We start from the raw sequence: 53026 nt of genomic DNA on the forward strand, positions 1-53026 counted from the left end.
TCGAGTAAATTCTCAACTTCCAATGATTTACCTTGCAGCTCTGAGCGCCTAAACAGTGCAGCTAAGCGAGCAATTAAGTGAGGGAAACTGACATCTTTACTGAGGTAATCATCGGCGCCAAGGCGTAAGCCGCACACGGTATCAAAGTCACTGTCTCTGGCTGTTAAGAAGATGATAGGTAAATTACTGGACATTGCCCTGAGGGATTGGCAAAGCGCAAATCCTCCATCTATTTCATCTTCTAATCCAATATCAATGATGGCCAAATCCGGTAATCGGGTTGTGAATGCTTGCATGGCACTAGGACGATTGGCGTACGCCTGAACGGTATAGCCTTGCTGCTGCAATACCTCTTTATAGTTCTCTCGTATTGCCGCTTCATCTTCCACAATTGCGATACGTTTCATCAATTTTTACCTTATAGGGCTGTAATACCGTCAGCGCATCATTTTCAAGTAAGTAGGAGTGCTGAGCTGATGACAATTAACTTCTGCTGGAGACTATACAGGAAATTTTATGGGATAAAAGGCACTGAAGTGGATTGCCATTTTGTTGCCACAATTCATAAGCGTAATGTCATTTTTCCTCCCTGTGGCAGCCATTTATCTCCTGTTTAATGAATCTATCGAAAGGCAGTCACTATTTACTCTGCCTGTTAATAATCGTCATAGATAGGAAAACCAAAATGAACAAGAAAATAATCGCCCTTTTAGTTATGAGCAGCCTAACCGTTTCAAATGCAAGTTTCGCAACAGAGCAAACTGACGAGAGAGAGCATAACGAGGAACTTGTTGGACTCACCTCTGGGATTGTTCTTGGGGCGGTCGTCGGAGGACCCGTTGGTGCCATCATCGGGGCATTTACTGGGGCACTATTAGGAAAGTCTGTCGGTGATGACTCTGAAATCGACTCTCAACAGGCCAAATTGGTCGAAAAGGATTCACAACTCATTGCGTTAAACGATGACAATCAATCTCTACAAGTGATTGCCAGTCAATATGATGAGGCGCAGCAGCAGTTAGCTCAACTAAAGTTGGCTCAAGAGCAGAAACTGACTGAGTTAGCCATGGGGTTGAACATTCAGTTTAAAACGGGCTCATCTGAGCTAGCGCCTCACATACAACGCCAACTTGATGATTTGGCTTATGCCATGTCGATTTCGCCTGAATTGAATCTGGATATGACCGGATATGCTGATAGAAGAGGGGACTCGACGTATAACCAAGCCTTGTCTGAGCAACGTGTTGCCGAAGTTAAAAGCTATTTAGTGGCTCAAGGTGTTGATGAAAACCGTTTGGCATTTAAGGCATACGGTGCAAGTGCTCCATTGGCTAAAGATCAGAGTTTTGAAAATGATTTTTTTGACAGAAGGGTCAATATCAAGCTTATTCCACGTGAGTCTGCGCTCGCTGCAAATCAATAATCTCATTTTTAATGAAATAAAGGATTATGTTGATGAAAATGGATAAGCAATGTCTCTTTAACGCCGACGGTAAGAATACTCCCATGCAGTCAACGGTTGCCCCCTTATGGGGGGCGGCACTTTGTCAGAGAATCGTTATCGGCTTCTTATGTTGTCTGAGCTTTACAACTTATGCTGAAGAGATTGAACGTACTCAAGCGAGTTTAGTGTACCAGTCAATGGATGGTGAGGAGCAGGTGAGCCTACCACTCAATACACAAGTGCAGATGAAAGTGTCAGGTTGGATTAATCGAGTGAAAGTCAGGCAGGAGTTTCGTAATGACACTGAGCATTGGCTCAATGGTCGCTATCAATTTCCTTTGCCTAATGAAGCGGCAGTGGATCATATGCGGCTTCAGATCGGTACTCAGATTATTGAAGGCCAAATCCAAGAGAAACAGGAGGCTAAAAGGCAGTTTGAGGTGGCAAAAAAAGCGGGGCAGCGTGCGAGTTTAGTGGCGCTATCCACACCGAATATTTTTAGAACCTCAGTGGCCAACTTAGGGCCGAGTGAGACATTAGTGGTTGAGATAAGCTATCAGGAGCTGGTGAGGTATAAACAAGGCGAGTTTAGCCTAAGGTTCCCTATGGTTGTGAATCCTCGTTATCTATCACCAATGTCACAGCCTAGCTTTGAAGAGGTTAATGCTCTGACTATGCGAGATAAAATAGGCTCATACTTTGACAGCAATTTAAGACTCGGTACTCACAATACAAGTCTAGCGCCTAAAGTGAGCATTAATATTGAATTAAATGCGGGTGTCTCACTAGATAAAGTTTCAAGTCCATATCATAAGGTGAGTCAAACTCAGCTCAGTGATTCCCGCTATAACCTTGAACTTGTTGATACTAATGCTAACGGTGATTTTGTGTTGAACTGGAGACCACAACTCGGAACCACGCCCACCGCCACTGTATTTTCACAAACTGGCCAGACATATTCAGCCTCAAATGTGTCCAATAAAGTAAAAAGTAACAGCGCTGAAAACCGTGAAGTATTAGAGAATGACTATGCTCTATTGATGTTGTTACCTCCAGCTGTTCAACAGCAAGATACGAGTATTCCCAGAGAGCTTATTCTCGTGATTGATACGTCAGGTTCTATGTCGGGTGGTTCAATCGAGCAGGCTAAGAAAGCGTTGAGTTTTGCCCTGACAGGGTTAAGAGAACATGACACTTTCAATGTGATTGAGTTTAATTCAGATGTCCAAGCACTATCCCCGCAACCGTTACCAGCAACAGCGAGTAATATTGGTCGTGCTAAGCAGTATGTACGAAGTCTTGTGGCCAATGGTGGAACTGAGATGGGCTTGGCACTTAATGCGGCTCTGGATGTCCAACAAAGCCGTGAAGAGGATAATACAAGTCGTTTACGTCAGGTACTGTTTATGACCGATGGGGCTGTCGGGGATGAATCTGCACTCTTCTATCTTATAAAACAGAAGATAGGAGAGAGTCGCTTATTTACCTTGGGAATTGGTTCAGCGCCAAATTCACACTTTATGCAAAGGGCCGCCGAGTTTGGGCGGGGCACGTTTACCTATATTGGAAAATTAGATGAAGTGCAGAGTAAGATTGAAGCGCTACTTCATCAAATTGAGCGCCCGCAGTTAACTGACATTAGGTTGAGGTATGCTGATAATCGAGTACCTGATTATTGGCCAGCAATTATCCCAGATCTCTACGCTGAAGAGCCTTTGCTGGTGGCCATAAAGATGAATTCATTACTCCATACAGCATCGCCCACAGAGCTTATTGTTTCCGGAACAATAGCAGGACAATATTGGCAAGAGCGTGTATCACTTAAACAAAGAGAACCTGCTTTAGGCCTTGATCTTATCTGGGCGAGAAAACAGATCTCGGCGCTTGAATTGAGTAAAGATGGAGTGAACGAGCAAAGAGTGAAACAGCAGATCACTGCTCTGGCCCTTAATTATCATTTAGTGAGTGCCCATACTAGCCTAGTGGCGATAGAGTTGGCTCCAGCGAGACCGAGTTCCATTACCCCTAAAAATGTCACAGTACTAATGGCGAACCCGTTTGGATGGACACCGCCTGGCAGTTTGCCACAAACCGGCACTTCAAGTCGTTTGTTTATCTTGATTGGATCCGTGTTATTAAGCTTGCTTGGGATCTACCTACTCAGTTATCAAAGAGCCTTTGGCGTTGCCATTTATGGCAGAAAAGGAAAGTTAGATGCCTAAGGGGCTCTATGTTCATCGCATTGGTGTCATTCTGTTTTTTGTTTTAGCAGTTCTTTTTCTAGGTCAGGGAGTGTATATGCAAGCTAAAGCGCATTTTGCGCAGTATCTTATTGAACAGGCTTGGCAGCGTACGATTAAGGATCAACAGCCCCATAAACCTTGGAGTTGGGCGGATACTTATCCTGTTGCAAAATTGTCTTTTGTTGAAGCAGGTAAGGGTAATGAGTCACCAGATGAACATTTTGATGGAGACTCAATGTATGTATTAGAAGGGGCCTCAGGCAGAAATTTGGCTTTTGGTCCCGTTCAAATTCAAGATGGCAGCATAGGGAAGGGGAATCGTAATCGGATCATTGCTGGCCATAATGATACCCACTTTTCAATTTTAGAGGGCGTTAAGCGGGGTAAACTGATTAAACTACTTGATAGGAATGGAATCGAGGTTATATATAAGGTGATGGAGACGCAAATTGTCCATGAGTCCGATACCCGTGTGTTGGCGCCGAGCAGCGATAAACAACTGACGCTGATCACTTGTTATCCATTTCACGCTTTGCGTGCTGGTGGGCCTTTACGTTTTGTTGTGCATGCAGAAGCTGTAGGTTAGTTATCCTAATGGAAAGTTAACGAGCCAGAAAATCGGGTATTATTTAACTGGCGATTGGCATCACTCGGTTTCTACCCAGTCGCTTGGCTTCATAGAGGAGTTTATCTGATTGATCAATGAGTTGAGCAGCGCTGAGAGAGGGAGTCCATTGGGCGACACCAAAAGAGGCGGTGATATTGTTTATCATGGTGTCCTTACGTCTATCTTTTAGTGACACTTTCTCTAATGCTCTGCGCATTGCTTCCGCTAAATGCCTTGCATTTCTAAACTGACTATTGGGGGTTATCACGGCAAATTCTTCGCCACCATAGCGGTAGATTTTGGTTCCATCTCGGCATGACTCGCTAAGACGTTTGGCGACAGCCTTGAGTACGGTATCACCTAATTGGTGACCATAATTGTCGTTAAAGGCTTTGAAATGATCGATGTCGATAAGAATTAAACACAATCCTTCAGGGGATTGGCTCAATAGTCCTGCTAAATCAGAATCAAATGCTCTACGATTCAATATGCCAGTTAACGCATCGAATAATACATCTTTCTCTGATTCCTTCAATTGAGCTTTTAGCGTGTCAATCTCTTGCTGAGCACGCTTTAGGTGGCCGGTAAAATATTCGGTGCTTGAGCGGATATCATCGGATTCTTTGGCTAGATTACGGACTATGCCCAGCACTTTTTCAAGGCTGACTCCCTCCTCTTCTATACGGCTGAGTTGGTCAAAGTTACTGTCGATGCGTTTTTGAAAATGGGTCGCGTCAGTGTTGGTGTCTTTTAAAGATTGAGATAGCTCAGTGGCCATCGCTTCTAGACTTTGACGCATTTCAATGACGTCAACTTCGACAGGATCTGAAACAAACTCACGATAGAGCAGGGTTGAATTTGAGGGAGAGCAAGTGCTGTATTCTTGTATTATTGTATCGAGTTGTTTATTTAAATTAGGCTGTTTTTCATCAACGTAAGCATACCAAAGTGCATAATTGGTCGGTGTAGTGGGGATCTGATGCTTTAGCATCAAGGGAACCGCTTTTTTTAAATTTATCGCGGCCAGTTGCATCAGTTCTTTGGACATAAAAGTACCTAAGTGATAAGAGGTATGAAGCTTTGCTGTAAGTGAAATCATAGTTAAACAGATCAAATCAAGCTAGCAGATATGAAGAATAAAACCAGAATTATCATTCTGGTTTTATTCAACTACCTCTTTTACTGACGGTTATGGCGCCACTTGAATTGGAGCCCAATTTAGCCATTCAGAAGCAAACTGTTTCTGTAGTATAAATTGAGTATCACTTGATAACTGGTTTGAGGTAGTTGTAGGACTTTGGGTGACAACACCGATCCCACCTGCCAATATCGTTTCTAATGTGCCGGTTTCAATTGTCGCGCCCGAAAATAAGCCGATATCAACTTTGACACCGGATAGATCCCAAAACTGACTGGTATTATTGATTAAGTGGCTATATTGGCTGTCTATATGCGAATGTATTAGCACTGAGTTGCCGGTGTCCGATAAGGCATAACTGTCTACTTGCCCAACCTTGAGACCTCTGAAAAATATCGGGGTTCCAGCTTTGATTGAACCAAGTGAACTGTCCGTTAAGGTAAAGAGCAGTTCTCCGGCTTTAATCAGTTTCGATGGTGTGATGTCACCGATAAAATGCGTGCTGTTTTCTGCATCAAAACCGGGAATGACACTGACGTAAGGGCCCATGATTAAGGTTTCAGGTGCGGTGATTCCAGATAAGGATATCTGTGCATCGACAATAAAGTAGCGGGCATCACGTTGTGTAAAGTGCGCTGCATAATTACCATAAATATAGGCTTTTACTGTGACACTGTTGAGGTCGTCATCTAGCTTTACAGACTCAATTTCACCGACTTGATGGCCTTGATAACGAATAGGGGCTTTTGCCGCCAGTTTTACGTCAGCTGGAAAGCTCAGTGTTATCGGTTTGGCTTGAGCTAAGGCTAAAGCTTTCGATGCATAAAGGTATGATTGATTCCCGGCCTCTTCTTCATCGAGTAGTCCTAAAGTAATGCTGCCTTTTAACGCTCCTTGTAGTGGAGCCACCTCTACCTCAATGCCTGTAAGCGCTGCGTTGATAGACATCGCGCCATTTCGCCAAAACACAGAGTTTGATTTAATTAAACTGGAAAATTGCTTTTGGATACTTAGCTTAATGACAAAAGATTCCTCTTTTGTCTGCCATGTGACTTTGTCGACTTGGCCAATTTGCATTTTCTGATAATAGACGGGAGAACCAGATGAAAGATCGGCACCATCAGGACTGTTTAAGACCAGATGAGTCATATTGATATTATTGAAGTGTTTGTCTGCCGCTTGCTCAGATGCAAAAAGTGCCAATTTGGCCCCTTTACTGACGATTGATGTAGATTGTCCTTGGACAAGACTAATCGCACCTTTAGTTAGCGTTGTAAGATCGCGAGTTTTGACAGAGACTCCCTCAAGAGACGCGTCGATAGAGAGGGCACTTTCTGGAATAAAATAGCTGCCTTGGGTAATGAGCTGCGCGAATTCAGGCAAAATTTCAGCCTGATATATTATCCCTGATAAAGTCGCATTGAGTTTGACTGAGTTAACGTGGCCGATTGCAATCTGCTTATATCGGATCTCTGCTCCTTCGTTGATCCCTTGATTGCTGTCGGAAGTTAGCGTTAACCTTAATTTTGTTTTAGCAAATTGGTCTGGTTGTTCAGATAATAATGGATAGTGTGATAGTGGTTTACCTGAACCAGGGGAGAAGTTAATCACACTGCCTGTAAGTAACCGTTCTGCATGCTTAACACCAGAGAGCGATAAGTCAGCTCCTTCTAGCCAAAATTGAGAACTGGCTGAGAGCAGTTTGGCGTGCTCAGTAATGAGCTTTGCAGTAAACTCAACACCAGAGTCAGTGAGTTTAGATTGTGTAATGCGGCCGATATTGATGCCTCTAAATACAATGGCCGTTCCCACAGATGCAGAGTTTGCTTTATCGGCTGTTAGCGTAAACTCAATGCCGCCGAGAGCCAGCTCTTCGTTATCATAGATTTCATAACGTTGACCTTTCTCTGCCGAAGTTGATTCTTCTGAAGAGTTAAAGCTTAAACCGCCGGCTAATATTGACGACAAACTTTCGGTTTTGATTTTGATACCAGACAGAGATGCATCAATTTTTAGCCCGGAGACATTCCAAAACAACGAATCCTTTTTCACCAAATGTGCGTACTGTTTCTGAACAAATGCAGTTAACGCAATTTGTTTGGAACCTTCAAGTTTATAACTGATTATCTGTCCCACTGGAATTTGGCGATAAAACAGTTGTGAACCGACACTCAAAGAACCTAAAGTTTTACTGGTTAATTCGATAAGCAGACCATCTTCATTTGGAATTATTGTGGGCGCATTCTGCTCCGCTGTAAAAAATGATTGCGATTTCCCTTTACCAGGTTGAATAGCGATATAGTTCCCGGAAAATAGCGTATCGAGCCCTTCGACACCTGTAATAGAGGCTTTTGGCGTAACGAGCCAAAATTTAGTGCCCTTATTGAGGTAAGCTGCCGCGCGATGATCCATTTTAAGATCAACATTAACTCCCTTAAGGTCATCATCAATGCTGATATCAACGACTTTTCCAACCGTCAGTCCCTGATAGCGAACTAAGGTTTTACCCACATCAATACCGGTTGCACTGGGGAAATGAATGCGAACTTCAACGCCAGCTTCCTTAATACTCTTGATACCAAGCCAAGAGCCTAAGGCCAAAGCCACTAAGGGCAAAAGCCAGATTGGTGAGAATAGTTTCTTTTTTACGACTTTTGGTGCTTCAATTTGTGTCATCTTTCGATTCCAGTCGATCCCAGAGTAAACGAGTGTCCAGTACTTTTGCAGCCATTTGGGTCAGCAAAATCACTAATGCAAATGCAGTGGCTGCTGGGGCGGCCTTAGCATCTAAAAGTTGCCCCATATTCACCAATGCGACGGTAATGGAGATGACAAATAGGTCTAACATCGACCAACGGCCTATCCATTCAATAATATGGAAACCTACCATAAGCATTTTTTTTGAAATGGGTAAGCGAAAACTAATGGCGCTTAAATAGATGGTTAATCCGACAATCTTAAGTAGAGGAACTAAAATACTGGCGGTAAACAATATAATCGCGATGGGAAACATGTCGGATTGAACTAAGTGAGTTATCCCAGTATATATGGTGTCGTAGCGAATACGGCCGCGATCGGTCAACATCGTTATCGGATAGATATTCGCTGGTATTAATAAGATTGCTGCAGTGATCAGAAGTGCCCAGCTTTTTTGTAGACTACTGGTATCTCTAACTAACAAAAGCGTGTCACAACGCGAGCAGCGAAGGTACTTAATCTCATTTAACTTATTGCATGAAGGGCAAGCAGTGAGTCCCATTGCTTTGCCTTGGGCTTTTTCATTGAGATTATTCATCGAGCATATTCCACATATGTTCTAGATTATATTCACGCTGTAGAAACAGGGTGACAATAAATAGCATTGAGAAACAGAAAGTACCCATGCCTAAGAAAATATCCGCAAAATCAGAAAGGTTGAAGACTGAAACTAGAATGCTGATTAAATATATTTCCAGCATACTGAGCTGGGAGATAATACTTTGATAGGCAAGTAGACGCTTCAGCACATTTCTAAAAAATGCATTATGAAGCTGATATTTTATGATCAGTATTTGGCTCAAAATAGATAAAATAAGCAGTGCCGGTGCGATAACAGCAGTGAGCATCACTGATAGACCTACTATCCAATAACCTTGTTGAGATACGGCCATCGCGCCTTCTGCAATGGTCGTGGTTCTGACACTGCCAAAAAAGTGCAATTCTAAAATAGGAAGAAAATTAGCGGGTGCAAGAAAGATAAGTGCAGTGATGCATAAAGCCAACATCCCATTAATTGAACAGTATGGCGTATCGTATAGGACGGTGTCACACCGGGGGCATAATGCCCGTGCTCCAGAGGGAAGTGCGCGCTTTCTTACCACTAAATCACAAGAGCGGCATAAAATCACACAATCATCGATACAATCTCGTTCCATTTCTGGTTTTAAATTCCTTATTTTGCATCCAGTTACTAATGAATCTATGAGCAGTTAACTGAGGGCATCAGACTAATAGGGGTTATTAGTATAGTGACGAACCTTAAACCATTCTTAAGTATACAGCATAGGTGGTTGCTGATAATCATCTGGATAATATCAGATTTTACAGAATACTTGCATAAGAAGTTATATTTATGAGACTCTGTGACTGTATATAAAAACAGTATAAGGACAGGTATGGCGGTAATTACTAAATTTGTCGTAGTCAGAGAAGGGGTTGAGAAGATGACATTCACATCTAAGAAGGAAGCTGATGCTTACGACAAGATGCTTGATATCGCTGATCAACTGACCCCATTTTTGACACGCTCTGAGCTTGAACTTGATGATAATACTTGTGAAAAGTTAAGCTTCTACTTGGCACAGAATAAAGAACATCTTTTGAGTTTATTAAAAGGTGTGGTGCCTTCGGAACAAAAAGCGGTGAAGAAAACAGCTAAAAAAGCTGAACCTAAAAAATAAAGTGTTAGGAAATTTGTATGGATGTTCAGAGTTATGAATCGTTAAATCGCCAAGCTCAGGCTTTACTTGTTGGCGAAGATGATCTTGTTGCTGCAATGGCGAATTTTTCAGCCTTAATTAATGATTCTCTTGATAAGCTCAATTGGGTTGGCTTTTATCTATTAAAAGATGAGCAACTTATTTTGGGGCCTTTTCAAGGCAAAGTGGCCTGCAGTCGTATTCCTATGGGCAAAGGTGTATGTGGAACCTCGGCTTCTAGAAAGCAGACTTTACGGGTTGGCGATGTACATCAATTTGATGGTCATATTGCATGTGATTCTGCCAGTAATTCAGAGATAGTGATCCCTGTTTTTAACCAGAAGAGTCTCATCGCTGTATTAGATATAGACAGCCCAATTTTGAATCGATTTACTGAAATAGATCAAATTGGCTTGGAAAACTTGGTGAAGAGCTTCGAAAGTGCGTTATTTGGTTAAACTACAACCAATTTTGCATAATTGAGGGTCGCAATCGTGCCAGTCAGGCTTATAATAGGCGATTCGAATGATTGAGGACGTTAGGCGTTTCTGATTCTTAGAATGAATGCTTGGCGTTTGTTAATTGTAATTGCTAAGGTATGTCTGCTGCGTTTGTAGTGTTGTTCGATGTTTAGCCATTGACTGGACTCGGATATTGCAACGCCTGACGAATATAAACGACCCTAAATAGCATATCTTTTGGTATGTTTGGATAGAGTCCCTTTTTTAAACTGTGGAAGTAATGATGGAATCAACAGAGAAGTTGACCGACACCAACGCAATTCTTGCGTATTTATATGAAACATTTCCTTTGTGCTTTATCGCCGAAGGTGAAACTAAGCCATTAAAGATTGGATTGTTTCAGGATTTGGCTGAAAGGTTGGCTGATGATTCTAAAGTCAGTAAAACTCAATTGAGAATTGCCTTAAGACGCTATACTAGTAGCTGGCGTTACCTCAAGGGCGTAAAAGCGGGTGCACAACGCATCGACTTAGACGGCCAAGATTGCGGTGAGTTAGAGCAAGAGCATATCGATCATGCACAATTGACACTTAAAGAGAGTCAAGAAAAAGCGAAAGCTAAGCGTATCGAAAAAGCGACAGCAGCCAAAGCAAGCGAAAAAGCGAGCAAGAAGCCTGTTAAAAAAGTAGCGCCTAAGCGTGCAAAACCAACACCTAAGCCAGTGAAAGAAGCGGCACCAGTTGTTGAGTTAACACCGGCGGTATTAAATGAGTTGAAACAAAACCAGCGTGTTAATGTCAAACTAGGTAAGACGCCTGTTGCAGGTGTTATTGTTGATATTAAGAAATCAGATGTGCAAGTACAGTTAGACTCAGGTTTAACAGTGAAAGTACGCATCGAGCACATAATGCTGTAATAATCTTAAAGTAAAAGGAGTAACTTGTTGATGCGAAAAATACCCCTGGTCGTTTCAATTGCCAGTATTTTTGTAGGATTCTCGGCGTGGGCGTTAACCCCATCAATTCCATTCAGCGAGTTACCCGCTTTAACACAGGAGCCGCAGCATAAAGTTGCCAGCAAACGTGTTACTGGTCTCTTCACTCGTTCTCATTATCATAGATTCGACCTTGATGATACTTTCTCCGAGCAAGTCTTTAACCGTTATCTCAAGCAACTAGATTATCGACGTAATGTGATGTTGCAAAGCGATCTTGACAGCTTTGGCATCTACTCTAAACAGTTTGATGACATGCTTAAAAGTGGTGACTTGACGCCTGCATATAAGATGTTTGATTTAGTGCAAAAACGCCGATATGAACGTTTTGCTTATGCACTGTCGTTACTGGATAAAGAGATTGATTTCACGGTGGCTAACGATAAGTATCAATACGATCGTGAAGATGCTGCATGGGCGAAAGATGAAGCCGAGATTAATGAATTATGGCGTCAGCGTGTTAAATATGATGCGCTGAACCTCAAGCTAACGGGTAAAACTTGGGAAGAGATAGTTCCTGTGCTTGAAAAGCGTTATAACAATGCAATTAAGCGCTTGAGTCAAACAAAAAGTGAAGATGTATTCCAAGGAGTCATGAATGCATTTTCTCGTACAGTAGAGCCTCATACAAGTTACCTTTCACCTCGTAATGCTGAGCGTTTCCAGATGGAAATGAACCTAAGCCTTGAAGGCATAGGTGCAGTGTTACAGATGGACGATGACTATACAGTGATCAAAAGCCTCGTAGCAGGTGGTCCCGCGGCAACCAGTGAGAAATTATCGCCAGAAGATAAAATCGTTGGTGTTGGACAGGACGGTAAAGAGATCGTTGATGTCATCGGTTGGCGTTTAGATGATGTTGTAGAACTCATTAAAGGGCCTAAAGGCAGTAAAGTTGTCCTACAAATTTTACCTAAGAAAGGCGGCTCCTCAGCTAAACCTTTCGAAGTCGTGATTATTCGAGATAAAATTAGATTAGAAGATCGCGCCGCGACATCTGAAGTCATTGAGCCTGAAGACGGGTTGTACGCAAACCGTAAAGTTGGCGTCATTCAGATCCCTGGTTTCTACATGGATCTCTCTAAAGATGTTTCTAAAGAACTCGTCAAACTCAAAGAAGCACAAGTTGAAGGCATTATCATTGACCTTAGAGGCAATGGTGGCGGCGCATTAACCGAAGCCACGCTATTAACGGGTTTGTTTATTGAGCAAGGTCCAGTGGTTCAGATAAGAGATGCAAACGGTAAAGTGTCTCAAAATCGTGATAATGATGGCAAAGTGTCTTATTCAGGGCCATTGACTGTCATGGTAGATCGATACAGTGCATCGGCATCAGAGATTTTTGCTGCAGCGCTTCAGGACTATGATCGCGCGTTAATTGTTGGTGAATCAACTTTTGGTAAAGGTACTGTGCAACAGCATAAGAGCCTTGGTCGAATTTATGACATGTATGATAAACCAATTGGTCATGTTCAATATACGATAGCGAAATTCTACCGTATTAACGGTGGAAGTACTCAGCTTAAAGGCGTTACGCCTGATATCTCATTCCCTAGTGCATTAGAGCCTGGTGAATATGGTGAGGCTGAGGAAGAAAATGCGCTACCTTGGGACAAAGTCCTTGTGGCTCAATACGGCACGCTAGGTGATGTGAATCCAAACTTAATTACGAATTTGGATACTAAGCATAAAGCTCGTATCATTAAGGATGTTGAATTTGGCTATATCTATCAAGATATTGCAGAGTTTAAAGAACATCATGGTGAAAAAACGGTATCACTTGTTGAAAGCGAGCGCATTAGTGAGCGTGAAACTAATGATAAAAAGCAGTTAGATCGTCTTAACGAGCGCCGCGTAAGCCAAGGGTTAGAAGTCGTTAAGAGTTTAGAAAGTGATGACGAGACTGATACAGAGGTCGTTGATGAGGAGGAGGTTGAAACACCTGATGCTTTCCTCGACGAAACTGTTTATATCACCTTAGACTTAGTCGATATCGAAAAAGTGGCAAAGAACGACATTAAATAGAGTTAACTTCTCAGATAAAAACGCGCTTTAAGCGCGTTTTTTTTATACTTAAAACCTGTTTTTACAGGGATAAAAGGTAGACACATGACACAAATTAAAGCGAAATACCTCAAAGATTACTTATCGCCAGCATTCACTATTACCCATCTTGATTTGAGCTTTGACTTAGCAGGCCCAAATACTCAAGTGACTGCCAAAAGTCAGGTAGTTCGTCATGATGACGAACAAACGACGCTAGTGCTTGATGGCGATTCGATGAAGTTGATTTCAGTTAAGATCAATGGGGCTGAAGTTAATTATACCCAAGGGGAAACTACGCTGACGATTGAAGCTGATCTGAATGCGTTTGAATTAGAGATTGTTAATCAACTCGATCCAGAAGCTAACTCAAGCCTTGAAGGTCTTTATATGTCTGATGGTGCTTATTGTACTCAGTGTGAAGCTGAAGGCTTTAGACGTATCACTTACTTCCTTGATAGACCAGATGTTCTTGCTATTTATAGTGTTAGAATTGAAGCCGACAAAGTGGCTTTTCCCTATCTATTAAGTAATGGCAATTTCATGGATCAAGGTGATCTCGAAGGAGGTCGTCATTTTGTGCAGTGGCAAGATCCTTTCCCAAAACCTGCTTACCTGTTTGCCTTGGTGGCCGGTGATTTCGATCTCTTAGAAGATGAGTTTATTACCCGTAGCAAGCGTCCTGTAAAGCTTCAGGTTTTTGTCGATAAAGGTAATCTACACAAATCTCATCATGCGATGGCATCATTGAAAAAGTCCATGGCGTGGGATGAGTCTCGTTTTGATCTCGAATATGATCTCGATATCTACATGATCGTTGCCGTTGATTTCTTTAATATGGGCGCGATGGAAAACAAAGGCTTGAATGTCTTTAACACTAAATATGTATTGGCAGATATCGATTCGGCAACGGATGATGATTATCACGGTATTGAGGCTGTGGTTGGTCATGAGTATTTCCATAACTGGACGGGGAATCGAGTGACGTGTCGCGATTGGTTCCAGTTAAGTCTTAAAGAGGGATTGACCGTCTTTAGGGATCAAGAGTTCAGCTCTGATCTCGGCTCTCGTGCTGTAAATCGTATTCATGCGATTAAAGTGATCAAAAACCAGCAGTTTGCTGAAGATTCTGGGCCAATGGCTCACCCAATTCGACCTGAATCTGTGATTGAAATGAATAATTTCTACACGGTTACAGTCTATAACAAGGGTGCTGAAGTGATCCGCATGATGCACACCTTACTCGGAGAGTCTGGTTTTCAAGCGGGTATGAAGCTCTACTTTGAGCGTCATGATGGCCAAGCGGTGACCTGTGATGACTTTACTGCTGCGATGCAGGACGCCAGTAGTGTCGATCTTAGTCAGTTTATCTTATGGTACAGCCAATCAGGTACGCCGATTGTGAGCGTTAAAGAGCGCTATGATGAGCAGAAGGCACAATATTCTTTGTTAATTGAGCAGTTCACACCTGCAACTGCTGATCAAACAGAGAAAGCGGCACTGCATATTCCGTTTGATTTAGAGCTGATATCACCAAACGGTGATTCTATGTTGACTGAAGTGCTCAATGTTAAGTCTGCTAGTGAAGAGTTTGTCTTTGACAATATCGCTCATAAACCGACGCCTTCTTTGTTACAGAACTTCTCTGCTCCCGTGAAACTTGATTTTGATTATTCCGTTGAGCAGTTGGTTCACTTGATGCGTTTTGCATCAAGTGAAGTGGCTCGCTGGGAAGCCTCAGTTGCGCTATTTAGCCAATCAATCTGGGCGAATGTTGAAAACTTAAATGCAAAACAGGCAATGCATGTTGATCTTAGACTGACCGATGCTTATCGAGGCATATTACTGTCTGAGTCGTTAGATCCTGCGCTTGTGGCAGAGATTTTAACGTTCCCAAGTGTTTCAGCGTTAATTGAACAAGTCAGTTCAGTTGAGCTTGATATTCTGGCCACTGCACGTGACTTCGTTATTGAAGAGCTTGCATCGGCATGTGAAGATGAACTACTGACTCGCTACCGAGAGCTGGTTAACATTGATAGTTCAGCAGCTCGCTCGCTTAAAAATGCGTGCCTGCTCTTATTACAAAGAGTATCAGACCAACATCAAGATCACGCAAAGTTACAGTATGAGCTTGCAGTCAACATGACTGATAGCTTAGGCGCTTTACAGGCGTTAAATGGAGCTGAATCGGCCTTAAGAAGCGAGCTTATGGCGGATTATGAGACTAAATGGCTTGAGACACCGTTGGTGATGGATAAATGGTTAACTCTACAAGCGACATTAGGCGCCGATACGTGTCTAGAGAGGCTAGAGGCGCTAACTGAACATGCATCTTTTAGTTTCTCAAATCCTAATAGGGTTCGTTCGTTAGTCGGTGCGTTTGCTGCCGCTAACTTAGTCCAGTTCCATCGCCATGACGGTAAAGGCTATGATTTCTTAACTGACACTATTATTAAGTTGAATAAATTAAACCCTCAAGTGGCGGCGAGACTTATCACTCCCTTGATTCAATTTAAAAAATTCGACATTCATAGGCAAAATTTGATGAAAGCGTCTTTGGCTCGAATTTTGGCACTACCAGAACTCTCAAGCGATCTTTATGAGAAAGTGTCAAAAGCGCTTGATTGCTAGTCAGAGCTTAGAGTCAGTTCGAACTGTTTGTGCATAAATGAGCTCAGCATGCAGGATTCAGCGTGCTGATAAGTGGAAAAGTTAAGCTTAGTTACTGTCACTACATTCCCTTGATGCCACTACTAATGGCGGTGTTTAGGGAATCATAGTACTCATTAATTTTTTTAACTTTGACGTGTTTAAGCGAGCATGTTGAAGTGTTCTGAACATATATAACGCCTATAACAGCTCTGTTATAGGCATTGTTCTCTCTTATAAGATTTAAAAAGATGATTTTTTACTTTTCTCTTAATGTTAATTTCCAAGAATTTGAACGGTATTACCAAGGCCATGTTACTAAGGTCGAAGTGCATGATCAAAATGGTAAAACACTTTGGATTAATGGCAGACATTTCCGACCTTTTTTAACAAGGTCTGGGATCAAGGGGCAATTCAAAATTGAATTGACCAGTACTGGCGAACTATTGTCGTTGACACAAATTTCGCCAATATAAATTAGAGTATTTACTTCAAACGACCGATTATATTTCTATAGCAAGATTGCTCGATCTTCTTACTCCTATCTCATTGTTATTAAGATTATTTATTGTCGCATTCAAGGCTAATCCTACCTCTTTTAGTTCAATTTTAAATCAAGCGTTTAAATTATTGTTTTATTATTGACGAAACTGCTTAAAACTTCAGAAGATTTTCTTATCTTCTGCCTTGCTCATGAGATGTAAATGCTGTAACAATGGTGTTACCTGTCGGCTAACAAGATGTTGGTTGTCATTCCTATAACAAAGAATCCAGCAGGTTACGGAGAAGAGCTAAAATGAAAAAGGTTACTAACGGCTTTAATAAGTCGACGCTTGCATTAGGGATCGTCGCGGCACTGACAATGGGAGTTACATCCAGTGTTAGTGCAATATCATTCAATTGGGGAGAGGTTGAAGGCACATTCGATACAACCTTATCAGCGGGTGCGAGTTGGCGCGTTGAAGGTCGTGACTGGGACAACCACATCGGCAAGGTCAATCATCCTAACTTCGATTGGTCTAATTATTCAGCATTCAACAATCCAAAATATACCTCAGCTCAGATATGGGCGCAGCCAGGGTCATACTCCAGTAATGGTGATTTGAGTAATCAACTTTATTCGAAAGGTGACACTACCGCTGTTGTATTTAAGGGATTACATGAACTGTCTCTTAAATATAAAAACTTTGGGGTGTTTGCGCGAGGAATGTATTTCTTCGATCAAAAAGCCAATAATGGCAGTTATGGCTACACCGATCCGATAACGGGTAAGGATTATGATCCGTGTAGTGATTCGAAAGCATCGGATGTGCAATGTAAAGATATTCGACTTTTAGATGCATTTGTTTATGGCGACTTCGATTTTAATGATGGTGCCAATCCACTTACCGTTCGTATCGGTAACCAAGTGGTATCTTGGGGAGAGAGCACACTCATACCACACGGAATTGGTGTCATTAACCCTGTTGATCTTAATATCCTTAATGCACCAGGTTCTGAATTAAAAGAGGCCTTTAGACCTCAAGGCATGATCTGGGCATCTTTGGGTCTTACAGATGAAATGTCGGTTGAAGCTTTTTACCAGTACGATTGGGAGCCGGTCTGGGTACCAACTCCTGGTTCATACTTCTCTACCAATGATTTTGCAGGATACGGTGGTTATGGTCAGAATGCTCAGCTAGGTTTCAACGCTAACCCTGATATTAACCTTGAGTTTTTAGAGCAAGAGTATAATAACTTAGTCGCGATGATGGCATCAGGCCAGGTTTCGCCTGAACAGTTAGGTGCACTGGCTTTGGCTTATCCAACCAAAGTGACCTTAGTTGAAGATCAGGCAAGTGCAAGTGATTCGGGTCAATTCGGTCTTAAGATTGGCTATTACGCCCCTGAACTCGGTGAAACTGAGTTTGGCCTGTATTACATGAATTACCACAGTCGTAGACCATTAATTAGCGGTACAGTTGCCAATTTCACACAAGAAGCGATTGCTGGCGATCTTAAGACCCTTGGTGGCATTGCAGCTAGTGGTGGCACGGTTGATCGTGAAACCCTACTAGGCTTAGAAACATTCTCTAAGGCACAAATCGTTTATCCAGAGGATATTCAACTTTACGGTTTAAGTTTCAATACGCTAGTTGCTGATACTTCAGTCGCGGGTGAAATTGCCCACCGTATGGATGAGCCACTGCAGATTGATGATGTTGAATTGTTGTTTGCAGCTATGCCACAGCAGCTAGCAAATGCAGGTCTGCGTCCTGATCTGGATGGTATTTCACAAATGGGTGTGATTGCACCTGGTGAAACCGCACAAGGTTATATTTTACGCGATACGACTCAGGCACAATTTACGTTAACACACCTATTTGGACCTACATGGGGCATGAGTAATTTAGTCATGCTAGCTGAAGTTGGTGGTGTGTGGATCCATGATATGCCTGATCAAGATGTACTGCGCTTAAACGGTCCTGGAACGGCTCGTTCTGGTGGTAACCCTGATATGCCAGGTATTATCCAAGCATTACAAGATGGCGTTGAAACGAATCCATTCCCAACTGATTTCTCTTGGGGATACCGTTTAGTGGCTAAAGCTGACTACAATAACTTGTTTGCTGGCGTCAACATGTCACCTCGCATTATCTTCTCTCATGATGTTGAAGGCATCACTCCGGATCCTATGTTCCTATTTACTGAAGGTAAGAAGTCTGTCTCTGTTGGCGTTAACTTTGATTATCAGAGTCGCTGGGGTGCTGATTTCTCTTACAACAGTTTCTTTGGTGGCGTAGGTACGACAAACCAGATGTCTGACCGTGATTACGTGTCATTTAACATCAAGTATTCAATCTAAATCACAAGGACAATAATAATGAATAATCTTGGGATATTGTCGGCTGCTGTGATGGTTGCACTAAGTGCTCCAAGCGCACTGGCTAAAGTCAGCGAGGCAGAAGCTGCAAAGTTAGGTACTGAGCTAACCCCTATGGGTGCAGTCAGAGCGGCGAATGCCGATGGCTCCATTCCAGCTTGGGATGGTGGTATTAAATCTGCTGTTGCGGGATACGAGAAGGGGATGCATCACCCTGATCCTTTTTCGCAAGATAAGATTGAGTTTACGATCACTAATGCTAACAAAGATAAGTATAAAGCGAATCTTAGTGAAGGTCAGATGAAGCTGTTTGAGCTTTACCCTGACACTTATAAGATGAACGTTTATCAGACTCGTCGTACGGCATCTGTTCCTCAGTTTGTCTATGACGCTACTAAAGCCAATGCGACCCGAGCTGAACTTGTTTCAGAAGGTAACGGCGTTAAAGGTGCATCGATAGGTGTTCCTTTCCCGATGCCGCAAAATGGTTTAGAGGTTATTTGGAACCATGTACTGCGCTTTCGTGGTGTTGATGTCGAAACAGCCCGTAGTCAAGCTGCACCAACCGCTGGCGGCAGTTATACATTGGTTGAAACATCAGAGGAGATTCGATTCCAGTATGCTCGCCCTGAAATGACTCTCGATAAGTTGAATGCAACCAACACCTTGTTTTATTTTAAGCAAGTGGTGACTCAACCTGCGCGTTTGGCAGGCACAGCTCTACTGGTTAAGGAAACAATGGATCAGGAAGCGTTACCCCGTCAAGCTTGGACCTATAACACGGGTCAGAGACGTGTACGTAAAGCGCCTAATGTCGCATTTGACACTCCAGGTTCAGTATCTGATGGCCTGAGAACAACCGATGATTTCGATATGTTTAACGGCTCTCCAGTGCGCTATAACTGGGAGTTGATCGGTAAACAAGAGGTATATATTCCGTATAACGATTACAAACTTCATTCAGATAAGCTGGAGTATGATCAAATTGTTCATCCCGGTCATATCAACCCTGAGTTTGTTCGTTGGGAAAAGCACCGTGTTTGGGTTGTTAAGGCTCAACTGAAAGAGGGAATGCGTCATATCTATAAGACTCGTACTTTCTATATTGATGAGGACTCTTGGCAGGTTTCTCTAGCCGACATGTACGATAATCGTGATGAGTTATATCGTGTTGCTGTTGCACACGGTCTTAACTATTACGAAGTTCCTACGCATTGGAGTACGTTGGAGGTTTTTCATGATCTTCAATCACGTCGATATCTCGCTATGGGCCTAGATAACGAAGGCCGTATGTATAACTTTGATGCTAAGTTGAGTGAAGCTAATTTCACTCCAGCAGCATTAAGACGTGCAGGTATTCGTTAACTCTCCCCGATACATCAGGGGCACAGAGATGTGCCCCTTTATCTCTTAAGGAAGTTTGTATGTTGTCTAGCATGCTTCGATTGATCTTAGTTTTTTTATTGGCTGCGACTTTATTTCCGCTTTCAGCTATGGCTAATGGCTCTTTTAGTTTAAAGAATCAAATTCAACCTTTGGCTATTAAGTCAAACATTCTCGATATCGCCGTTAACGAGCAGACGATGGTCGCTGTTGGTGAGCGAGGACATATTTTTATTTTTGACGATGAGAATACTCCTAAGTGGCGTCAGGTTTTATCACCCACATCGGCACACCTTACGAAAGTATTTTTTATCAGTCCTAAACTCGGTTGGGCAGTGGGTCATGATGCGACCATTGTTCATACTCAAGATGCTGGTTTAACTTGGCAGGTTCAGATGAGCTCGCCTGAGATTGAAAAACCGCTATTTGATGTGCTCTTTTTTGATGAGAACCATGGTGTTGCGATTGGTGCATATGGCCTATTTTATCGTACTAGCAACGGTGGAATTGACTGGACCGCAGAATACCACGAAGAATTACTGCTTGAAGACGATGTGGCTTACCTAGCAGAGTTAAAAGCGGAAGATGAAGCGATATACCTTAGTGAGCGTAGCACACTGCTACCACATTTTAACCGTATTATAGCCACAAAAGACGGTCGTTTTATGATGGTTGGAGAGCTTGGCCTTGTGTCGATATCCGATGATCGTGGACTTCATTGGCAAAAACTTGATTTTATCTATGATGGATCGCTCTTTAATATTATTGAGTCAAAAGAGAGTTTTTATGTCATGGGCTTGCGAGGGCATCTGTTTCAAACGGCAATGGATTTGGCTCAATGGGGTGAAATTACGTTACCGACAGATTCCACGATTAATGGCGCCATGCTGATTGATGGTGGAATACGTGTCGTTGGCAATGCTGGTGTCGTGGTAGACATTACTGACAGTGGAGAAAGTGAGCTGATTGCTCAGCGTCAAGGTGAGAATCTCGTTTCTATCGATCAAGATCCTCAGGGGCATGTGTGGGTTGCAGGTACTAAAGGCCTCTTCGAACTAAAATAATAGGATCCTTAAGATGTTAGATAAAATGGTCAATGGATTTGAATCCTTCCTATTTAGGCACAGGGTTTTTGTCATAATCTTGTTTATGCTGACAACTCTTTTTTTAGGGTTTCAAGCCAGTAATTTAAAGATGGATGCGGCGTTTATTAAAAATATTCCGCTAAATCATAGCTATATGCAAACTTATTTAAAGCATCAAAAACAATTTGGTGGTGCGAATAGTATTATGGTTGCGGTAGAAGATACCAGTGGCGATATCTTTAATGAAACCTTTTTTGATGCGTTGAAAAACGTACATGATCAACTTTTCTTTATTCCTGGTGTGGATAGATCACAGGTTAAATCACTGTTCTCTCCCTCAACACGTTTCACTGAAGTGGTCGAAGATGGCTTTGCCGGTGGTCCTGTTATACCAGCAGATTTTTCAACCACTGAAGCTGGATTAGCCATCGTTAGAGGAAATATTGAGAAAGCGGGCATTGTAGGACGCTTGATCGCAGAAGATTACTCTGCTGCTATGGTCTCTGCTCAGTTGATGGACTTTGATCCTCAAACTGGTGAACCTCTCGATACCTTGGCGTTTGCTGAACAGTTAGAGCAAGAGTTACGGACGCAGTTTGAAAATGAAGACATCAAAATCCACATCATAGGGTTTGCTAAGATGGCGGGGGATGTGGCTGAAGGCGCAAAAGGGGTGATGCTATTTTTCCTTATAGCTATCTTAGTCACTGCGATCATGGTTTACCTGTTTTCTAAATCATTAGTACTGACGTTTTTACCTTTAGCTTGTAGTTTGATAGCTGTTATTTGGCAGTTGGGTCTATTAACTGTGGTGGGATTTGGTTTAGATCCTATGTCCATTTTGATCCCATTTCTGGTGTTCGCGATTGGTGTGAGCCACAGCGTACAGATGATCAACGCTGTTAGGCGGAGAGTGGCTGATGGCGAAACCACTAAAGCTGCTGCGGCTTTGGCTTTTCGAAGTTTATTGATCCCTGGCGGTATTGCCTTACTATCAGATACTGTTGGCTTTTTGACCTTGCTGGCAATCGATATAGGCATTATCCGTGAACTGGCTATCTCTGCATCACTCGGTGTGGGTGTGATCATTCTGACTAACCTTATCTTACTTCCTTTAGTGATTTCATATACTCATGTGTCAGTTCCTAAAAAATTGGCGAATGAATCTCAAAGTAAAATCAATCAACTCTGGAGAAAACTGTCGCTGTTTGCCACGCCAAAATATGCGATTTGGGTTTTGGTTATCACAGCAGTTCTTTATGGGTTTGGAGCGCAGCAGGCGAGTTTGATGAAAGTCGGTGATCTACAAGGTGGGGCACCAGCACTGCATTTAGATTCAAGATATAATCAAGATACCTTCTATATTACGGATAAATTTTCCATCACGACTGATGTGATGACCGTGATTGTTGAGGCGTTTCCTGAAGCATGTACCTATCATTCAGTATTAACTCAAATTGATGAGTTTGAATGGATTATTGGTAATACACCAGGGGTTGAAGCAACGGCAAGCTTAGCTTCGGTAGCAAAACGTGTCAACGCTGGCTTTAACGAAGGCAATCCCAAGTGGCAAGTGTTACCTAGAACAACTGCGAGCCTTGTTCAGGCTGTGGGAAGGGTGCCAACTACTTCAGGTTTATTGAACAGTAATTGCTCAGTTATGCCTGTTTACCTGTTTTTGAAAGATCATAAAGCGGAAACGATTGAACTGGTCATTGAAAAGGTTAAAGCCCTTTCGGCTGAGATGGATAATGACAAGATACAGTTCAAGCTAGCATCTGGCCCTGTTGGTGTTATGGCAGCGACGAATGAAGCTGTAGCGGAAGCACAGTTACCCATGATGCTTTATGTATATGGTGCGGTTTTTGTACTCTGTCTGATTAGTTTTAGATCGTTAAGGGCTACTATCGCGGTCATTTTACCCCTTTATGTTGTTTCGACACTGGCTCAAGCGTTAATGACACAACTCGATATCGGCTTGGCGGTGAGTACATTACCCGTTATCGCATTAGGCGTAGGTATTGGTGTGGACTACGGCATTTATATTTTATCGACGATGGCAGTTAGACTGAGAGATGGCATGAAAGTGCAAGATGCTTATTATGAAGCGTTAGTTGAACGAGGCAGTGCGGTGATATTTACCGGTCTGACTTTGGCTATTGGCGTGAGTACTTGGTTTTTCTCTGCATTAAAGTTCCAAATGGATATGGGGATCTTGCTTACATTTATGTTTTTAGTAAATATGTTGGGCGCCATAATTATTTTACCCGCAATTGCCGCCTTCTTCTGGCGAAAACCTCGATAGCTGGCATAAACAGGGAGCTTCGGCTCCTTTTTTATTGCATTCTGTTTTGAATAGTTACGCTTAAATCGCGGTTGTTTGTTCATATTAATAGATAAAAGCTTGCTGTAACTGGTTTTATAGTGGATCTACCACTAAAATAACACTCGAAAAGTGTCTGTTTTAGTAATAGACTTCGCGCATGACCTAGGTCACATTATTCGAACAGGTCATTTGTACAAGCATCCCAAAAAAATATATATAAAGCGCTGCCATAGACCCTAAGGAAACAGCAACATGGCTTTGAAAGATGCAATGCCTTCAGTACTACTAGAAAATGTAGTCAACTTAATTCACTCTAAAGTTCCTAATGCTCAAGCAAAACAAGTTGAGCAATTTGCAAACTGCCTCTATGCCCACATGTCCAAAGATGATCTTAAAGCCCGTAATGATAGTGATCTTTATGGTGCCGTATTAAGTCTTTGGAACGCCGCAAACCTGACATTACAAGGTCAGTCGCATATTCGGGTATTTAACCCAAGCCAGTCAAAGCATGGTTGGCAATCAACACACTCTATTATCGAAGTAATCCAACCGGATATGCCTTTTCTGGTCGATTCAATCAGCATGGCATTGAATCGTATGGGGATTACTGCCCATATGATTTTACATACCCCTCTTTCCATCAAGAGAACTAAAGGGGGGATCTCTCAGGTTCGGTATTGTGATGAGACTGATGACAAATCTGAGAAAATGGCCATTTTCCTTATTGAGATTGATAGACAAAGTTCTGATAAAGAGATTAAGCGCTTAGAGAAAGAAATTGAGTCTGTATTGAGCGATGTTGCTGCATCAGTTAATGATTGGAAAGCGATGTCTGAAAAGCTCAGTTCAACCATCACTGGACTTGCAACTCGACCTTATCCTGGCCACAAACAGGAGCTTGAAGAGGCAACAAACTTCCTTAATTACCTTAATAACCACCATTTTACGCTTCTGGGATATCGTCGTTATGATCTTCGGAAAGTTGCGGGTGATTTAGAGCTTGTTCCAGATCCTTCAACAAGCTTAGGTTTAATGAATATTCCGGGTAAACCTCAGCCAGAAAGTGGGCTATTACTGTCTAATTTCTCTGAAAGTGCTCGTAAAGAAGCGCTTGATAACAGTTTACTTATCTTAACCAAAAGTAGTGAAAAGAGTCGAGTTCATCGACCAGCCTACGTAGATTATGTTGGTGTTAAACGTTTCGATGAGCAGGGTAATGTAATTGGCGAAGATAGATTCTTGGGCCTTTACGCGTCGAACTTGTATAACAGAAGCCCACGTGAGATCCCTCTGTTAGCCGAGAAAGTTCAACGTGTACTCGATCGCTCGAATTTAACCCCACGTTCACACGATTACAAAGCCTTGATGCATATCCTGGAAACACTTCCACGTGATGAGCTTATCCAAGGTAATGTAAAGCAACTTGCTCATCTTGCTCATGGTGTGCTTGAGATGCAAGACCGCGACAAACTCAAATTGTTTGTTCGTAAAGATGGTTTTGGTCGTTTCCTTTCTTGTCTCGTTTATGTATCTAAAGATAGGTATAACACTAAGCTGCGTGAAGATACCCAACGCATTTTAGCTCAGCATTTCAATTCAGAGGCTGATGTTGAGTTCACGACTTATTTCTCAGAATCAACGCTTGCACGAACCCATTACATAGTTAAAGTCGATAACAATAATATGGATGTAGATGTGGCTGCCATTGAAAATAATTTAGCTGAAGCTGCGCGTTCTTGGGAAGATAAACTCAACGATGCACTAAGCAGTACCCAAGGTGAAGAATCAGGCACTGGGTTAACTAAGCGCTATATCAACGCTTTCCCTCGTAGCTATAAAGAAGATGTGCTACCAAGTTCTGCCGTTGTTGATATTCAGCATCTTGAAGCGTTAGATGATAACCATAAATTGGGAATGCTTTTCTATCAGCCACAAGAAACAGCGCTTAATAACAACAAAGTACGGTTAAAGCTTTTTCACAAAGATGAACCAATCCATCTGTCAGATGTATTGCCTATGCTTGAAAACTTTGGCTTGCGTGTGATCAATGAAAGACCGTACGAGTTAAAGACTTGTAATAACGATACTTACTGGATTTTAGATTTCTTGATGACAGTGCAAGGCACGTCAACTCAAAGTATCGCTGACAGTCAAGTTCGTTTCCAAACGGCACTAGCCGATGTTTGGGATAAGCATCTTGAAGATGATGGTTTTAACCGCTTAGTACTTGGCACTGGGCTCAGTGGGCGTGAAGTTTCAATATTACGTGCTTACGCGAAATATATGCGTCAGATAGATGCTACTTTTAGCCAAGCTTATATTGAAGAGACCTTTACTCGCTATCCTCAAATCGCCGAGCTATTGGTTAAAATGTTTACCCGTAAGTTTAATCCTAAGCTTAAAACGCGCACGCTAACTAAGTTTTTAGGGCAAATAGATTTATGTTTAGAAGAGGTTTCAAGTTTAGATGACGACCGTATTATTCGTCGCTATTTAGACCTCATCAATGCAACGCTAAGAACGAACTTCTATCAGCTTGCTGCTGATGGGAGCGACAAAGAGTATGTATCATTCAAGTTCTCACCTGAACTGATACCTGAAATGCCTCGTCCTTTGCCTAAGTTTGAAATTTTCGTTTATTCCCCAAGAGTTGAAGGTGTTCACCTTCGCGGCGGTAAAGTCGCTCGTGGTGGTTTACGCTGGTCTGATCGTCGTGAAGATTTCCGTACCGAAGTACTTGGCTTAGTTAAAGCACAACAAGTTAAAAATACGGTAATTGTACCAGTTGGTGCTAAAGGTGGTTTTGTCTGTAAGCAGTTGCCGACAGAGGGCGGGCGTGAGGCTTTCTTTACTGAAGGTCAAGAGTGTTACCGTATCTTTATTCGTGCATTGCTCGATATTTCTGACAACATTGTGAACGGCGAAGTCGTACCGCCACTTAATGTCGTTCGTCATGATGAAGATGATCCTTATTTGGTTGTCGCAGCCGATAAAGGCACTGCAACCTTTTCCGATATCGCCAATGCCATCTCTGAAGAGTACAACTTCTGGTTGGGTGATGCATTTGCATCCGGTGGTAGTAATGGTTATGACCATAAGAAGATGGGAATTACCGCACGTGGTGCATGGGAGTCCGTCAAACGTCACTTCCGTGAAATGGGTATTGATTGCCAAACAACAGATTTTACCTGTTTAGCCATTGGTGATATGGCTGGTGATGTGTTTGGTAACGGTATGTTGTTGTCAAAGCACACTCGACTTGTCACTGCATTTAACCACATGCATATCTTTATCGATCCAACACCTGATGCTGAATCAAGCTACAAAGAACGAGCTCGCCTGTTTGACCTACCGCGTTCAAGTTGGGAAGATTACAACAAAGAGTTGATATCTAAAGGCGGCGGCATCTTTATGCGCTCTGCTAAATCGATTACTTTGACGCCTGAAATGAAGAAAATGCTCGACACGAAGAAAGTATCGATGAATCCGACGGAACTGTTAAAAGAGTTGCTGAAGATGAAAGTTGATCTTATTTGGAATGGCGGCATTGGTACTTATTTAAAGGCCACTAAAGAAACCCATGCTGAAGTGGGTGATCGCGCTAATGATACATTGCGAGTTAATGGCAATGAGGTACAAGCGAGGATCATTGGTGAAGGTGGTAACTTAGGTTGTACTCAGCTTGGTCGAATTGAATATGCTGCTAATGGCGGTCGTATGAATACCGACTTTGTTGATAACGTTGGTGGTGTTGATTGTTCTGATAATGAAGTTAACATCAAGATCTTACTGAATGCCATTGTGGCTGATGGTGAAATGACGTTAAAACAACGTAATCGCTTATTGGTTGATATGACAGATGAAGTTAGTCGTATTGTTTTACAAGACTGTAAAGATCAAACTCGTACCATCTCGATTACTCAAGTACGCGGTGCTGAACAATTAAAAGAGCAGATCCGATTTATACATTATCTTGAGAAAGAAGCTAAGTTAGATCGCGCTCTCGAGTTTTTGCCTACAGAGGATGAGTTAGCAGACCGTCTTGCAAATGGTAAGCCGTTGACCAGACCTGAATTATCAGTGTTAGTCGCGTACTCCAAAATGTTGTTAAAAGAGCAGCTGTTAACGCCAGAGATCACTGAAGATCCTTTCTTAAGTATGCTATTGGTTGAGTATTTCCCTCAGCAACTTCAGGAGAAGTATCGTGACCGTATGGTGGCTCATCCTCTTAGAGCTGAAATTATCGCGACTTCACTTGCAAACGAGCTTGTTAACGATTTAGGTCTTAATTTTGTACAACGTATGCAAGATGAGACTGGTGCCTCAGTAGCTGAAGCCGCCATTTGTTACACTATGGCTCGTGAAGTGTTTGGTTTAGCTGGTATAACTAAAAATATTACATCTCTCAATGGCCTTATTCCTGCTGTTGTACAGGGGGAGATGTTACACCAGATCCGCCGAAATATGCGTCGTGCATGCCGTTGGTTCTTACGTCACAGAAATCGCAGTCAGAGTATTCAACAAACCGTTGAGTTTTTTGGTCCTGTATTTGCTGATCTTAAGGCTAATGTTCATAGCTACATGGTTGAAGCTGAAGTTGAAGGTATACGCCTTGAAATTGCTGCATTAATCAAAGAGGGTGTAACAGAAGAGGTCGCAACGAATGTTGTGAATATGAGTACTCTGTTCTCTGCTTTAGATATTGCACAAATTGCAGAATGTGAGACTAAACCTGTTGCTCTTGTTGCTCAGACTTACTTCAAGTTAGGCGCTAATGTCGAATTACATTGGTTCTTAGATCAGATAAGTGCTCAACCTGTTGCGAACCATTGGCAGGCGCTTGCAAGAGCGGCATTTAGAGAAGAGTTAGATTGGCAACAGCGCTCATTGAGTTCGGTGGTACTTCGTACCTGTACTGAAACTTGTGATGCGGATAGTATCATTACGCAATGGATAGATTCTAATCAAGGATTGTTGGAGAGATGGTTCCACATGCTAGCAGATTTCAAGACTTCACAAAGTCATGAATTTGCAAAGTTCTCTGTTGCTTTACGTGAACTGAACCTATTGATTCTTCATTGTGAAGGTCAAAAGTAAATAACTATAATGTAGATACTCAAATAATAGATAGATACTGAAAGCTGCATCTTGACGTATTTTGAGTATTAGCCCTGGCAATTGCCGGGGCTTTTTTCGGTCTAGGAGAAAAGATGTTTTACACACTCGCTCAGAAGGTCATGTTTCAGATGGATCCTGAAAAGGCTCATCATTTTGCTATTAACAGTTTAAAGGCAACGGCGAATACGCCTTTAGATTGTTTCTATGCCCAGAAAATCGACTCGACTCCTGTAGAATTTATGGGAATAACTTTTCCCAACCCAGTAGGTTTAGCTGCTGGAATGGATAAAGATGGAGAGTGTATAGATGGTTTTCATGCGATGGGCTTTGGTCATATTGAAGTCGGTACTGTTACTCCACGACCACAACCAGGCAATGACCTGCCTCGCCTATTTCGATTAAAGCCTGCTAAAGGCATTATCAATAGAATGGGTTTTAACAATAAAGGCGTTGATAACCTGATTGCTAATTTAAAATCGGCAAAATCAGGTGCCCTAATTGGTGTCAATATTGGAAAGAATAAAGATACACCAGTAGAGCAAGGTAAAGATGATTACCTTATCTGTATGGATAAAGTTTATGAATATGCTGCATATATCGCAGTAAATATTTCATCTCCGAACACGCCTGGTTTACGCAGTTTACAATACGGCGATCTCTTAGATGATCTATTAGGATCGTTAAAGTCAAAGCAGAAAAATCTTGCTGAAAAGCACGGTAAGTATGTCCCGATTGCATTAAAAATAGCGCCAGACCTTTCAGATGAAGAAATTCAGAAAATTGCTGATTCGCTTATTAAAAATGAATTTGATGGTGCCATTGCCACTAATACTACGTTAAGTCGTGATGGAGTTAGTGGTCTAATGAATGCAAATGAAGCGGGTGGGCTTAGTGGTAAACCGCTGAATTCATTGTCTACATCAGTCATTAAAAAACTGTCTATTTGTTTAAATGATCAGATCCCTATCATCGGTGTCGGTGGAATTAATTCTGCTGCTGATGCAATGGATAAACTTGATGCGGGTGCAACTCTAGTACAAATATATTCAGGGTTTATTTATCAGGGACCTAAATTAATAAAAGATATTGTTGATGCCTGCAGAGTGCGTAAATAGAGAGTTCTAAATTAAGATCTTATAAGGATCGCGCGATCGTTTTGTAGATCGCGAGATCCTCCGTAACACATTGTAAAATAGATTTAAATATTAAAATTTTGTTTTGATATTGGACAAAATATCTACTATTATCGTTAATGTATTCAATATAAATGGTAGACATTATGTTATTAATGCCAAAAAGGGATTGGCAGTGGAGGTATGATGATTCGCACGGAGTGTTAAGCGTTTCATTGGGAGCCGAAATGGAGTTTTTGACTCCATATAAATCAAAACTTTTAATTCCAGATGCCTTATCGGAATTAGAATTTAGTGTTGAACACGCCAAATTTTATATTGATTTTGTTGAATTGCTCACCAAATCTATCAATATTTCAGATGCTGCTAAAGTGCAATTAGCGTTAAATGGCACTGCCGCGTATTTCTTGTTAAAACCTCAAATGCCTAAATCTTGGTTTTTTGATACAAGTAGTATGTGTGTTTATAGCGAGATTGGAAAAGTCTTTCAGCTTCGATGCCAAGGAAATAGTGTTCAAGTACTTGTTGTAGAGACGAGCATTCAAGCATCTCTGGTAATGCTTCTTTCCAAAGAGTTAGCGCTTAATTCCACTAAGACTTTAATGCAGTTTGAGTGCATTAAAGTGATGCATGACAGATTACACCCATTGAAGATGAATAGAGCCATTGCAGCTGCATAGATAAGCTTGTTGCTGCCAATGTGTGTTTGGCGGTTTTGAATCAATTAATTCATCATTATTTTCCCCATCACTATTCTAAGCCCGTCCATTGTTAAAAAGTCTCATGCTTCTATACATCAAATAGTACTGATTGTGTACCAGTCGAAAGCCATATATCGGATATCAATTTGGTAAAATCACACCATTCACGTTACATAAAGTCGCTGCTTTGCTCGATAATTGAGCTGCGCAGTACCTGCCAGTTGCTTAAAATCTAATCTGGTTGGATATATCACAACCTAAACTAATAACTTTTTATCATTTATGTGTTCTACAAGGTATAATGCTGCATTAATTTTTACTGTGTACCGATTCTATTGATGTTAAATTTTTTTGCTGCGGCTCCTAGGGGCTATGAATATGCGTTATCACTTGAGTTGGCTGAACTCGGTGCGTCTGATATTAAAGAAAGTGTCGCTGGGGTATATTTTACCGCTTCACTTGAGTTGGGCTATCGGATCACGCTTTGGTCGCGAATCGCAAGTCGGATAATTTTCGTTATCCATAAAGGTCCATGTGAATCTCCAGAACAGCTTTATAATGCTGCTTATGGTATTGACTGGCAGATGCAATTCAACCATCGCAGTACATTTAGTATCGACTTCCATGGCATGGGTGGTTTCATTAATAACACCATGTTTGGCGCTCTTAAAATTAAAGATGCCATCGTGGATCGTTTCCGTGATGATGATTGCCCGAGACCTGATGTGGCTCGTGTGGATGCAGATTTTAGAATTGATGCACACTACCGTCGTGGTCAAATCACTATCGGTTTGAACTTCTCCGGCCCTGCGTTACATAAGCGCGGTTACCGAGCAACCACTGGTGAAGCGCCGTTAAAAGAAAATTTAGCGGCTAATATGTTAATGCGCAGTGGATGGCAAAAGAATCCGGTGACGTTACTGGACCCTTTTTGTGGTAGCGGTACTATTTTGATTGAAGCTGCCATGATGGCTTGTGATATCGCACCAGGTTTACATCGCGAGCGTTTTGGTTTTGAACATTGGCTAAGACACAATGATAAGTATTGGCAAGAGTTACTGGATGAAGCTAAAGCGAGAGCATCAATCGGTGTAACTCGCTGTACGACTAAGTTTTATGGCTCTGATATTGATTCACGTATTGTGGCACTTGCGAAAAAGAACGCTGAAAATGCGGGTGTGCTCAGTCTTATCGATTTCAGTGTTACAAATGCTTTGAATATAGAAGTACCAGCAGAGACTGGCTATTTAATTACCAATCCACCTTATGGTGAGCGATTAGGTACAGTGACTGCACTCTTGCAGTTGTATTATCAGTTAGGTGATAAATTTAAAGCCGAATTCGGTGGTTGGAATCTTGCTGTATTGAACAGCGATGTTGAACTGTTGTCGGCTTTAAAGCTAAAAGCTGACAAGCAGATGAAGATGAACAACGGTGCATTAGAGTGTGCGTTTAATCTTTATACTGTCCATGCAACAAATACTCGCCGCGTTGACCCTGCGAATATTAATCGTGATGGTGATGTCAGTGACATTGCTGTTCCGTTTGCGAATCGAGTAAAGAAGAATTTTAAGCAACTTGAAAAGTGGGCGAAGAAAGAGGGCATTGATAGCTATCGTATTTATGATGCCGATCTACCTGATTATAAAGTGGCTATCGATAAGTATTTAGATTACGTCGTTATCCAAGAATACACGGCGCCAGTTGATATTCCTGAATCTGTGACTAAACGCCGTCTTACGGATGTGTTGATCACTTTACCTAGTGCAATCGGTATCAATCCTGAAAATATTATCTTAAAAACCCGTGAGAAACAAAAAGGCACTAATCAGTATGAAAAGATCCAAGCGAGCAAGCTTGAACTTATCACTACTGAGTATGGCGCCAAATTTAAGCTAAACCTTAAAGAGTATCTTGATACTGGTTTGTTCCTGGATCATCGATTGACCCGTAAGCTTGTGAGGGAGATGTCTAAAGGCCGTAAGATGCTTAACCTGTTTGCTTATACGGGCACCGCATCGGTTCATGCTGCGCTTGGTGGTGCAACATCCGTGACGACGATTGATATGTCAAACACCTACATTAACTGGGCTAAAGAGAACTTTGCTCTTAATGGATTGAATGACAATAAATATGAATTTGTTCAAGCCAACTGCCTAACATGGATTAAGCGAACCCATGATAAGTTCGACTTTATCTTTATTGATCCGCCAACCTTCTCTAATTCAAAGCGCATGGAAGACTCCTTTGATGTTGAGAGAGATCATGTGGCCATGTTGACCGATTTAATTAAGATATTAAATCCTGGTGGCGAAATTATTTTCTCCAACAACAAGCGTAAATTCAAGATGGAAATAGAAGCCTTGAATGCCGTAGGTATTGAAGTTAAAAACATCGATGATAAGACGTTGCCGATGGACTTTAAACGTAACCCTCATATTCACAATACCTGGTTACTTACTCATAGTGGTTAAGCACACCAATTATATTTTGTTTCACACAGATGCTTGTCATCTGTGTGAACTTGCTGCTGCACTGCTCACCCAAGCTGGAGTTTTGTTCACCCATCAAGACATTTGTGATGATGAAGACTTGGCTGAGCAATATGGTATCCGCATTCCCGTATTAAAACAGATCGATACCAACAAAGAGCTAAATTGGCCTTTTGATATCGATACATTAAAAGAATTTTTAGGAGCATAACTTGAGTTTAGTTCGTATTAATAATGGTTCGTTAGCTTACGGCTACACACCACTATTGCAAAAAGCGGATTTCACCATTGAAGCTGGTGAACGTGTCTGTATTGTTGGCCGTAATGGTGCTGGCAAATCGAGCTTAATGAAAGTCTTGAGTGGTGATGTCTTACTCGACGAAGGTGAATTTAACATCGCGACAGATGTTAAAGTAAGCCGTTTACAGCAAGATCCCCCTAAAGCAGAGCCTGGTACTGTTTATTCTTATATTTCAGCGGGTCTGCAAGAAGTGGGCGAGAAGCTGGAACGTTACCACCAATTAGCTCATGATGTTGGCAGTGCCGATCCCGTGCAAATGGAACGTATGCTTAAGCAGATGGAACGTCTGCAAGAGGATATCGATCACCTTAATGGCTGGCAGCTTGATAGCCGAATCAACCAGAACTGTGAATTGTTAGGCTTAGATCCTGACAGTGCGTTAACTGAACTTTCTGGTGGATGGCAACGTAAAGTCGCATTGGCCCGAGCACTAGTCAGTGAGCCTGATCTACTGCTGTTGGATGAGCCAACTAACCATCTCGATATCGATACCATTGAGTGGCTTGAACAATTTTTAATGAGTTATAAAGGCGCTATCGTTTTTGTTAGTCATGATAGGGGCTTTATTACAAGAATGGCGACTCGAATCGTGGATCTTGATCGCGGCGTAGTCACTTCGTGGCCAGGTAACTATCAAACATATTTAGAGGGTAAAGCTGAGTGGTTGAGAGTCGAATCTGAGCAGAATGCACTCTTCGATAAGCGATTAGCCGAAGAAGAAGTTTGGATCCGTCAAGGAGTCAAAGCGAGACGAACGCGTAATGAAGGCAGGGTGCGTGCACTTAAAGCCCTAAGAGATGAGCGTATGGCCAGACTTAATCGTCAAGGCGGCGCGAAGATGGCCGTTGCTGATACAGACCGTTCAGGCAAGCTAGTCTTTGATATTGAAGGGCTTAACTATAATTTACCAGATAAGAACTTAGTTAAAGACTTTACGTCTGCGGTAATGCGTGGCGATCGTATTGCACTGATTGGTCCAAATGGTTGTGGTAAATCGACATTGGTGAAATTGTTAATTGGTCAGCTTGAAGCACAATCAGGCACTGTCAAAGTGGGGACTAAACTAGAAGTCGCGTACTTTGATCAGTATCGAGAAGCGCTTGATCCAGAAAAAACAGTTGAAGAGAATGTTGGCGAAGGTAAAAAGACCGTCACGATTAATGGCCAAGACAGGCATATCTTAAGCTACCTACAAGACTTCCTTTTCTCGCCAATGAGAGCGAGAACTCCGGTTAAAGCACTGTCTGGTGGTGAGAAAAACAGATTGTTATTAGCTCGTTTACTATTAAAACCAGCAAACTTAATTATTCTAGATGAGCCAACCAACGATCTCGATATTGAGACTCTTGAGTTGTTAGAGTCTCTGCTGACCGATTATCCAGGAACGCTGTTAATCGTCAGTCATGATAGGGCATTTATTGACAATACCGTGACCAGTAGTTGGTGGTTTACTGGTAATGGTGGTTGGAGTGAGTATGTTGGTGGTTATCAAGATGCGGTATCTCAAGGTGCTCGTTTTTATTCTCAGGAACCTCAGGAGATAAACACTGTCCAACCTGTTAAGGTTGAAGTTCTTGAGGTTAAATCTGAGTCGAAAGTAAAATCGGAAAAGAAACTTTCTTATAAATTACAACGTGAACTTGAATTGCTTCCAGCTAAAATGGAGCAGTTAGAGGAAGAGGTTGCAGCGTTACAAGAACAGATTAGCGCTCCAGAGTTTTATGCTCAGGATCAAGAAAAAATAAATATCCAACTTGAATTGTTTACACAAAAAGAACAAGAGTTGGAAGTGTGCTTTGAGCGATGGGAAGAACTTGAGTCGCTCAAGTAATACGAATAACGATAATTAGAACTCGAATTAGTAAGGGAATAGCGTTAATGAAGTTTACATTGGATAAAGCCCTATCATTAGTAGCAGTAGGCGTAATTGGTGCTCTTCAGGGAGTGCAAGCGGCTCCAGTTTATGAGATAAAAAACTTAAGTGAAGTTTACCAATCTGATTCAGATTCAGCTGAGCTGATTGGTACTCTGCAAAAGACTCGAAATGGTTATGGTATGGCCATTAATGCTGATGGAGAGTCGGTTGCAATTGCTAAAGGTAGAAAGAAGCTAACTGTTTCAGAAGATGACGATGACGGTGTTATCGACATTGAAGACGGTATTGCGCCGGAAGAGAGGATCACTTTTTCCATTGATAAACCCATTATCGCTAACAATTTCTCATTTATCGCCAGTGAGTTTGATAGTGCAAAGCCTTGGTTACCCGTGTTTGATTCGGTTAATAGCACAACCGACCCAAGTTTAACTGATGCTGATGTGCCAGAAACCATCAACTCTGTTGATGTCTATTATTTTGGCATTAACGATACTGGTACCAAAGTGGGTTCAATGACCTCAAAAGAGCTAACTGAACCTTATGACGGAACAAATGCTGATCAGGATTTTTGGTATTATCGTGAATTTGAAGAGCGTGGTTTTAGCAAGGATGAGAGCGGGACTGAGCTTCAATTAACACCTCCTTGTACTTGGTATGAAAAGGACACAGCGTGCAGTAACACCCCAGGTGCGGCCGATGATGAGGATAGAGTCAATATCGGTGGTTATTCTGTTGCGGCGGCTATTAACAATGCTAATCTTGTCGTGGGTTATGCGGGTACTGAGCTCACCAATGATTCAAAAACTCGTATTGATACCTGTATAGCAGGGGATACTTATCCTACTGATATATGCATTCAAAAAGAGCAATATCCAGACTCTAACGGTAATAGCCGAATTAACTATCATGTTCGTGCCTATGTTTGGGAGCTGAACGCTGACGGTAGTGAAGTTGCTGGTACTCAAACGCTGCCACTAGGGTTTGAGACAACTTCTGAGACATCATATACAGCTCAAGGGCTAGGTATTAATGATAGCGGGGTTGTTGTGGGTCGTTCGCATAACAAACGTCCTGGTAATGACGACCGAATTTCTTTTGATGCTTTTTACTGGACGCCAGACGGTGTTGATGGCGCTTATCAAGCACATTGGGTGTCAATGATAGATGATAGGTATCAATCGATAGCTTACGGTATCAACAACAGTGGCATTTTGGTTGGTAGTTACAAACAATATATTGAAGGTTATATTCGTGATAAGTTTTTTTACTTTGATACGAACAACCCTGATAGCAAAATTGTAACTCCGAATGATTTTTACAATTCACTATCAGATCTTGGCAGTAAACCTAAAGATATTAATGATAAAGGACAAGTGGTTGGTTCAATCGAGACGACTCACGAGAAAGATAAGCCTCGTCCTAAATCTGGTTTTCTGTTTGATAAAGAAGCAACAGAGTTCAATGACTTAAATAAACTGCTGACCTGTGAGTCAAAAGGGTTCGAGAAAAACTCAGACAACGAATGGGTTCGTGAAAAAGTTGAAGTCACCAGTGGTGGTGTGTTGTTGGCTTATTCAAAAGACATTAAAGTTGTTGAAGCCAATAGTATTAATGAAGATGGTGTCATAGTGGGGACTGCTTTTGTTCGCAAACCTCAGTACCAACTTGATACAAACGGGAATCTAGTGATAGAAAATGGTGAGCCTGTATTTGCTGTAGATGGCAATGGTGACCCACTTACCTCATATCTTCCTCGTATGGTTGTTCTTCAAACTGATGGCGCTGTTGCAGATGAAGCTTGGCTTGCTGCGAATAACTGTGTTGATGACAATGGTGAAGATGAGAACTATGTACGAAAAGGGGCTGCCAGTTTTGCATGGTTATTTGCTTTGCCTCTACTTTGGTTCCGCCGACGCTTTAAATAGATTCAAGTGATAAAAAAGTCGAGGCATTTGCCTCGATTTTTTTTATTTAAAAAACTCAACAGCTTAAAAAATAACCTCCAAAAGAGGTCGGATTTTGATTGATCTTAGTCTAAAAAAGTTCTATTCATAGTATGTGAAGCTATTGCTTCTTTGTATCTAGATCAGAGGGTTTTTGCATGAAAAGACAAAAAAGAGATCGTTTAGATAGGGCTTTTTCGAAAGGGTTTCAAGCTGGAGTTGGAGGTCGGTCAAAGGAACATTGTCCTTATTCGATGCTAGACTCTAAGTCACAATGGTTAGGAGGCTGGCGAGAAGGGATAGATGGCCGACTGAGTGGCTTATTTAACAAGTAGTTAGCAGCTTGCCCTCGCAACACACTAAATAGAGTCGAGTTATGAGGGCATTTTTATATTTGTAATTGTTGATTTTATTTTTTAAAAAGAAGAGGTATCAGTAAAAATACCTACTTTCAGATCTTTAGCGCTATATATTTCACGTCCATCTACTTCCATGACGGCATCAGCGATTCCCATCACTAACTTGCGGTAAACCTTACGTTTAATAGTAAGCTTATAAGTGACTTTTTTAGCTTCTGGTAGCACTTGGCCAGTAAATTTCACTTCACCAACTCCTAGTGCTCGTCCTTTGCCCTCAGCACCTTCCCAGCCTAAGAAGAAACCAACGAGTTGCCATAATGCATCTAAACCAAGGCATCCTGGCATTACAGGGTCCGTTTCAAAATGACATTTAAAAAACCAAAGATCGGGATTAATGTCGAGTTCAGCTACAATTTCACCTTTTCCAAATTCTCCACCATCAGCATTAATCTTGATGATACGGTCTATCATCAACATATTATCTATGGGAAGACGAGGAGAGTTCTCATTAAATAACTTACCATGGCCACAGGCGATAAGATCTTGTTTATTGAAACTGTCTGCTTTACTCATTTTTTACTTCACTCCAGCAATTCGAGGAGCCAAGATTAGCGAACACGTGTACGCTAAACAACTCCGATCAGCTGAAAAATTTCATTTTTTCGAGCAGTTTGGCAAAAAAACTTGTTTCTTCATCTTGATACCCAGCTAATTTAGCCAATCGGTCTTGGACTATTCCATATAATGAATCATCAGGGAAGTCGTTATCTTCGTCTGGTGTGCCTGCTTTTATGCCCATCAACAGCTCGACAGCCTCATCAATATGCTCAATTGCATAAAGGTGAAATTTACCCGCTTTGACGGATTCGATGAGCTTGAGATTTAAATTGAGTTGTTGGGTATTTGATTTTGGAATGATCACGCCTTGGCTACCTGTTAACCCTCGCCGTTCACAGAGGTTGTAGAAGCCTTCAATTTTCTCATTAACACCGCCAATAGCCTGTACATGACCAAATTGATCTAGTGCACCTGTAACGGCAATACTTTGATTGATTGGCTTTTCAGCGATGGCAGAAATTAAACTGCAATATTCGGCTAATGAAGCGCTGTCTCCATCGATCTCTTGATAAGATTGCTCGAACACAATATTAGCGTCCAGGTGTAAAGGGGCATCCTTACCAAAAATTCGATAAAGACAAGCAGATAGAATCATCATTCCCTTTGCGTGGATATTACCCGCTAGTTCCGATTTTCGTTCTATGTCAGCGACTTCACCATCACCGTAATGGACTGATGCGGTTATTCTTGCTGGCTCGCCATAACAATACTCAACGGTATCGAGTACTGTTAAGCCGTTAATCTGTCCGACCATGTGTCCGTCAGTAGGGAGACTGATGAACTTATCATCAAAGTTTTGTGCTGACAGCATTTCAGACGCACTATGGCGAAACTGTAGCTGTTCTAGTGCGAGTTGGAAGTCCTCAGCTGTTATCATTTCCGAGACGCTATATGCTTTTGCTTGTGCAAGCATCTGTCCGATTTGTCCTGACAATAATGTGAATCTTAGCTGGTGATCAGCAAGGCGTGAGCTATAAAGAAACAGCGAGGTAAGCACTGATTGATCCAGTTTGACATTCACATTCGCTGCAACGGCTGTTAACCAAGTTGCATATTCAATTTCTGAATGCTGAGCCAAGTCGAGTTCGTTGACCATTTCTCCTAAGATTGGAAAGAGTTGAGGAAACTTTGTTTCTTCTACCCAACACACACTAAATTGCATGTTAGATCCAACTAAGATAATTTTACAATTTAGTGGTAGGGCAGGAAGAGACGAATGAACCTTGAACTCTTTTTTCGCCAATATATCCAGAAGCAGATTCCAGAGTCCTTCGCGCTTCCAAAGTGACTCGGCACAGATAAACAGATAGTGACACTGGGTTAATGCACCAGGAATATAGTTTTCAGCCGCGGACTTTTGTTTGTCGTCGATAAACCGGCCTAATAGATCTGCACGCTTAATATCACCAGAAAGATATTGGTAAGTTTGATTTTTAGTCGCGAGCTTTTCGTCATCACAATGGCTAGACCAGCTAAAGTTACGCTGGTTATCGTGTGGAGTTGTACTAAATAAATATTGATCAGCTAAATGCGTTTGGCTAGTCATTAAACTCTTAATGAATTCGACTCTATCTACACCTGCAAAGTCAGCAAGAAACATATGTTGGTTTGGTGTTTTACAAAGGAGTTCGAATGCATTTAGCACTCTTTCTTGTCCGAGCAACAGTGTTTGAGGAGTATGATTTAGTCCAGCAAGTGCGGGGAGCTTGTGACAAGGAGACAACGCAGAAACTGGGATGGCAATAGAATTCATATAGCAGACGCTACTTAATGTTTGATTGTTTAGTAATAGACAGATATTAACACAGCTTGATTGACCCCATATCCAATTTCTTCGCTTAGTAGCCAATAAGCAGACTTTGAAGATGTTATGAGACTATTCTGAATTAAAAACCTTCGAATTGAGGTTTAGTTAAGCAACTAACATCTTTGCTTTGGAAAGTAGTTTACAAGGAAGAGAGATGCTTATATTATTCGTTTCGTTCGGAGGGATGGCAGAGTGGTCGAATGCACCGGTCTTGAAAACCGGCATGGGTTTATAGCCCATCTAGGGTTCAAATCCCTATCCCTCCGCCATATTCAAGAAAAAAGGTTACTCGAAAGAGTAGCCTTTTTTCGTTTTAACACTTTTGAACCCTAGGGTTCCTGTTATCCAAGTCTGCTATCCCTTTTCACATTTAGATGAAGCCTTAGCAGAAATGCTAGCGTTTTGGGTTTAAAACTGTTGAAGCTTAGTGTTCCGAGTATCTAGAATCAGTTATCCATGCATGGTTACATAGGATTGATTATCAAATGAACATTCACGCCTTAATCGAAAGATAGTAGTTTACAGCTTATAGAAGTGCGGCTATTATACCGCTCGTTCGGAGGGATGGCAGAGTGGTCGAATGCACCGGTCTTGAAAACCGGCATGGGTTTATAGCCCATCTAGGGTTCAAATCCCTATCCCTCCGCCACATTTAAGATGAAGCCCTTAGCAGAAATGCTAGGGGCTTTTTCATTTCAAAGCTGTTGTGAACTCTAGGGTTCCTATTGTTTAAGTCAGCTATCCCTCCGCCACATTTAAGATGAAAGGCTACTCGGAAGAGTAGCCTTTTTTCGTTTTAAGCAGTTAACCACTAGGGTTCCTGTTATCCAAGTCTGCTATCACAGAACCACATTCAGCCCGAGCAGAAATGTTGGGGTTTTTACTTTCCTGCTTAATACAAACTAACTTTTAGTGACAAGCCAAAGTCTCACCGCCATTGTAATTCTAGCCCTGTCTTTTTTGATGAATATATTCGGTATTTTTACCTGTTTTTCAAGACAATGATTATTAACAGCAATTAAGTTGATTACTTATAATTCATAAGGTTTGGGAATTAGATTTAGCACTTTCTTATTGTTAGTATATGGGCTAAATTACGTATTAATATGATGCTGGATTGTGTCTGGTTCATCGCTTTACATCGAAGGTAGGTTTGATTTGATTTCTGTATATTTAGTCGATGATCATGAGTTAGTCAGAACTGGGATACGACGTATTCTAGAAGATGAACGGGGAATCAAAGTGGTTGGCGAGGCTGGAGATGGTGAAACAGCCGTACAATGGAGCCGGAATAACGAAGCCGATGTTATTTTAATGGACATGAATATGCCTGGAATTGGAGGTCTTGAAGCGACAAGAAAAATCCTACGCTATCAATCTCATGCGAAAATAATCGTATTAACGATTCATACTGAAGATCCTTTCCCCACAAAAGTTATGCAAGCTGGCGCATCAGGTTATTTGACGAAAGGAGCGACACCTCCTGAAGTGTTACAAGCTATTCGACAAGTTGCTCATGGTCAAAGGTACTTATCACCAGAAATCGCACAGCAAATGGCACTGAGTCAGTTTAATCAAACTGATGACAATCCATTTAAGACGCTTTCTGAACGTGAGTTACAAATTATGATGATGATAACAAACGGTGAAAAAGTAAATGATATCTCTGAACAGCTAAATTTGAGTCCTAAAACTGTTAATAGCTATCGCTATCGTCTTTTTGCCAAACTTGGAATAAGCGGTGATGTAGAGCTTACGCGTTTGGCTATTCGTTATAAAATGTTAGATACAGGCCAGTTTTAACCTCTGTTCATTTGGATATTATGTCTGTTAAGTTTGATTCAAAAGCGTTTCTTCAAAGTGTCTCCACATCACCAGGCGTATACCGAATGTATGATGATGGTGGGAGTGTTATCTATGTTGGCAAAGCCAAAGATCTAAGAAAGCGACTCAGCTCTTATTTTAGGTTGAATATTACCAACGTTAAGACTCTGGCACTGGTATCTCACATTGCCAATATCGATGTCACTTTAACCCACAGTGAAACCGATGCTTTACTGCTCGAAAACGATTATATCAAGCAGTACATGCCCAAATATAATGTATTGCTAAGAGATGATAAATCTTACCCGTATATTTTATTAAGCCAGCATCGACATCCTCGGCTGGCTTATCATCGTGGTCCTAAACGTCATAAGGGGACCTATTTCGGTCCCTATCCCAATGGTGGTGCGGTAAGAGAAAGTCTTCACTTGCTGCAAAAGATTTTTCCTATTAGGCAGTGTGAAGATGTTTATTACAAATCTCGATCACGTCCTTGTCTGCAATTTCAAATCGGCCGCTGCAGTGCACCGTGCGTAGATAAAATCAGTGATGAGGAATATAACGAGCAGGTTAAACTAGCAAGCTTATTTTTAAAGGGACGTGACCAGCTGGTTATGACTGAACTTGTCTCTAAAATGGAGTCATCTGCGCAGGACTTGGAGTTTGAGTTAGCGGCGAGGTACAGAGATCAGATTTCAGCGCTAAGAAAAGTGACCGAGCAACAAGAAGTCTCCCATGCTTCAGGGGATATGGATGTTATTGGGGCTTACTATGCTTCTGGCGTTGCGTGCTTTCATTTACTCTTCATACGCGCAGGGAAAATATTCGGCAGTAGAAGTTATTATCCCGTTGTGCCGGCTAAAACGGAGCTAGATGAGGTGCTAAGTTCATTTATGCTGCAGTTTTATCTCAATTCAGATAGCCAGAGAACGATCCCTAAAGAGATACTGCTGAGTCATAACTTTGCTGATCTTCCAGTGTTAGAAACAGCAATCAGCGCAGCACTGGATAAAAAGGTTGAGATAAAAACACAAGTCAGAAGTGAAAGGGCTAAATACTTAAAACTAGCAGTGACCAATGCAACTAATGCGGTCAACACTCATTTATCTCATAAAAATACGGTTGAACAACGCTTCTTACTATTAGAGGAGGCTATTGAAGTGACGAATCCCATCAATAGAATGGAGTGTTTCGACATCAGCCACACCATGGGGGAGAGCACAGTCGCTTCATGTGTGGTGTTCAATCGTGAAGGGCCTAATAAAGCAGAGTATCGTCGATATAACATCAATGGTGTCACACCTGGGGATGATTATGGTGCGATGAAGCAAGCGATCACTCGGCGTTTTGATAAGATCGAAAAGACCGGAAAAATTCCTGATATTTTGTTTATTGACGGAGGATTAGGGCAGTTGAGGATTGCACAGAAAATTGTCGATGAAAAGTTTGCACGTTTAGATGTGTCTCCATTATTGATAGGTGTGGCAAAAGGTGAGGGCAGAAAGCCAGGTTTAGAAACCTTGATTTACGGTGAAAACGAACAGTCATTCACACTACCGGCAGATTCAGGGGCTTTACACCTGATACAACACATTCGAGACGAATCCCATCGCTTTGCGATTACCGGGCATCGAAATAAGCGACAAAAGACACGTAATACATCAACATTGGAATCGATTGATGGAATTGGACCGAAACGTCGTAAAGCCTTACTGCAATATTTAGGTGGGATACAGGAAGTGAAAGGTGCGAGTGTGTCTGAATTAGCAAAAGTACCTGGTATTAGTGTAGAAATGGCACAAACGATACATGATTCATTTAGAACGTGATTTATCGCGTTCTAATTTGTCCCAAATTTGCTTCAAAAGACTGACATATAAGCGTTTTGTAGAAAGTCTCTGTTTTATTGCGTACCATAGTACTTCACGATTTTTGTACCAAACTGTGTACAGAATTTTAGCTTTTAGATAGAGAAGGTCTTATGGCTATTATCGACTCTTGGTTAAAAACAACAAACGGACAACTCCAATCAAAGGAGTTTGAACGAAGCGATCGTGATGGGCTGAGTGTTAGGGTTAGCAAGAAAGGTAAAATTACTTTTCAAATGCGATACCGTTACCAAGACAAGCCTATTCGTATTTCAATCGGCTCCTATCCAAATGTAACCTTAAAGTCTGCTCGAGAGGTTTGCGTTGCATACCGTGCTGAACTCGAGAAAGGGTTCGATCCTCGTATTGTTATCCGTGATGAAGCTGTTCAGAAGAATGAGCTAACGACAGCAGTGTTTTTTGAAGAGTGGTTTAAATCAAAATTTGAGATAACGAGAAGTAACATTAAAGAAGATACGTTGCTTGAATATAAGAACGTAGTCCGCAGACATATCTTACCTAAACTCGGTAAATACCCCATAGAACATATCACGTTGAGCAAATGGCTCGATCTCTTTGAGTCGCTAGCGAGTACAGTTCCGTCCGCTGCAAGGCTAGGGCTTGGTGTTTGTCGTCGCGCTTTGAAGTGGGGAGTTAGAAGAAAACTCATCACAGTTAACCATCTGGCTAATATTGAAGCCAAAGAGGATCTAAATATTACTCGTAACACCCGTAAGCGAGTGTTTACCGATGAAGAATTAGCAGTGCTGCTTAGAGCTATTGAGTTTTGTGATATGGAGCCTAGCAGACGTATATTCATTTTTATGGAGTTATTTTTTGGTTGTCGTTCCCATGAATTACGTCTAGCTAAAAAGTCTCATTTTGATTTAGATAGCTTGCTTTGGACTGTCCCGCCTGAAAATCACAAAACTGGATCTAAATCAGGTCACTCAATTGTCAGACCAATAATTAAAGAAATCGTGCCAATTATTGAGATGCTTAAAGAGCTATCAAAAACTGATTACTTATTTTACTCTGTGGGTCTGGTTGGTGAAGTGTTCGAAAAATCGCAGGTTTCTCGGTTTGCGTATACCGTTCAGAACTGGATAAAGCGCAATGAGCCAAACATGGAATTTCCGTATTGGAGTATGCATGATTTACGTAGAACCCAGCGAACCCGCATGTCTAAAATTACTCGCACAGAAGTGGCCGAAACCATGTTGGGTCATAAACTCACCGGTATGCAGTCTATCTATGACCACCATGATTATATCGAGGAACAATCTGCAGCTTACACTATTTGGTGGAACCAACTGCAGCGTATCAAAAGTCCTGAGGATCCTTCTAGTAACGTGGTGGAATTGAAAAGATCTCAGTAAGACGGATTGCGGGTGGAGTTTGTGTAGAACATCACCTTTCTAATCGTCCCCCCTTTTATGTGTTAGCTGGCTAGTTTCGTCGATAGTATCTATGCAGCTTACCATCGCTCACCTTTATGTTGACGAAGACGTTTCAACCTAATCAAAACAGCTCTTTCTTGAATGAAACCCAATTCTCGGCACATGTACTAAATTGCATTTAGCCAGGTTTTGGTACAGTTATTTATTCTAAGACTAATCTTGATCTATTTTAGTTTGAAACGTGAAGTTCTGCACTTGCAATACAGATAGTTATCATTTATTATCAATATCTTAACGTGTACTCACTGCCTCGGAAATTGGTTTGAAAACCGCGAGTGCGTACTATACAAATGTTATGCACAGGTGAAAATTCATTGATTTATAAATATTTGGTCGTGCTTTTCTTAATTGTATTTGCTAGTCAATCTTTTGCTTCAGAAGATGGCACAGTATTAATCCAAAATGGCTTCATTAAAGGTAATGAGTTTAGAGTCTTTGATAATGGAAGCAAAAACATTTACTCCATGGGACTAGTGGATGGAATACTTTTATCTCCACTTTATGGTGTTCGGAAGTCTAACATGGGAAGATTTGAAGACTGTACAGCTGGTATGAACGGTTCTCAATTAACGGCAATCTTTGATAAATATCTTGCTGCACACCCAGAACGCTGGCACCAAGGTATGCACATATTGGCTTTTGTTGCATTAAAGGAGTCATGTGGTTCGTAAATGTTTAACAAGTTTATCAATCTCGCCGGTTCCTGACTGGGCAGCATAATGAGCTCTAGGTGTACGTCTGCTTGTTATATAAAGGTGTTACTGCATCTCTGATTGCAATCTTTAACTAATGCTAATGATCTTTTAGAGCCTCAACTTTGACTCGTTTCTGTCCAAAAGCTTGTTAGCTATTATCATATACCCTACGTTTTATAGTAGGTAAATGTATTACAAATGTAATACATTGGTACTGTTTTTTTGTTGGTCTATTTATATACCGTTGTTGAGTTTACCTATGTTTGCCCTGATCGATTCAAATTCCTTTTACTGCAGACACAAAAAAAGCCGCTATTAGCGACCTTTTTTTTAGTAACAGCTTACGTTATTAGCGCTTCATTAAAGAGCGATAACGTTGTTAACGTAGTGTTAACTTGTTGAATTATATTATATTACACTAAAATAAAAGGGAAACGTCTGGCTACAAAACATGGTTTTAGTAGTGGTAGTTTTACTTGTACTTGTTGGTGCATTTAATAACTCTCTGAACAACTGAGCGGTATAATAGCGATAGTTTATTTTTTGTACAGTGTTTTTTTTGCTTTATTTTAATATCTATATTTAACAGTGTTATACATATTTCAAAATGAAAAATGAGTAAACAGCAGCGCGAACGCCAACTGATGCAAGCCTGGGACAGACAAGATCCTGTTTCAGCATGGGAGTGTAAGCGATCTAAACGTGTTGAGAAGAAACAAGGCAACCCTAATCCTGTTGTAGTTAGCCGGTGTAAAACCGCAGGTTTGTAGAATACACCGTCGACTCACGGCTTTAATGTATTACAAATGTAATACATTAATTTTGGGGCGTAACCTAGTTTATAATTAACAAAGGTTAGTACTATGTCGTTGGGTTATTGTGATAGGTCTGGTTTATCACTATAAATATCTTCAATATTAACATTTTCAATAATTTTTTCTTTAGAGTAAGTCAGTAATTCAATTCCAATTGTTTTACTATCCTTTAACCATAACTTAGCATCAGCCACATTTTCAAAGGTTTTAATCACTGAGCTCCTTCTAAAAAACATATAGCATTTCTCGGACACCTCTAAGTTGACAAAGCTTGTTGGTGAGAAAGCACCTCCATCGTACGGTACAATTAGTATATCTGTAGAGGGAGTTAGTTTAATAAGTGAAATATAACGTTTAGTATCAAAATTCCATCCAAGTGTTTGATAAACAATGAAACAGATGAGGAATAAAATATTTAAACTAGCATTTCTCTTTTTTGATAATAGAGCTATACCTATTATAATTATACATAAGCATGCGGTTGAATATATTAAATCATATAACTTATATTTTTCAGAGTAAAACCAAGAGTATTCAAGGTTACTCAAGGATAGTAGGGTACCAATTAATACTGGTAACAACACAAGTAAAAAACCTAAATATTTCTTAATCATATAATCTCAGGTTAAAAAAAACGAGTTGACTGCATTGTAACAGGCAACTCGTTTTTTTACATTTTCTACTTCCGTAGTTTTGGAAAATCAGTAATTGTCACTGAGCCACCTCCACCTCCACCACAATTACCGTAGCAACCTGAAGCACCAATGAAAGAACCACTGCTACCCCAGCCGCCAGAGTAACTACCTTCACCGCCACCGCCACCACCAGAACTATTGTCTGATGAATCATCTGAATCGCAAGAGTCAGAATTAGAGTCGGAATCAGGATCATTTTCATAAACATCTTTAGAATAGCTATGCCCACCTTCAATAGGGGCTGCATCGTCAAGATTATCACCTTCACCTGTACTAATTGCATGTACGATATTTGAGGCTAGCCTACTAACATCACCAGCATCGGGATGGTTTGTATTATCGTAGTTTTGCCATTGTTGCACTATAGCTCCAGCAGTTAAAGCTTCCTGTCTATTAAACCCCATTTGAGCAGCAGCTGCACCATAAAACCAATTACCGAACTCCTGAGAAGACATATAATTAGGATTATTTTTAAGGTCATATTTACGATGAGGAGCAAACATAGATGCCATTACACTTGCTCTCACTGCTAGTCCCCCATTCGGAAGTCTAGATGCTGCCACACCAGCTCTGTCAAACTGCTTTAAATGTTTGTTAGTATCGAAGTTTTCAGGTTTTCCTGCAGGTGATTCTTGTTCGGGTGTACAAGAAGCATGTACTACACCACTTCCAAATAATAGGGGTATTAATATTGCTAATTTAAGGCTCTTCACAATATCGATCCCCCCTTCTACAACGTCTTTCATCTTCCCTAGGAGGAGGAGGCGTGTAAACTACTTCACCATCAGCAAAGTCTATTATTACTTGAGCCGTACTATCGACCATTAGAAAAGTGATCGTTAAGTTCTTATTCGAATTAAGGTAAGAGGTAGGTATTATTTTAACAGCCAATTTCTTATTTGTAGTATTGGACTGAACCGCATTGCCTCCATCTATAGCTGAATTATATTCAGCTATATAGGAAGAGGTTCCACCTTCTATTAAATCAAACAATGTTATTTTGTTTTTTATATTGTCTCCTGAATAAGCTAGCAATTGTACAGGTGTATTTTGTGGGATATTGCCTAGTGAAAAGCAATTGTCATAGCTTTCACTTCTTTTAAGCTCCATTTCTAAGGTTGTATTTTCTTCCAATGAAACACATTCAATAGTATCCGCAAACGAACTAAAACATACTGAACTTAACATCAGTCCTAGTATAATTTTTTTTGACATACTTCTAATCTCCTTTTTATTTTATCCTGCTGGTTTAACCTACCGTAAAAAAGGTTGGTTGGTCAATGTGCGATCTGTTTTTTACTCAAAGTTGGCTTTATGTGCTTCAATTTTCTATTTAAACGGTACTTGTGACTTACACTTGTTGGTGGCGTAAATTAATCAGTGATATTTAATTAAATCGAATATTTCTTTAATCCACTGAGTTTTAAAACCACTGTTCATTTCCCTTGCCCTACAGACGATACAACAGAAATAACCGCTGCAGTCTCTAATGCGGTGAGTCAGCTTTATCGCCCAGGCGTTCGTTACTATCGAATCGGTGTGGGCCTGATTGATTTAGCCAGTACTTATAATGCTCAGTTAGATCTATTTAATGCATCAAAATCTAACCCTGCACTTATGCATGTCTATGATGGTATTAATCAACGTTTCGGAACCGATACACTTTTTTTAGCGGCTCAAGGCACTGAGCAGAAATGGACCATGAGAAGGGATCTACTCACGCCACAGTACACAACTAGATGGGGATGTGTACCGCAGATCAAGTGTTGAAATTTCCCTATCGATTGTACGAGCAACTATGACATGAATGTACTAGATACTTAGTTAGGACTTTTCACTGCTAACCTGTGTGAAAAGAGCGCAAAAAACTGGAGTTGAGTACTCGTAAATCCACCTGTAATACTGTAAGCTTCTGATATTAAGGTGTTTACAGGCTGCTTGTAAAGACGTCTATATCAAGACAATCAATTTTGTTGACTTGATAATAGCGAAACAAGGATAGGCTGCGCGTGTGATTTTCCATGCGTTGACTTTTGTGATTAGGGTGATGTATTGAAGCATTGGTATTGCGTTGAACACCCTTTCACTTGATAGTGCATTAACTGAACAATTGATTAATCATTATATAAAGGAATATAAAAATGGCATTAGTAAGTTGTCCTGAATGTGAAGTTCAGGTAAGTGATTCAGCACTTAAATGTACAGGATGTGGCTTTCAAATTCTCAAACTCGAGAGAGGTTTTTTTGGAAAGCTATTCAAGTGGGTATTTATATTATTTAATGTCCTCATGACATATTTACTATTTTCGTATTTTGGCTCAGTTGGTGAAGTTGTTTCAACTTCTGATAGCGAAGCGGCGCAAACAGGAGCTGCAATTGGTGCGACAATTGGCACTAGTATGATTATGGGATTTTGGGTGTTCGGAGACATAATTTTAGGGTTGCTAGTACTGTTCACGAAACCAAAATCATAGTCGGAAATTAACAAGCAAAGTTAGTGCAAATATTCCTTCGGGCTGCTTTGAGTGTTTGAGTCCTAATTTTTCAATCCAGTTACGTCTTAGAACGATCACTCTAAGACGTTTCTGCCCCATGTTTTGTTAGATCAAATACTCATTCATATCCAGTTCATCGTTTTTTACGATACAAAAGCTACCCGAGTGGTAGCTCGTATACTGATCAGTAAATATGGTCGTGGGTAATGTAAGAAAATAACTATACCGTATTAGCTGTTTTACCAATGTCTGCATATGCCTATGGAAACATTTAAATTAATGTTATCATGTGCTTAATCATAATTATTGACACTTAGGACATAGGGATGCTATCAGATTTACAGCTTAAAAATTATAAAAGCTTTAAAAACTTAGATAATCTTAATATAAAACCGATCACTATTCTTTGTGGAGAAAACAGTTGTGGAAAAAGTTCAATTCTACAAAGTATTTTACTATTAAAGCAAACCAAAGAAAGTAGAACTCCTAATAATTCAATTTTATTAAACGGAAAGTATGTACATTTAGGGGATGTACATAATATTATTCATGGGCATAACTCTGAAGAGGAGTTAGCTATAAAATATGAGTATACGTTTACTCGAGAGGATTTTTTAAAATTAAATGGCGGTACTAGAACGATAAGTAGCCGTCAAATTCTTTTTCATCTGCTGCCTAGGAAATCCAAAGAATTAAAAAGCTCTACTCATACAGTTACATTTTATATAAAAATAAAACCATCAAAAGATGACAAGGGTTATATTAAAACAGCAAATATTTCTGAATATAAAATTGAAATATCCACTTCTGATTTATCGGGTAAGATAACTCATGGGCCAGGCTTAAGAATAGTTAGTCACGAAAATGGCATTACATCTAGACTGAATTGGATTAACCTTCCAAATTTTAATATGCCAAGTGATAAAAATTATAAAATGGGTTCGATTGAAAAAGTCCTTGTGAAATATGAAAATCTATTTCCTATAATTCATGTCGGGAGTAATAATTCCTCTATAAATAATAGTGGTTCTATTAATCAATACAAAACAGCTCCATTTTCTGTATTGAATTTTTTACGATTGATGGATGATTTTCTAGTAAAAATAAATAACAATATAAGTTATATAGGACCATTAAGGGAAGAACCATCAAGAAGATATATATATGAAAATGAAGTTCTTGAGATTGGCACGAAAGGTGAGAACGCTGCTTATATTTATCAAACTGAACAGAATAAATCATTAAACCATTCGTGCTTTAGGTTTAATGAATCAGAAAACGTTTTTCACAATAATTCAGATACAACTTTGCATGAAGAAATAAACTATTGGATGAGTTTCATGGGTATTTCTGGTTTTAGACCTGATTTTCAAAGTGAGATCATTCGTCTAGAGATGGAAGCTAACTCTTGTGCTGGAACTAGTGTTAATATTGCTGATGTAGGTTTCGGCGTAAGTCAAATATTCCCCATTCTCATTGAAGGTCTAAGGATGAATACATCCGGGACTTTATTGTTAGAACAACCAGAAATTCATTTACACCCCGGATTACAAATGAAAATGGCTGATTATTTTATTTCTTTAGCACTTTCAGGAAAAAAACTAATCATTGAAACACATAGTGATCATATTGTTAATCGTCTTATTAGAAGAATAATTGAAAATGAAAATTTTGAAGAGATGATTTCAATTAACTTCGTATCAAATAACTCTTCTGGAGCTTTTGTTGAGGAGGTTAAGATAGATCCACACAAAGGTATAGTAAATTGGCCTAATGGTTTCTTTGATCAAACAGCAAATGAACAAGAACAAATCATACTTGCTGGAATAAAAAGAAGAAAAATTCAAAGGGCTAAAGAACAATGAGTTATGCTTTGATAGATCCGAGTTTGCTATCTGTATGTGAATCTACCTGGCAAGATGAAAAACTTCGCGATGAGTACCTAGAGCATTTCTTCGATATAATATCGTCGATTGATGAAGAAGAAGGTATGACTATAGCTTGGACAGAATTAATGGATGAGCTAATGTGGGAACCACCTCATAGATTACCTTGGAAACAAGATAAAACTTGGTCTCAAAGCCTAATCCCGGTCATATACAAGAAGCTACGTCATAATTTTGAATATATCAGTCCAAGTAATGGTAATTGCACAATTATTCCGAAGCTTGTTGTTGATCGAGCTGATTTCTATGATGAGTTTTGTAATATGATCCCAGAATTATACTCTTCCGGCTACACTCCTGTCATATGTCTCGGTCAGAGCAATATACCTAGTAAAACATGGTTTTTTAACAATGGTAGTACACAGCTTTCCCCATCACCTAATTACATCATTTCAAAGGATTGTTTTCTAAAAAATATTAATATTGAAAATGATATGTGGCCTGCTAGTTCTGGTGACGAACTGTTATTCAGAAAAGCTGTGCTGATGAAAATACAAAGAGACTTAGATAATAAAGCAGTTCTATTTAACTTTAGTTTCTCAAAGGGTTTTGTAAAAAAAATATCTAAAGTAGTTGAAAGCCGAGATAAGATTTTGATATCTGTGGCACGTAGACTAATTCTAAATTCATTTGAAACTAGTAAAGACCCTTGCTTGCAAGATGAAGCACTTGAGGGGAAAAAGAATGAAAGACGCCTTCGTGTAACACCGAGGCCATCATCCAAACGTATACATTACGAGAAAGACAATATCGATATTGTATTTACGATGTTTTTTGATGCTGGGGAGCATGACAAAGGACTATAACTTGAATGCCAGATATTTGATTTTAGAGTTATGCGTTAAATAAATAGGTCTAATACCAGTCAGTTAAGCTGACTGGATGTTTTTATTGAGAGACTTCCTGATTTTATGCTTCACTTCTTCCTCTAAAAATTTCGGTGAGTGAAGCGTTAGCTACTACTATCAACATACTTTCATTTATGCCAATAGTCATTTTCAGAGTTTTAACTCTAAATCGTTTCTGTCCGTGCGACCTGAGGTCGTATGAAGCGCTGTTCACCGCGATAAGAGTGAACCATCTGTATCACTAGATGACCCTAAGACTCTGAATAAAGCAGCGAGTCTGACAATGTAACGAAGTCCATTGGACGGGAGCTGAATCGTGAGAGGACGCTCCTCCTGATA

Annotated in this window: 39 protein-coding genes, 2 tRNA genes and 1 pseudogene (1 of these 42 only partly in view); 32 read left to right on the forward strand and 10 right to left on the reverse strand. The window is 40.8% G+C overall.

The genetic code is table 11. The features are described 5' to 3' along the window. Window positions 1-407, reverse strand: the 5' portion of a protein-coding gene (gene pdsR / locus FN961_RS06380) for a proteobacterial dedicated sortase system response regulator (RefSeq protein ID WP_143563722.1). 289 nt of this gene lie to the left of the window's left edge; only the first 407 of its 696 coding nucleotides appear in the window; the start codon lies at window positions 405-407; the stop codon falls past the left edge of the window. Window positions 408-685: 278 nt separating this feature from the next. On the opposite strand from pdsR, the gene pdsO reads away from it, so the two are divergent. From pdsO to FN961_RS06395, 3 genes are read left to right on the forward strand one after another with little or no spacing between them, the layout of a single operon-like run. Further along, window positions 686-1423: a sortase-associated OmpA-like protein PdsO gene (gene pdsO / locus FN961_RS06385; RefSeq protein WP_143563723.1), complete on the forward strand. Its 738-nt coding sequence runs from the start codon at window positions 686-688 to the stop codon at window positions 1421-1423. 38 nt (window positions 1424-1461) lie between these two features. Next, on the forward strand, window positions 1462-3666 hold the full coding sequence (locus FN961_RS06390) for a marine proteobacterial sortase target protein (RefSeq protein WP_444544668.1): 2205 nt from the start codon (window positions 1462-1464) through the stop codon (window positions 3664-3666). Further along, window positions 3659-4273 (forward strand): class GN sortase, encoded by a 615-nt coding sequence (locus FN961_RS06395; RefSeq protein WP_143563724.1) that lies wholly within the window; start codon window positions 3659-3661, stop codon window positions 4271-4273. The genes FN961_RS06390 and FN961_RS06395 overlap by 8 nt, the downstream gene beginning before the upstream one ends. 43 nt (window positions 4274-4316) lie before the next feature. On the opposite strand, the gene FN961_RS06400 is transcribed toward FN961_RS06395, so the two are convergent. From FN961_RS06400 to FN961_RS06415, 4 genes are all read right to left on the reverse strand, one after another. Continuing rightward, window positions 4317-5342: a GGDEF domain-containing protein gene (locus FN961_RS06400; protein ID WP_143563725.1), complete on the reverse strand. Its 1026-nt coding sequence runs from the start codon at window positions 5340-5342 to the stop codon at window positions 4317-4319. Window positions 5343-5483: 141 nt separating this feature from the next. Further along, window positions 5484-8108 carry an MlaD family protein gene (locus tag FN961_RS06405; protein ID WP_143563726.1) on the reverse strand — a complete coding sequence of 875 codons (2625 nt, stop codon included), beginning with the start codon at window positions 8106-8108 and terminating at the stop codon, window positions 5484-5486. Next, window positions 8095-8727, reverse strand: coding sequence for a paraquat-inducible protein A (locus FN961_RS06410; protein WP_143563727.1), 633 nt, complete (start codon window positions 8725-8727; stop codon window positions 8095-8097). The genes FN961_RS06405 and FN961_RS06410 overlap by 14 nt, the downstream gene beginning before the upstream one ends. After that, a complete protein-coding gene (locus FN961_RS06415; RefSeq protein ID WP_143563728.1) occupies window positions 8720-9346 on the reverse strand; it encodes a paraquat-inducible protein A in 627 nt (208 codons plus the stop codon). Before FN961_RS06415 ends, FN961_RS06410 begins: the two co-directional genes overlap by 8 nt. A gap of 240 nt (window positions 9347-9586) precedes the next feature. Here FN961_RS06415 and FN961_RS06420 point away from each other — a divergent pair, with 240 nt between their 5' ends. The 18 genes from FN961_RS06420 (at window position 9587) to rmf (ending at window position 37592) form a co-directional block, all read left to right on the forward strand. Then, window positions 9587-9871 carry a YebG family protein gene (locus FN961_RS06420; protein WP_143563767.1) on the forward strand — a complete coding sequence of 95 codons (285 nt, stop codon included), beginning with the start codon at window positions 9587-9589 and terminating at the stop codon, window positions 9869-9871. A 17-nt stretch (window positions 9872-9888) separates the two neighbouring features. Next, window positions 9889-10347, forward strand: coding sequence for a GAF domain-containing protein (locus tag FN961_RS06425; protein ID WP_143563729.1), 459 nt, complete (start codon window positions 9889-9891; stop codon window positions 10345-10347). A gap of 286 nt (window positions 10348-10633) precedes the next feature. Continuing rightward, complete coding sequence (gene proQ / locus FN961_RS06430) at window positions 10634-11266, forward strand: RNA chaperone ProQ (RefSeq protein WP_143563768.1); 633 nt, start codon at window positions 10634-10636, stop codon at window positions 11264-11266. A 30-nt stretch (window positions 11267-11296) separates the two neighbouring features. After that, entirely contained in the window at window positions 11297-13369 is a 2073-nt protein-coding gene (gene prc, locus FN961_RS06435) for a carboxy terminal-processing peptidase (RefSeq protein WP_143563730.1), read from the forward strand. Window positions 13370-13453: 84 nt separating this feature from the next. Continuing rightward, the gene (pepN, locus tag FN961_RS06440) at window positions 13454-16018 is read left to right on the forward strand and encodes an aminopeptidase N (protein ID WP_143563731.1); all 2565 of its coding nucleotides are present in this window, start codon (window positions 13454-13456) and stop codon (window positions 16016-16018) included. A 269-nt stretch (window positions 16019-16287) separates the two neighbouring features. Then, the gene (locus FN961_RS06445; RefSeq protein ID WP_143563732.1) at window positions 16288-16512 is read left to right on the forward strand and encodes a DUF2835 domain-containing protein; all 225 of its coding nucleotides are present in this window, start codon (window positions 16288-16290) and stop codon (window positions 16510-16512) included. A 320-nt stretch (window positions 16513-16832) separates the two neighbouring features. Then, window positions 16833-18881, forward strand: a complete 2049-nt coding sequence (locus FN961_RS06450; protein ID WP_143563733.1) for a DUF1302 domain-containing protein — start codon at window positions 16833-16835, stop codon at window positions 18879-18881. 18 nt (window positions 18882-18899) lie between these two features. After that, window positions 18900-20264, forward strand: a complete 1365-nt coding sequence (locus FN961_RS06455) for a DUF1329 domain-containing protein (RefSeq protein ID WP_143563734.1) — start codon at window positions 18900-18902, stop codon at window positions 20262-20264. A 59-nt stretch (window positions 20265-20323) separates the two neighbouring features. Further along, window positions 20324-21346 (forward strand): beta propeller repeat protein, encoded by a 1023-nt coding sequence (locus tag FN961_RS06460; protein WP_143563735.1) that lies wholly within the window; start codon window positions 20324-20326, stop codon window positions 21344-21346. A gap of 13 nt (window positions 21347-21359) precedes the next feature. Then, complete coding sequence (locus tag FN961_RS06465) at window positions 21360-23672, forward strand: efflux RND transporter permease subunit (protein ID WP_143563736.1); 2313 nt, start codon at window positions 21360-21362, stop codon at window positions 23670-23672. Between the two features lie 273 nt (window positions 23673-23945). After that, window positions 23946-28790 (forward strand): NAD-glutamate dehydrogenase, encoded by a 4845-nt coding sequence (locus FN961_RS06470; RefSeq protein ID WP_143563737.1) that lies wholly within the window; start codon window positions 23946-23948, stop codon window positions 28788-28790. Between the two features lie 113 nt (window positions 28791-28903). Next, window positions 28904-29926, forward strand: coding sequence for a quinone-dependent dihydroorotate dehydrogenase (pyrD, locus tag FN961_RS06475; RefSeq protein WP_143563738.1), 1023 nt, complete (start codon window positions 28904-28906; stop codon window positions 29924-29926). A gap of 164 nt (window positions 29927-30090) precedes the next feature. Continuing rightward, the gene (locus FN961_RS06480) at window positions 30091-30624 is read left to right on the forward strand and encodes a cell division protein ZapC (protein WP_143563739.1); all 534 of its coding nucleotides are present in this window, start codon (window positions 30091-30093) and stop codon (window positions 30622-30624) included. A gap of 359 nt (window positions 30625-30983) precedes the next feature. Then, window positions 30984-33119 (forward strand): bifunctional 23S rRNA (guanine(2069)-N(7))-methyltransferase RlmK/23S rRNA (guanine(2445)-N(2))-methyltransferase RlmL, encoded by a 2136-nt coding sequence (rlmKL, locus tag FN961_RS06485; RefSeq protein ID WP_143563740.1) that lies wholly within the window; start codon window positions 30984-30986, stop codon window positions 33117-33119. After that, window positions 33112-33348 carry a glutaredoxin family protein gene (locus FN961_RS06490; protein ID WP_229814626.1) on the forward strand — a complete coding sequence of 79 codons (237 nt, stop codon included), beginning with the start codon at window positions 33112-33114 and terminating at the stop codon, window positions 33346-33348. Before rlmKL ends, FN961_RS06490 begins: the two co-directional genes overlap by 8 nt. Window position 33349: 1 nt before the next feature. Beyond that, complete coding sequence (locus tag FN961_RS06495) at window positions 33350-35269, forward strand: ABC transporter ATP-binding protein (RefSeq protein ID WP_143563742.1); 1920 nt, start codon at window positions 33350-33352, stop codon at window positions 35267-35269. A gap of 47 nt (window positions 35270-35316) precedes the next feature. Continuing rightward, window positions 35317-37239, forward strand: coding sequence for a DUF3466 family protein (locus FN961_RS06500; protein ID WP_143563743.1), 1923 nt, complete (start codon window positions 35317-35319; stop codon window positions 37237-37239). Between the two features lie 176 nt (window positions 37240-37415). Then, the gene (rmf, locus tag FN961_RS06505) at window positions 37416-37592 is read left to right on the forward strand and encodes a ribosome modulation factor (protein WP_143563744.1); all 177 of its coding nucleotides are present in this window, start codon (window positions 37416-37418) and stop codon (window positions 37590-37592) included. Window positions 37593-37673: 81 nt separating this feature from the next. On the opposite strand, the gene fabA is transcribed toward rmf, so the two are convergent. Both fabA and FN961_RS06515 read right to left on the reverse strand, forming a co-directional pair. Next, window positions 37674-38189 carry a bifunctional 3-hydroxydecanoyl-ACP dehydratase/trans-2-decenoyl-ACP isomerase gene (gene fabA / locus FN961_RS06510; protein ID WP_143563745.1) on the reverse strand — a complete coding sequence of 172 codons (516 nt, stop codon included), beginning with the start codon at window positions 38187-38189 and terminating at the stop codon, window positions 37674-37676. Window positions 38190-38256: 67 nt separating this feature from the next. Next, window positions 38257-39987: a S16 family serine protease gene (locus FN961_RS06515; protein ID WP_143563746.1), complete on the reverse strand. Its 1731-nt coding sequence runs from the start codon at window positions 39985-39987 to the stop codon at window positions 38257-38259. 232 nt (window positions 39988-40219) lie between these two features. Between FN961_RS06515 and FN961_RS06520 the strand changes: the two genes are divergently transcribed. The 7 genes from FN961_RS06520 (at window position 40220) to FN961_RS06550 (ending at window position 46658) form a co-directional block, all read left to right on the forward strand. Then, a tRNA-Ser gene (locus FN961_RS06520) sits at window positions 40220-40310 on the forward strand. A 289-nt stretch (window positions 40311-40599) separates the two neighbouring features. Then, window positions 40600-40690: transfer RNA gene (locus FN961_RS06525), tRNA-Ser, on the forward strand. A 509-nt stretch (window positions 40691-41199) separates the two neighbouring features. Then, a complete protein-coding gene (gene uvrY, locus FN961_RS06530; RefSeq protein WP_143563747.1) occupies window positions 41200-41844 on the forward strand; it encodes a UvrY/SirA/GacA family response regulator transcription factor in 645 nt (214 codons plus the stop codon). 20 nt (window positions 41845-41864) lie between these two features. Then, window positions 41865-43694, forward strand: coding sequence for an excinuclease ABC subunit UvrC (gene uvrC / locus FN961_RS06535; RefSeq protein ID WP_143563748.1), 1830 nt, complete (start codon window positions 41865-41867; stop codon window positions 43692-43694). 152 nt (window positions 43695-43846) lie between these two features. Continuing rightward, a complete protein-coding gene (locus FN961_RS06540; protein WP_143563749.1) occupies window positions 43847-45112 on the forward strand; it encodes a tyrosine-type recombinase/integrase in 1266 nt (421 codons plus the stop codon). Between the two features lie 356 nt (window positions 45113-45468). After that, on the forward strand, window positions 45469-45864 hold the full coding sequence (locus tag FN961_RS06545) for a Rap1a family protein (RefSeq protein WP_143563750.1): 396 nt from the start codon (window positions 45469-45471) through the stop codon (window positions 45862-45864). Window positions 45865-46502: 638 nt separating this feature from the next. Next, the gene (locus FN961_RS06550; RefSeq protein ID WP_143563751.1) at window positions 46503-46658 is read left to right on the forward strand and encodes an endonuclease; all 156 of its coding nucleotides are present in this window, start codon (window positions 46503-46505) and stop codon (window positions 46656-46658) included. Between the two features lie 104 nt (window positions 46659-46762). On the opposite strand, the gene FN961_RS06555 is transcribed toward FN961_RS06550, so the two are convergent. The 3 genes from FN961_RS06555 to FN961_RS06565 all read right to left on the reverse strand — a co-directional run bounded on the left by FN961_RS06555 (window position 46763) and on the right by FN961_RS06565 (window position 48613). Next, window positions 46763-47317, reverse strand: a complete 555-nt coding sequence (locus FN961_RS06555) for a hypothetical protein (protein WP_143563752.1) — start codon at window positions 47315-47317, stop codon at window positions 46763-46765. 65 nt (window positions 47318-47382) lie between these two features. After that, window positions 47383-48144 (reverse strand): polymorphic toxin type 44 domain-containing protein, encoded by a 762-nt coding sequence (locus tag FN961_RS06560; protein WP_143563753.1) that lies wholly within the window; start codon window positions 48142-48144, stop codon window positions 47383-47385. Beyond that, window positions 48098-48613 (reverse strand): hypothetical protein, encoded by a 516-nt coding sequence (locus FN961_RS06565; RefSeq protein WP_143563754.1) that lies wholly within the window; start codon window positions 48611-48613, stop codon window positions 48098-48100. Before FN961_RS06565 ends, FN961_RS06560 begins: the two co-directional genes overlap by 47 nt. A gap of 198 nt (window positions 48614-48811) precedes the next feature. On the opposite strand from FN961_RS06565, the pseudogene FN961_RS06570 reads away from it, so the two are divergent. The 4 genes and pseudogenes from FN961_RS06570 to FN961_RS06585 form a co-directional block, all read left to right on the forward strand. Further along, window positions 48812-49168: pseudogene (locus FN961_RS06570) on the forward strand (DUF4113 domain-containing protein); the annotation flags it as partial. 371 nt (window positions 49169-49539) lie between these two features. Beyond that, window positions 49540-49872 carry a hypothetical protein gene (locus tag FN961_RS06575; RefSeq protein WP_143563756.1) on the forward strand — a complete coding sequence of 111 codons (333 nt, stop codon included), beginning with the start codon at window positions 49540-49542 and terminating at the stop codon, window positions 49870-49872. A 347-nt stretch (window positions 49873-50219) separates the two neighbouring features. Continuing rightward, entirely contained in the window at window positions 50220-51758 is a 1539-nt protein-coding gene (locus FN961_RS06580) for a DUF3696 domain-containing protein (RefSeq protein WP_143563757.1), read from the forward strand. Further along, window positions 51755-52645 carry a hypothetical protein gene (locus FN961_RS06585; protein WP_143563758.1) on the forward strand — a complete coding sequence of 297 codons (891 nt, stop codon included), beginning with the start codon at window positions 51755-51757 and terminating at the stop codon, window positions 52643-52645. The genes FN961_RS06580 and FN961_RS06585 overlap by 4 nt, the downstream gene beginning before the upstream one ends. The last annotated feature ends 381 nt before the right edge of the window (window positions 52646-53026 follow it).

Origin of the sequence: Shewanella hanedai (genome assembly GCF_007197645.1) — a bacterium.
Taxonomy (GTDB): domain Bacteria; phylum Pseudomonadota; class Gammaproteobacteria; order Enterobacterales; family Shewanellaceae; genus Shewanella; species Shewanella hanedai.

What these genes read in the sequence shown, in the direction of transcription:
- pdsO (WP_143563723.1), top strand. Translation starts at nt 686, where the DNA reads ATGAACAAGAAAATAATCGCCCTTTTAGTTATGAGCAGCCTAACCGTT.
- FN961_RS06390 (WP_444544668.1), top strand. Translation starts at nt 1,462, where the DNA reads ATGGATAAGCAATGTCTCTTTAACGCCGACGGTAAGAATACTCCCATG.
- FN961_RS06395 (WP_143563724.1), top strand. Translation starts at nt 3,659, where the DNA reads ATGCCTAAGGGGCTCTATGTTCATCGCATTGGTGTCATTCTGTTTTTT.
- FN961_RS06400 (WP_143563725.1), bottom strand. Translation starts at nt 5,342, where the DNA reads ATGTCCAAAGAACTGATGCAACTGGCCGCGATAAATTTAAAAAAAGCG.
- FN961_RS06405 (WP_143563726.1), bottom strand. Translation starts at nt 8,108, where the DNA reads ATGACACAAATTGAAGCACCAAAAGTCGTAAAAAAGAAACTATTCTCA.
- FN961_RS06410 (WP_143563727.1), bottom strand. Translation starts at nt 8,727, where the DNA reads ATGAATAATCTCAATGAAAAAGCCCAAGGCAAAGCAATGGGACTCACT.
- FN961_RS06415 (WP_143563728.1), bottom strand. Translation starts at nt 9,346, where the DNA reads ATGGAACGAGATTGTATCGATGATTGTGTGATTTTATGCCGCTCTTGT.
- FN961_RS06420 (WP_143563767.1), top strand. Translation starts at nt 9,587, where the DNA reads ATGGCGGTAATTACTAAATTTGTCGTAGTCAGAGAAGGGGTTGAGAAG.
- FN961_RS06425 (WP_143563729.1), top strand. Translation starts at nt 9,889, where the DNA reads ATGGATGTTCAGAGTTATGAATCGTTAAATCGCCAAGCTCAGGCTTTA.
- proQ (WP_143563768.1), top strand. Translation starts at nt 10,634, where the DNA reads ATGGAATCAACAGAGAAGTTGACCGACACCAACGCAATTCTTGCGTAT.
- prc (WP_143563730.1), top strand. Translation starts at nt 11,297, where the DNA reads ATGCGAAAAATACCCCTGGTCGTTTCAATTGCCAGTATTTTTGTAGGA.
- pepN (WP_143563731.1), top strand. Translation starts at nt 13,454, where the DNA reads ATGACACAAATTAAAGCGAAATACCTCAAAGATTACTTATCGCCAGCA.
- FN961_RS06445 (WP_143563732.1), top strand. Translation starts at nt 16,288, where the DNA reads ATGATTTTTTACTTTTCTCTTAATGTTAATTTCCAAGAATTTGAACGG.
- FN961_RS06450 (WP_143563733.1), top strand. Translation starts at nt 16,833, where the DNA reads ATGAAAAAGGTTACTAACGGCTTTAATAAGTCGACGCTTGCATTAGGG.
- FN961_RS06455 (WP_143563734.1), top strand. Translation starts at nt 18,900, where the DNA reads ATGAATAATCTTGGGATATTGTCGGCTGCTGTGATGGTTGCACTAAGT.
- FN961_RS06460 (WP_143563735.1), top strand. Translation starts at nt 20,324, where the DNA reads ATGTTGTCTAGCATGCTTCGATTGATCTTAGTTTTTTTATTGGCTGCG.
- FN961_RS06465 (WP_143563736.1), top strand. Translation starts at nt 21,360, where the DNA reads ATGTTAGATAAAATGGTCAATGGATTTGAATCCTTCCTATTTAGGCAC.
- FN961_RS06470 (WP_143563737.1), top strand. Translation starts at nt 23,946, where the DNA reads ATGGCTTTGAAAGATGCAATGCCTTCAGTACTACTAGAAAATGTAGTC.
- pyrD (WP_143563738.1), top strand. Translation starts at nt 28,904, where the DNA reads ATGTTTTACACACTCGCTCAGAAGGTCATGTTTCAGATGGATCCTGAA.
- FN961_RS06480 (WP_143563739.1), top strand. Translation starts at nt 30,091, where the DNA reads ATGTTATTAATGCCAAAAAGGGATTGGCAGTGGAGGTATGATGATTCG.
- rlmKL (WP_143563740.1), top strand. Translation starts at nt 30,984, where the DNA reads ATGTTAAATTTTTTTGCTGCGGCTCCTAGGGGCTATGAATATGCGTTA.
- FN961_RS06500 (WP_143563743.1), top strand. Translation starts at nt 35,317, where the DNA reads ATGAAGTTTACATTGGATAAAGCCCTATCATTAGTAGCAGTAGGCGTA.
- rmf (WP_143563744.1), top strand. Translation starts at nt 37,416, where the DNA reads ATGAAAAGACAAAAAAGAGATCGTTTAGATAGGGCTTTTTCGAAAGGG.
- fabA (WP_143563745.1), bottom strand. Translation starts at nt 38,189, where the DNA reads ATGAGTAAAGCAGACAGTTTCAATAAACAAGATCTTATCGCCTGTGGC.
- FN961_RS06515 (WP_143563746.1), bottom strand. Translation starts at nt 39,987, where the DNA reads ATGAATTCTATTGCCATCCCAGTTTCTGCGTTGTCTCCTTGTCACAAG.
- uvrC (WP_143563748.1), top strand. Translation starts at nt 41,865, where the DNA reads ATGTCTGTTAAGTTTGATTCAAAAGCGTTTCTTCAAAGTGTCTCCACA.
- FN961_RS06540 (WP_143563749.1), top strand. Translation starts at nt 43,847, where the DNA reads ATGGCTATTATCGACTCTTGGTTAAAAACAACAAACGGACAACTCCAA.
- FN961_RS06550 (WP_143563751.1), top strand. Translation starts at nt 46,503, where the DNA reads ATGAGTAAACAGCAGCGCGAACGCCAACTGATGCAAGCCTGGGACAGA.
- FN961_RS06555 (WP_143563752.1), bottom strand. Translation starts at nt 47,317, where the DNA reads ATGATTAAGAAATATTTAGGTTTTTTACTTGTGTTGTTACCAGTATTA.
- FN961_RS06560 (WP_143563753.1), bottom strand. Translation starts at nt 48,144, where the DNA reads ATGAAAGACGTTGTAGAAGGGGGGATCGATATTGTGAAGAGCCTTAAA.
- FN961_RS06565 (WP_143563754.1), bottom strand. Translation starts at nt 48,613, where the DNA reads ATGTCAAAAAAAATTATACTAGGACTGATGTTAAGTTCAGTATGTTTT.
- FN961_RS06575 (WP_143563756.1), top strand. Translation starts at nt 49,540, where the DNA reads ATGGCATTAGTAAGTTGTCCTGAATGTGAAGTTCAGGTAAGTGATTCA.
- FN961_RS06580 (WP_143563757.1), top strand. Translation starts at nt 50,220, where the DNA reads ATGCTATCAGATTTACAGCTTAAAAATTATAAAAGCTTTAAAAACTTA.
- FN961_RS06585 (WP_143563758.1), top strand. Translation starts at nt 51,755, where the DNA reads ATGAGTTATGCTTTGATAGATCCGAGTTTGCTATCTGTATGTGAATCT.